Annotated in this window: 50 protein-coding genes and 1 tRNA gene (1 of these 51 running past the window's edge); 19 read left to right on the top strand and 32 right to left on the bottom strand. The window is 69.5% G+C overall.

Annotated elements, in window-relative coordinates; genetic code table 11:
• The 9 genes from BB334_RS06530 to BB334_RS06495 all read right to left on the bottom strand — a co-directional run.
• Positions 1-345, bottom strand: the beginning of a protein-coding gene (locus tag BB334_RS06530; RefSeq protein WP_068805928.1) for a SulP family inorganic anion transporter. The gene continues 1,131 nt to the left of window position 1, outside the view; the window shows 345 of its 1,476 coding nt (coding positions 1-345); it begins with the start codon at positions 343-345; the stop codon falls past the left edge of the window.
• A 444-nt stretch (positions 346-789) separates the two neighbouring features.
• Positions 790-1,500 carry a molecular chaperone TorD gene (torD, locus tag BB334_RS06525; protein ID WP_068805926.1) on the bottom strand — a complete coding sequence of 237 codons (711 nt, stop codon included), beginning with the start codon at positions 1,498-1,500 and terminating at the stop codon, positions 790-792.
• Complete coding sequence (locus tag BB334_RS18600) at positions 1,497-2,141, bottom strand: molybdopterin dinucleotide binding domain-containing protein (RefSeq protein WP_232756666.1); 645 nt, start codon at positions 2,139-2,141, stop codon at positions 1,497-1,499. The genes torD and BB334_RS18600 overlap by 4 nt, the downstream gene beginning before the upstream one ends.
• Positions 2,142-4,013: a trimethylamine-N-oxide reductase TorA gene (torA, locus tag BB334_RS06520; protein ID WP_232756665.1), complete on the bottom strand. Its 1,872-nt coding sequence runs from the start codon at positions 4,011-4,013 to the stop codon at positions 2,142-2,144. It abuts the gene before it with no gap.
• A gap of 16 nt (positions 4,014-4,029) precedes the next feature.
• The gene (gene torC, locus BB334_RS06515; RefSeq protein WP_068805923.1) at positions 4,030-5,256 is read right to left on the bottom strand and encodes a pentaheme c-type cytochrome TorC; all 1,227 of its coding nucleotides are present in this window, start codon (positions 5,254-5,256) and stop codon (positions 4,030-4,032) included.
• Between the two features lie 73 nt (positions 5,257-5,329).
• Complete coding sequence (locus BB334_RS06510) at positions 5,330-5,515, bottom strand: periplasmic nitrate reductase, NapE protein (protein WP_068805920.1); 186 nt, start codon at positions 5,513-5,515, stop codon at positions 5,330-5,332.
• A 162-nt stretch (positions 5,516-5,677) separates the two neighbouring features.
• Positions 5,678-8,392, bottom strand: a complete 2,715-nt coding sequence (locus BB334_RS06505) for an HAD-IC family P-type ATPase (protein WP_068805917.1) — start codon at positions 8,390-8,392, stop codon at positions 5,678-5,680.
• Between the two features lie 154 nt (positions 8,393-8,546).
• On the bottom strand, positions 8,547-9,491 hold the full coding sequence (locus BB334_RS06500; RefSeq protein WP_068805915.1) for an MBL fold metallo-hydrolase: 945 nt from the start codon (positions 9,489-9,491) through the stop codon (positions 8,547-8,549).
• 88 nt (positions 9,492-9,579) lie between these two features.
• Positions 9,580-9,972 carry a hypothetical protein gene (locus BB334_RS06495; RefSeq protein WP_068805911.1) on the bottom strand — a complete coding sequence of 131 codons (393 nt, stop codon included), beginning with the start codon at positions 9,970-9,972 and terminating at the stop codon, positions 9,580-9,582.
• A gap of 270 nt (positions 9,973-10,242) precedes the next feature.
• Between BB334_RS06495 and BB334_RS06490 the strand changes: the two genes are divergently transcribed.
• From BB334_RS06490 to BB334_RS06455, 8 genes are all read left to right on the top strand, one after another.
• The gene (locus tag BB334_RS06490) at positions 10,243-10,581 is read left to right on the top strand and encodes an ArsR/SmtB family transcription factor (RefSeq protein WP_068805908.1); all 339 of its coding nucleotides are present in this window, start codon (positions 10,243-10,245) and stop codon (positions 10,579-10,581) included.
• 22 nt (positions 10,582-10,603) lie between these two features.
• Complete coding sequence (arsB, locus tag BB334_RS06485; RefSeq protein ID WP_068805905.1) at positions 10,604-11,665, top strand: ACR3 family arsenite efflux transporter; 1,062 nt, start codon at positions 10,604-10,606, stop codon at positions 11,663-11,665.
• Positions 11,665-12,087: an arsenate reductase (glutaredoxin) gene (gene arsC / locus BB334_RS06480; RefSeq protein ID WP_068805902.1), complete on the top strand. Its 423-nt coding sequence runs from the start codon at positions 11,665-11,667 to the stop codon at positions 12,085-12,087. The genes arsB and arsC overlap by 1 nt, the downstream gene beginning before the upstream one ends.
• Positions 12,065-12,802 (top strand): arsenical resistance protein ArsH, encoded by a 738-nt coding sequence (gene arsH / locus BB334_RS06475; protein ID WP_158014369.1) that lies wholly within the window; start codon positions 12,065-12,067, stop codon positions 12,800-12,802. Before arsC ends, arsH begins: the two co-directional genes overlap by 23 nt.
• A 55-nt stretch (positions 12,803-12,857) precedes the next feature.
• Positions 12,858-13,382: a sigma-70 family RNA polymerase sigma factor gene (locus BB334_RS06470; protein ID WP_068806238.1), complete on the top strand. Its 525-nt coding sequence runs from the start codon at positions 12,858-12,860 to the stop codon at positions 13,380-13,382.
• Between the two features lie 129 nt (positions 13,383-13,511).
• The gene (locus BB334_RS06465; RefSeq protein WP_083200310.1) at positions 13,512-16,361 is read left to right on the top strand and encodes a cation-translocating P-type ATPase; all 2,850 of its coding nucleotides are present in this window, start codon (positions 13,512-13,514) and stop codon (positions 16,359-16,361) included.
• A 97-nt stretch (positions 16,362-16,458) separates the two neighbouring features.
• A complete protein-coding gene (locus BB334_RS06460) occupies positions 16,459-17,928 on the top strand; it encodes a permease (protein ID WP_068805899.1) in 1,470 nt (489 codons plus the stop codon).
• A gap of 2 nt (positions 17,929-17,930) precedes the next feature.
• On the top strand, positions 17,931-18,173 hold the full coding sequence (locus BB334_RS06455; RefSeq protein WP_068805896.1) for a thioredoxin family protein: 243 nt from the start codon (positions 17,931-17,933) through the stop codon (positions 18,171-18,173).
• A 219-nt stretch (positions 18,174-18,392) separates the two neighbouring features.
• On the opposite strand, the gene BB334_RS06450 is transcribed toward BB334_RS06455, so the two are convergent.
• Positions 18,393-18,483, bottom strand: a tRNA-Ser gene (locus BB334_RS06450).
• A gap of 84 nt (positions 18,484-18,567) precedes the next feature.
• Here BB334_RS06450 and BB334_RS06445 point away from each other — a divergent pair.
• Together BB334_RS06445 and BB334_RS18130 are read left to right on the top strand one after the other, a co-directional pair.
• Positions 18,568-18,930, top strand: coding sequence for a DUF2237 family protein (locus tag BB334_RS06445; protein WP_068805893.1), 363 nt, complete (start codon positions 18,568-18,570; stop codon positions 18,928-18,930).
• Positions 18,931-19,089: 159 nt separating this feature from the next.
• Positions 19,090-19,533, top strand: a complete 444-nt coding sequence (locus tag BB334_RS18130) for a hypothetical protein (RefSeq protein ID WP_232756664.1) — start codon at positions 19,090-19,092, stop codon at positions 19,531-19,533.
• Here the strand turns inward: BB334_RS18130 and BB334_RS06440 are convergent.
• On the bottom strand, positions 19,479-21,179 hold the full coding sequence (locus BB334_RS06440) for an IS1634 family transposase (protein WP_068805890.1): 1,701 nt from the start codon (positions 21,177-21,179) through the stop codon (positions 19,479-19,481). The genes BB334_RS18130 and BB334_RS06440 overlap by 55 nt on opposite strands.
• 246 nt (positions 21,180-21,425) lie before the next feature.
• Between BB334_RS06440 and BB334_RS18595 the strand changes: the two genes are divergently transcribed.
• Positions 21,426-21,659 carry a PEP-CTERM sorting domain-containing protein gene (locus BB334_RS18595; protein ID WP_068805887.1) on the top strand — a complete coding sequence of 78 codons (234 nt, stop codon included), beginning with the start codon at positions 21,426-21,428 and terminating at the stop codon, positions 21,657-21,659.
• Between the two features lie 38 nt (positions 21,660-21,697).
• Here BB334_RS18595 and BB334_RS06430 read toward each other — a convergent pair whose 3' ends face one another.
• The 16 genes from BB334_RS06430 to BB334_RS06355 all read right to left on the bottom strand — a co-directional run bounded on the left by BB334_RS06430 (position 21,698) and on the right by BB334_RS06355 (position 39,543).
• A complete protein-coding gene (locus BB334_RS06430) occupies positions 21,698-22,456 on the bottom strand; it encodes a hypothetical protein (protein ID WP_158014367.1) in 759 nt (252 codons plus the stop codon).
• A gap of 85 nt (positions 22,457-22,541) precedes the next feature.
• Positions 22,542-23,075, bottom strand: coding sequence for a hypothetical protein (locus tag BB334_RS06425; protein ID WP_068805881.1), 534 nt, complete (start codon positions 23,073-23,075; stop codon positions 22,542-22,544).
• 11 nt (positions 23,076-23,086) lie between these two features.
• A complete protein-coding gene (locus BB334_RS06420) occupies positions 23,087-28,009 on the bottom strand; it encodes a phospholipase effector Tle1 domain-containing protein (protein WP_068805878.1) in 4,923 nt (1,640 codons plus the stop codon).
• Positions 28,000-28,923 carry a TadE family protein gene (locus BB334_RS06415; protein WP_068805875.1) on the bottom strand — a complete coding sequence of 308 codons (924 nt, stop codon included), beginning with the start codon at positions 28,921-28,923 and terminating at the stop codon, positions 28,000-28,002. The genes BB334_RS06420 and BB334_RS06415 overlap by 10 nt, the downstream gene beginning before the upstream one ends.
• A complete protein-coding gene (locus tag BB334_RS06410) occupies positions 28,920-29,276 on the bottom strand; it encodes a DUF192 domain-containing protein (protein ID WP_068805871.1) in 357 nt (118 codons plus the stop codon). Before BB334_RS06410 ends, BB334_RS06415 begins: the two co-directional genes overlap by 4 nt.
• A gap of 1 nt (position 29,277) precedes the next feature.
• Positions 29,278-30,156, bottom strand: a complete 879-nt coding sequence (locus BB334_RS06405; RefSeq protein WP_068805868.1) for a type II secretion system F family protein — start codon at positions 30,154-30,156, stop codon at positions 29,278-29,280.
• Positions 30,153-31,007, bottom strand: coding sequence for a type II secretion system F family protein (locus BB334_RS06400; RefSeq protein ID WP_068805865.1), 855 nt, complete (start codon positions 31,005-31,007; stop codon positions 30,153-30,155). The genes BB334_RS06405 and BB334_RS06400 overlap by 4 nt, the downstream gene beginning before the upstream one ends.
• A complete protein-coding gene (locus tag BB334_RS06395) occupies positions 31,004-32,284 on the bottom strand; it encodes a CpaF family protein (RefSeq protein WP_068805862.1) in 1,281 nt (426 codons plus the stop codon). The genes BB334_RS06400 and BB334_RS06395 overlap by 4 nt, the downstream gene beginning before the upstream one ends.
• A gap of 19 nt (positions 32,285-32,303) precedes the next feature.
• Positions 32,304-33,719 (bottom strand): type II and III secretion system protein family protein, encoded by a 1,416-nt coding sequence (locus BB334_RS06390; protein ID WP_083200308.1) that lies wholly within the window; start codon positions 33,717-33,719, stop codon positions 32,304-32,306.
• A complete protein-coding gene (cpaB, locus tag BB334_RS06385) occupies positions 33,716-34,612 on the bottom strand; it encodes a Flp pilus assembly protein CpaB (protein WP_068805859.1) in 897 nt (298 codons plus the stop codon). Before cpaB ends, BB334_RS06390 begins: the two co-directional genes overlap by 4 nt.
• A 7-nt stretch (positions 34,613-34,619) precedes the next feature.
• The gene (locus BB334_RS06380) at positions 34,620-34,832 is read right to left on the bottom strand and encodes a hypothetical protein (RefSeq protein ID WP_068805856.1); all 213 of its coding nucleotides are present in this window, start codon (positions 34,830-34,832) and stop codon (positions 34,620-34,622) included.
• The gene (locus BB334_RS06375) at positions 34,829-35,536 is read right to left on the bottom strand and encodes a hypothetical protein (RefSeq protein ID WP_068805853.1); all 708 of its coding nucleotides are present in this window, start codon (positions 35,534-35,536) and stop codon (positions 34,829-34,831) included. The genes BB334_RS06380 and BB334_RS06375 overlap by 4 nt, the downstream gene beginning before the upstream one ends.
• Entirely contained in the window at positions 35,533-36,303 is a 771-nt protein-coding gene (locus BB334_RS06370; RefSeq protein ID WP_068805850.1) for a hypothetical protein, read from the bottom strand. Before BB334_RS06370 ends, BB334_RS06375 begins: the two co-directional genes overlap by 4 nt.
• A complete protein-coding gene (locus BB334_RS06365; RefSeq protein WP_068805847.1) occupies positions 36,300-37,703 on the bottom strand; it encodes a hypothetical protein in 1,404 nt (467 codons plus the stop codon). The genes BB334_RS06370 and BB334_RS06365 overlap by 4 nt, the downstream gene beginning before the upstream one ends.
• Positions 37,700-39,253 (bottom strand): apolipoprotein N-acyltransferase, encoded by a 1,554-nt coding sequence (gene lnt / locus BB334_RS06360; protein ID WP_068805844.1) that lies wholly within the window; start codon positions 39,251-39,253, stop codon positions 37,700-37,702. Before lnt ends, BB334_RS06365 begins: the two co-directional genes overlap by 4 nt.
• Positions 39,254-39,273: 20 nt before the next feature.
• The gene (locus BB334_RS06355; RefSeq protein WP_068805839.1) at positions 39,274-39,543 is read right to left on the bottom strand and encodes a hypothetical protein; all 270 of its coding nucleotides are present in this window, start codon (positions 39,541-39,543) and stop codon (positions 39,274-39,276) included.
• Between the two features lie 292 nt (positions 39,544-39,835).
• On the opposite strand from BB334_RS06355, the gene BB334_RS06350 reads away from it, so the two are divergent.
• Complete coding sequence (locus tag BB334_RS06350) at positions 39,836-40,705, top strand: Rossmann-like domain-containing protein (RefSeq protein WP_232756663.1); 870 nt, start codon at positions 39,836-39,838, stop codon at positions 40,703-40,705.
• Here BB334_RS06350 and BB334_RS06345 read toward each other — a convergent pair.
• Positions 40,689-41,285, bottom strand: coding sequence for a Yip1 family protein (locus tag BB334_RS06345; protein WP_068805836.1), 597 nt, complete (start codon positions 41,283-41,285; stop codon positions 40,689-40,691). The genes BB334_RS06350 and BB334_RS06345 overlap by 17 nt on opposite strands.
• Positions 41,286-41,438: 153 nt before the next feature.
• Positions 41,439-42,779 carry a glutathione-disulfide reductase gene (gene gorA / locus BB334_RS06340; protein ID WP_068805833.1) on the bottom strand — a complete coding sequence of 447 codons (1,341 nt, stop codon included), beginning with the start codon at positions 42,777-42,779 and terminating at the stop codon, positions 41,439-41,441.
• A 205-nt stretch (positions 42,780-42,984) separates the two neighbouring features.
• Between gorA and BB334_RS06335 the strand changes: the two genes are divergently transcribed.
• From BB334_RS06335 to BB334_RS06325, 3 genes are all read left to right on the top strand, one after another.
• Positions 42,985-43,281 (top strand): hypothetical protein, encoded by a 297-nt coding sequence (locus BB334_RS06335; protein WP_068805830.1) that lies wholly within the window; start codon positions 42,985-42,987, stop codon positions 43,279-43,281.
• Between the two features lie 156 nt (positions 43,282-43,437).
• Entirely contained in the window at positions 43,438-45,561 is a 2,124-nt protein-coding gene (locus BB334_RS06330) for a YgiQ family radical SAM protein (protein WP_068806227.1), read from the top strand.
• A gap of 210 nt (positions 45,562-45,771) precedes the next feature.
• Positions 45,772-48,420 carry a molybdopterin-dependent oxidoreductase gene (locus tag BB334_RS06325; protein WP_068805827.1) on the top strand — a complete coding sequence of 883 codons (2,649 nt, stop codon included), beginning with the start codon at positions 45,772-45,774 and terminating at the stop codon, positions 48,418-48,420.
• 43 nt (positions 48,421-48,463) lie between these two features.
• Here BB334_RS06325 and torT read toward each other — a convergent pair whose 3' ends face one another.
• Positions 48,464-49,570, bottom strand: a complete 1,107-nt coding sequence (gene torT / locus BB334_RS06320) for a TMAO reductase system periplasmic protein TorT (protein WP_068806225.1) — start codon at positions 49,568-49,570, stop codon at positions 48,464-48,466.
• 68 nt (positions 49,571-49,638) lie between these two features.
• Between torT and BB334_RS06315 the strand changes: the two genes are divergently transcribed.
• A complete protein-coding gene (locus BB334_RS06315) occupies positions 49,639-52,593 on the top strand; it encodes an ATP-binding protein (RefSeq protein ID WP_232756662.1) in 2,955 nt (984 codons plus the stop codon).
• Positions 52,594-52,597: 4 nt separating this feature from the next.
• Here the strand turns inward: BB334_RS06315 and BB334_RS06310 are convergent, their stop codons facing one another.
• Positions 52,598-53,329 (bottom strand): response regulator, encoded by a 732-nt coding sequence (locus tag BB334_RS06310; protein ID WP_068805821.1) that lies wholly within the window; start codon positions 53,327-53,329, stop codon positions 52,598-52,600.
• 248 nt (positions 53,330-53,577) lie between these two features.
• Here BB334_RS06310 and BB334_RS06305 point away from each other — a divergent pair, with 248 nt between their 5' ends.
• The 3 genes from BB334_RS06305 to BB334_RS18420 are packed head-to-tail and all read left to right on the top strand — an operon-like array spanning position 53,578 to position 55,921.
• Positions 53,578-54,576: a sulfurtransferase gene (locus tag BB334_RS06305; RefSeq protein ID WP_068805818.1), complete on the top strand. Its 999-nt coding sequence runs from the start codon at positions 53,578-53,580 to the stop codon at positions 54,574-54,576.
• Positions 54,577-54,604: 28 nt separating this feature from the next.
• Complete coding sequence (locus BB334_RS06300) at positions 54,605-55,741, top strand: YeeE/YedE family protein (protein ID WP_068806222.1); 1,137 nt, start codon at positions 54,605-54,607, stop codon at positions 55,739-55,741.
• A 12-nt stretch (positions 55,742-55,753) separates the two neighbouring features.
• The gene (locus BB334_RS18420; protein ID WP_198531189.1) at positions 55,754-55,921 is read left to right on the top strand and encodes a hypothetical protein; all 168 of its coding nucleotides are present in this window, start codon (positions 55,754-55,756) and stop codon (positions 55,919-55,921) included.
• 89 nt (positions 55,922-56,010) lie between these two features.
• On the opposite strand, the gene BB334_RS06295 is transcribed toward BB334_RS18420, so the two are convergent.
• The coding region (locus BB334_RS06295; protein ID WP_083200324.1) for a nicotinate phosphoribosyltransferase at positions 56,011-57,256 on the bottom strand (1,246 nt) is incomplete at its 5' end.

Below are 57,256 nucleotides of genomic sequence, written 5' to 3'. Positions count from 1 at the left end.
CGACACGAAGCGCATCAGCGCGCCGAGCCGGATCCAGCCCGCGACGATCTGCAGCACGCCGGTGAGGACGGTGGCGGCGAGCAGGTATTCGAGGCCGTGCTCTTTGACCAGCGTGACCATCAGCAGCGCCATGGCCCCGGTAGCGGCCGAGATCATGCCCGGGCGGCCGCCGGTGAAGGCGATGACCACCGCGATACAGAACGAGGCGTAGAGGCCGACCTTGGGATCGACGCCGGCGATGATCGAGAAGGCGATCGCCTCGGGAATCAGCGCCAGCGCGACGACGAGGCCGGCGAGCAGATCATTGCGAATATTGGACAGCCAGTCCTGCTGGAAGGATTTCATTTGTCGTTATCGGTCCATCGAAGTGGGCGCGCGTCCGCAACGGAACGCAGGAACTCGCGTGAGGCCGGTTCGCAAATGAAGCCTCGCCCCAAAGCGTGGGCGGGGGTGTCCGGAAGCGCGCATCGGGGCGGATGCGCGGGGGCGCCGGATTCAGGCGCGGGATCGGCCGGACAGGGGCGGATCGAGCGAACGCGTTGCAGCAAGCCTCGCGCGAGCGGGAAGAAAGAAAAACAGCTCGCAGGCTGGGGCAAGGCTTACATGGGTCGCTCGTCGGTGTCGCAGGAAGAGGGGCTTTCCGCTCGTGTAGTCCGCGCGGGAACCGGGGCGGAGGCGGTCGGCAGCCCCGGCAGGGTAGCGGACTCGCTGCGATGCAGCAAGCACATGCGCGCCGGCGAGGATTGGGCGTGCTTTCGCGCCACCCGCCAGACCCAGCCTGGCTTTCGCTCACCCGGCCCGGGCGGCCGCCTCTCGTCCGCCGACCCCGACGTCGTCGAGGAACAGCTGGTCGGCCCGCAGGAAACCGACCAGCAGGGTGGCGAGCGCAGGATAGAAATCGAAGCGCGGCGCGGCCTGCTGGCAGCGTCCGACGAAGCGCGGCAGCCAGTCGAGCAGCGCGCTGCGCAGGAAGGTGGCCTGGTCAGTGGCGGCCGCGGCAATGTCGTTGCGAGCGGCGTCTTTCTCCGCCAGGTCGGCCATCAGCGCCAGCGGCACGGCGAGGTGGTCGGCGGGTTCGCGGAAGTCGGACTGGATCGAGAGTGCGCGGGCGGCGAGGAAGTCCCGCATCCGTGCCTCGGCCGCGCCGTAGAGCGGCGAGGCGGCCTCCTTGCCCTCGTAGGCGGAGGCGTAGGGCAGGGCGCTGGTCTTGCCGTCGAGCAGGAAGAGCTGGGCGAAATCCGCCGCCAGCTCGAGGCGGGGCAGGTCGGTGCCGCGCAGCGACGCGATCGCGGCCTCCAGCCGTCTAAGCTCCGCCTCGAGGCCGAGTCCGCCCAAGCCTGCGAAGGGCGCGAAAGCACCCTCCGCGAAGTGGGTCCGGTACATGTCCTCGGACACCTCCTTGGCGTAAAGCGCCGAGAACCAGCCGTAGAGCCTGCTGCGCTCGGCGCTCGCGAGCGCCCACTCCGCGGCGTCGATCGCGCCTTGCTCGCCTGCGCTCATGTGGCCTGCACCTCGCGCCCGTCCGGATCGACCTCGGTCGGGCCACCGAAGGCGGTCACCGGCGGCGCCTTGCCGACGAACTTCTCGATGTCGACCACGCAGGTGTTGGCGCTGGTGGCCTGGGCGAGGCTGGAGGTGCCGATGTCGAGCGTCAGCGTGTTGGGGTCGCCGTAGGTGTCGAGCGCGCCGATCTCCGGGCCGGTCGGCCCGTACCAGGCGCCTTCCTGGATCCGCGCCACGCCCGGCGGGAAGTCGTCCGAGACATGGGCGCCGGCCAGCAGCTGGCCGCGGTCGTTGAACACCCGCACCAGATCGCCGTGCGAGATGCCGCGCGCGGCGGCGTCCTGCGGGCTCATGAACACCGGCTCGCGCCCCTGGATCGCGTAGGTTGCGCGCAGCTCCTCCGATTCGCACAGCTGCGAGTGCAGGCGCTTGTCCGGGTGCACCGACTGCAGCCACAGCGGGAAGCGGTCGGAGCCGGGACCGCCGTGGGAGCGCTCGGCCTTTTCCATCCACACCGGATGGCCCTTGCAGTCGGCGTAGCCGTAGCGCTCGATCTTGCGGCTGAAGATCTCGATGAAGCCCGACGGCGTGCCGAGCGCATGGACCTCGGCGTCGTCGCGGAAGTCGGCGTGGCGCACCTAGGGCTTGCCCTCGGCGAACATCACGTAGCCCTGCTTCCAGAACTCGGTGAAGGGCGGCATCGCGATGTCCTTGAGGCCGTTCTCGGCGCGGCAGTCCTCGTAGATCTTCTCCACCCACTGCATCTCGTCCATGCCACGGGTGTATTCCTGCTCGCGGTTGAAGCGGCGGGTGAGGGCGCGGAAGATGTCGAAGTCGCTGCGCGAGTGGAACAGCGGGTCGACCAGCTTCTGCATCGCGATCACGCCGCGGTTGCTGTACGAGCCGTAGGCGTCGAGGTCGTTGCGCTCGTACGGCGTGCACGCGGGCAGCACGATGTCGGCGAAGCGGCAGGTGGCGGTCCAGTTGTAGTCGATCGCGACCACGGTCTCGAGCTTGCGCCAGGCTTCCTTCATGCGGTTGCGCTGGGGCTGGCGGTGCCACTGGTTGCAGCCGCTGAAGATCGCCATCTTGTAGGGGGCGAGCTTCACCTTGCCGCCGTTGAAGTCGATCTCCTTGCCGGGTTCGAGCAGGGCGTCGATCACCCGCGCGATCGGGATCACCGTGCTGTAGTCCTTGTAATCGGTATTGTCGTGCTTGGGCTTGCGGCCCGGATCGAGGTTGAGCGGGAAGGCGCCCGGCATCGCCGCGCCCGAGGAGGACACGCCCACCGAGCTGTAGTGGTGCGCGTAGCTGACCCCGCCGCCCGGCAGGCCGATCTGGCCGAGCATCGCCGCCAGCACCGCGCCCATCCAGTAGGGCTGCTCGCCGTGCTGCTGGCGCTGGATCGCCCAGCCGAAGATGAGCTGGGTGCGGTGCTGCGCCATCAGCCGCGCCAGCTCGCGGATGCGGTCGGCCGGCACGCCGCAGATCGCGGCCGCCCACTCCGGGGTCTTCTCGATGCCGTCCTCGCCCCTGCCTTCGAGGTAGGGGACGAAGCGGTCGAAGCCGAGGGCGTAGGTGTCGAGGAAGGCCTTGTCGTAGAGGTCTTCCTTCACCAGGGTGTGCGCGATCGCCAGCATCAGCGGCACGTCGGTCATCGGATTGACGTACTGGTGCTCGGCGCCGAGGTAGTTGAGCGTCTTGCTCCTGACCGGGTCGAGGCAGATCACCTGCACGGACTTGTCGGCGATCTTCTGTCGCAGCTGCTCGTAGTAGGCGTAGGCCTCGTGGGTTTCGGTGTTCCAGCCCACCTGCAGGTTCTTGATCGGGTCGTTGGCCCAGAAGATCACCAGCTTGCTGTGCTCGAGGATGAGTTCCCAGGAGGTGCCCTGCGAATAGACCTCGGTCGAGCCGAGCACGTAGGGCAGGATGATCTGACCCGCGCCGGTCGAGTAATCGCCCACGGTGCCTACGCTGCGTCCGTGCATGCCGACGCCGCGCACCATGTGGTTGCCGCAGCTATGCACCTGGCCCACCGAGCGCCAGCCCACGCCGCCGGTGTGCAGCGCCCACGGGCCGTGCTCCTTCTGGATGCGCTCGAGCTCCTCGTAGAAGAGGTCGATCGCTTCGTCCCAGCTCACCCGCACGAAGCGGTTGTCGCCGCGCTGGCTCGTGTCGCTGAGGTGGCGCCTGCGGTACCAGTCCAGCCGCACCATCGGGTAACGCACCCGCGAAGGGCCGTAGATCAGGCCCTTGATGCCGTCGATCATCTCGGTCGGATGCTTGTCGAGCTCGAAGGGGCGGATCTCCACCACCCGGTCGCCGACCACCTTGGCGCGCATCGCGCCGAAGTGCGAGCCGGAGATCTTCCAGGTGGTGATGTCCTCGGTGGCGGCAGCCGCCTCGCTGGCGGCAAGGGCGGAGCGAGCGGTCAGCAGGCCGGGCGCGACCATCGCGCTGCCCGACATCGCTGCCATCGCCTTGAGGAAACCTCGCCGAGAGTAGTTCATTTTGTTCACCCCCTGATCAAGGACGGGCCGTCTGCAGCGTGCTGTCGGGCGCGCCGGGGCCGTGCTGCGTCGTGCTGAAATCGGAAGAATGGGTCTGCAGGTACTTGAGCACCACGCGTGCCGTGTCTTCGTCCATGCTGGTGAAGCCGACCATGCCGCCGAACAGGCCAGGCCAGGTGTTGGCGTCGAAGTGCGCTTCGTCAGGCTGGCGGTGGCACACGCTGCAGCTGCTGTTGTAGCTGGCGCGGGCGATCGTCCACACCGGCTCGACGCTGTCGATCAGGCTGCCCTTCGGCATCCAGGCGCTCGCCGTGACCTGCTGCCACTCGAGACCGGTCATCGGGTCTTCGCGGCTGTCGAGCACCTTGACGAGGTTCTCGTCGCGGGCGACTTCCTTGTCGAGGATGGCGCTGGTGATGTTGAGCCCGAAGTCGCTGTACCACACGCGACCGTAGCCCTTGTTCTTGCGCCACAGTGCGAGCTCGACGCGCTGGGCGTCGCCCTTGATCTCGAGCACCTTCACCGGCGCGGCGACCTCGATCGAGCCGATGCGCTGGCTCAGTCCCTCGTCGGCGAACAGCACCTGCGGAACGGCGAGGTAATAGGTTTCGCCCGCAGCCACGCGCTGAGAGGATGCCGAGGACACCAGGGTGTCGAATGCCGGGTTGCGCGCGCCCTTCATCTCGGGCAACTGGTGCGCGATGCCCTTGTGGCAGTCGACGCAGCTCTGGTCACGCGCCGCCGCGTTGCGCATCGCCACCTGCGAGGCGGGCCGCATCTTGTCGAAGTCCATGTCCTTGTAGTCGTGGCAGGCGCGGCACTCCCTGGAGCCGTTGGCGGCGAAGCGCGTCCATTCACGTTGCGCGAGCACGATACGGTGCTCCTTGAACTTTTCCCGCGTGCCGATGGTGCCCACCAGATGGCCCCACACCTCGCGGCTAGCCTGCATCTTGCGCGCGACCTTGTCGGTGAATTCGTGCGGCACGTGGCAGTCGGGGCAGCGCGCCCGGACCCCGGTGCGGTTGTTCCAGTGCACCGTCTTCTGCAGTTCGGGCAGGAGGTTGTCGTGCATCGTGTGGCAGCTGATGCAGAACTCCTCCTTGTTGGTCGCTTCCATGGCGGTGTTGAAGCCCTGCCATGCGAGCACGCCGGCGATGAAGCCGCCGGTGACGAGCACCCCGAGTCCGATCCTGACCGATGGCTTCAGGAAAAGGTCTCCGATGAAGCGGATGAGCTTTTTCATGATGTTGCTCCTGCGTGTTGTCCGAGTGCCGCACCGGCGGGGGCGCTGGGCGCCTCCCGCGCAAGGTCAGGAGTCAGGACGGCGGGCCGAAGAAAAGGATCTGCAGAAACCACACCACGAAGCCGTAGGCCGCGATCGCGAGCACCATCGCGATGGGCAGGCCGACGAAGGCGAGGAGCAGGAATCTGGGCCACTCGCGCTTGTGACCGGTTTCGTCGGCAACGGATGGGGCGGCGAGTTCGATTGCTTGCTTATTCACGTCTCTGTCTCCGTGCTCACTGATTCACCGAAGAGGAACTGCGCCGAAGTCCGAGCCCCGGTGCGCCCGGTGGAGAAATCACCCATCCACTATAGGGATCTGCCGTTAACGCCGGGGCAAGTTTTGTGAATGGGAGCGGCTTCGACGTTAACGAGGTTAACGTTACGCCATGCGGGCGGCGCGACGTCGCAGCATTCCTGTCAGGCCCTTCTGGAACTCGACGATGAGGAAGCTGGAGGCGGCGATTGCGGCGATCATCGCCCAGTCGGCCGCGCCGAGCGGGGTCGTCTGGAAGATGCGATTGGCCCAGGGCAGGTAGGTGAAGCCGATCTGGAGCGCGAGCATCGCGAGGCTGCCCGCCCAGACCCAGGGGTTGCCGAAGCCGTCGAGCGCCCAGGGGGCGCGATCGAGCGAGCGGCAGCTGAAGAGGTAGGCCGTCTCGATGGCGACGAACACGTTCGTGGCCAGGGTGCGCGCCTCCTCGAGCGTGCGATCCTGGTGCACCGCGAGTTCGAACAGGCCGAAGGCGCCGCCCAGCATCAGCAGACTCACCAGCAGGATCCGCAGCATCAGGCCGCGATCCAGGATCGGCGCGGCGGGCGGTCGTGGCGGACGGCGCATGATGCCGGGCTCGGCCGGCTCGAACGCGAGGCTCATGCCGAGCAGGATGGCGGTGCTCATGTTGATCCACAGGATCTGCAGCGGCGTGATCGGCAGTGCGGTGCCGGCGAACACCGCGACCAGGATCACCAGGCCTTCGCCCGCGTTGGTGGGGATCGTCCACGCGATGAACTTGACGAGGTTGTCGAAGATCCCGCGGCCTTCCTCCACCGCCGCCTCGATGGAAGCGAAGTTGTCGTCGGTGAGCACCATCTCGGCGGCTTCCTTGGCGACTTCGGTACCGCCCAGGCCCATCGCCACGCCGATGTCCGCCTGGCGCAGGGCAGGGGCGTCGTTGACACCGTCGCCGGTCATCGCCACCACCTCGCCGTTGGCCTGCAGGGCTTGCACGAGGCGCAGCTTCTGCTCCGGCTCGACGCGGGCGAAGACATCGACGCGCGCGGCTGCCGAGCGCAAGGCGTCGTCGTCGAGTGCTGCCAGCGCGCGGCCGGTCAGGGCCGCTTCACCGTCGCGCATGATGCCGAGCTGGCGCGCGACCGCCATCGCCGTGCCCGGATGGTCGCCGGTGATCATCTTCACGCGGATGCCGGCGGCGTGGCAGGTGCGCACCGCGCTGATCGCGCGCGGACGCGGTGGGTCGATCATGGCGACGAGCCCGAGGAAGACGAGCCCTTCGCGCAGGTGCTCGTGCGTCAGCACATGGTCGGGCGACAGCTCGGAGCGCGCCAGCGCCAGCACGCGCAGGCCTTCTTCGGCCATCCGCACCGCGACCTTGCTGATGGTGGCGACATCGACCCCGACCAGGCCGTCGTCATCATCGAGCATGGTGGTGCAGGCGGGCAACAGCTTCTCGATTGCGCCCTTGGCATAGACGATGTGCTGGCCGTCAACCTCGTGCAGCGTGGCCATGAACTGACGCGCGGCGTCGAAGCTCAGCTCGTCGCGGCGCGGGAACACCGCGTTGAGCGTGTCCTCATCCAGGTCGGCCTTGCGTGCGGCGGTGATGAGCGCGCCCTCGGTCGGGTCGCCGTCGATCACCCACTGGTTGTTGTCGCGGCGCAGGCGGGCGTCGTTACACAGCGCAGCGGCCACCAGCGCGGCGCGCAGGGCGCCGCGGGGCGCGACCGGCAGGCCGGCGTGCTCGATGCGGCCTTCCGGGGCGTAGCTGTTGCCGGTGAAGGTAAAACGCGCGCCGCCTGCCCAGGCCTCGCGCACCACCATCTCGTTCTGGGTCAGCGTGCCGGTCTTGTCGGAGCAGATCACCGTCGTGCTGCCGAGCGTCTCCACCGCCGGCAGCTTGCGGATGATGGCGCGGCGCTTGGCCATGCGCGCGACGCCGATCGCGAGCGTGATCGTCATCGCCGCGGGCAGACCCTCGGGAATCGCGCCCACCGCCAGCGCCACGGCGGCGATGAACATGTCGAACAGCGGCTGCCCGCGCCACACGCCGACCGCAAAGGTCAGCGCCGCGAGCAGCAGGATGGCGACGAGCAGGCGTTGGGCGAACACGCCCATTTTGCGCGTGAGCGGTGTCGCCAGGTCGGGTGCGGCGCCGATCAGGCGGGCGATGCGGCCGGTCTCGGTGTCGTCCCCGGTCGCGACCACCACCCCGGTGGCGCGACCGGCGACCACCAGCGTGCCGGTATAGGCCATGTTGCGGCGGTCGGCGAGCGGAGTGGGCGCGGGCAGTGGCGCGTGGTTCTTGTCGATCGGGGTGGATTCGCCGGTGAGCGCGGCCTCGGCGGTGCGCAGTTCGCGGCTGTGCAGCAGGCGCAGATCCGCCGGCACCTTGTCGCCGGCGGCAAGATGAACGACGTCGCCCGGCACCAGTTGCACGGCGTCGATGCGCGTTCGGCGCGCATCGCGGGTGACGCTGGCCTCGGTGGCGATCACGCGCGCGAGCGCGGCGAGCGCCGCCTCGGCCTTGCCCTCCTGGAGGAAGCCGACCACGGCGTTGATGAGCACCACGGCGAAGATCACGCTCGAATCGATCCACTCTCCGAGCGCGGCGGTGACGGCACCGGCCACCACGAGTACGAGCACCAGGGGCTGGACGAACTGCAGCAGCAGGCGCAGCAGCGGCCCTCGGCCATGCCGCTGCGACGGGGTGTTGGGGCCGTAGAGCGCTTGTCGCTTGCTCACCTCGGCGGCGTCCAGGCCACGCGCCGGGTCGACCTGCAGGCGCTGCGCGGCGTTGCCCGCTTCGATGGCGTGCCAGTGTCTGTTTTGCTGCGCCGCTTTGACCTTGTTCGTCATGCCGTGTCCCGATCTCCCGGTTCCGTGCAGCTTGCGCGCGGTGCCGGATGATCCGCCCCTCGATCCCGTATTCACGATCCTTGCCGATTAGGATCACACTCCGCTGCGCCCCCGAGGTGGGCGAAGGCGTAGTCGCCCTCTTCGACCACGATGCTCACTCGGCCGACTCGAAACGCAGATACGCCCGGTTGACGTTGCCGCGGTGCAGCTCGTCATAGTTCGCCAGGCGGGAGAACCGTGGTGCGTCGCCGAGCTGCGCGACCGCCTCGTCCACCCCGGCCATGTCCTCGGCCAGCGCCTTCACCCCGCTCACGATGAAGGCGAGATAGTCGCCGGTGTCGGCCTGCGCACGGGCGAGGTCGGTGACGGCGCCATGGCCCGGGACGATCACCTTCGGCTCGAGCGCCACGAGCGCCTGGAAGGCCTCGAGCCAGCTCTCGGCATTGCTCTGCGGCAGGATGCCGAGCAGGCGGTCGACATAGACATGGTCGCCGGCGAAGGCGACGCCCTCCTGCGGCAGCCACACCACCACGTCGCCCGGGAAATGGGCATCGGCGAAGTAGTGGATCTCGACGAGGCGTCCGCCCAGGTCGAGCGTCTCGTGGGCGCCCTCGAGGCGGCGGTCGGCGGTCACCGGCGCGGTGCCGTCGAGCCGCTCCTTCAGCACCGGGCGCAGGCCGTCGAGCTGGGCGAGGGCGTTCTTCTCCTGCGCCTCGGCGGTGCGGGCGAGCGCGATCACCTCCACGCCCTTGCCGCGGAAGTAGCCATTCCCCAGCCAGCGGTGATCCTGCACGCCGGTGTTGATCACCCAGCGCACCGGCTTGCCGGTAAGCCGGGTGGCCTCGGCTTCGAGCAGCTGCGCGCCCTGCCGCGAGGCGCCGCTGTCGATCAGCACGGCGCCCTCGGCAGTGTCGATGACGCCGAAATTGGCGTTGAGGCCGTGGTTGTCGTAGGTGCGCCCGCCGGTCGGTCCGACGAGGGCGTGCACGCCGGCCGCGACCTCCCGGTGGTCGAGGCTGAAGGTGTCACTGGCGGCCGCGGGGGCAATCAGCGCGGTGCCGATCGCGAGGCAGGAGAGGAATCTGGAGAGTGTCGTCATGAGTGCGGAAGAAGGTGCGGATGTGCGCATCCGCGTGGCGGGAAAGAAGCACGGGCGCGGAGCCCGTGCTTCCACGATCGGCAGGCGGTCAGCCCCTGGCCTGCTCCTGCTCGGCCTCCATCAGCATCGCCGCGAGCGAGCTCAGTCCTTCCTGTTGCGCGGCTTCGGAGATTTCCTCGAGGGGGGCGCCGCGATCGATCGCCTGCGCGGTTGCGCTGGTGTCGGGCAACTGGGTGCGGAAGTCGCGAAGTCGCGTGCTCAGCGCGCCGAGCACGCTGTTGTCGGATTCGCCTGGCGATCCGGTGGCGTTCTGCTGTTCGAGCGCTTCGAACAGCGCACCCGAAAGCGCATGCAGGCCTTCGGCGCTCGCGCTATTGGCGATTTCCTCGGCACTCGCGCCGCGCTCGATCGCCTCCGCGGTCTTGCTGTTGTTCGGCAGCGTGTCGCGGAAGTTGCTGAGAATCTGCTGGATGATCTCCATCTGTGTCTCCTCGGTGAAGTGAAAGGGCTTGCTCGAGCGGACGCTTGCGGTGCCGTGCGCCTCTGGTTTTTCCCAGTGTAGGCGATCGGCGGCGGCCGGGGGCGCGGGTGGCGGGATGCCGTGGGCGACGCTGGGCCCTGAGTGCCTGTTGATCTGCGCCCCGGAATCCCCTATCGTTGCGGTCTATTCAAGTCTGCTAAAAATATTGACCTGTTGGAGCGCGACGGATCGCCCGGCGGACGATCCAGTCGACGAAGCACGAAGGTGATCATGGAAAAAGCCGCTGCACTCGCCGTCTTCGAATCGCTGTCCTCCGGCATCCGGCTCGACATCTTCCGGCTGCTGGTGCGCAGGGGTCCGGACGGCCTGGTGGCCGGGGAAATCTCGACCACGCTCGACCTGCCGCCGACCAACGCGTCCTTCCACCTGAAGGCGCTCACCCACGCCGGGCTGGTGTCGGTGGAGCAGGAGGGGCGCTACCAGCGCTACCGCGCCAACCTGTCGCTGATGCGCGAGCTGATCGTGTTCCTCACCGCGGAGTGCTGCGACGGCATGCCGGAGCGCTGTGCGGAGACGCGCGCCGCCTGCGCCGACGGTCTCGAATGCTGATGCGGGCACCAGGAGAATCGATATGGGTTTGTTCGAACGCTTCCTGACCGTCTGGGTGGGCCTGGGCATCCTCGCCGGGGTCGGCCTCGGGCTGGTCATGCCGGGCGCCTTCCAGGGCATCGCCGCGATCGAGTTCGCACATGTGAACCTGGTGGTGGCGGTCTTCATCTGGGTGATGATCTACCCGATGATGATCCAGATCGACTGGCACGCGGTGAAGGACGTCGGCCGCAAGCCACGCGGACTGGTCCTGACCCTGGTGGTGAACTGGCTGATCAAGCCCTTCACCATGGCGGCGCTCGGCGTGCTGTTCTTCCACTACATCTTCGCGCCCTGGGTCGATCCGCAGTCCGCCAGCGAATACATCGCCGGCATGATCCTGCTCGGCGTGGCGCCGTGCACCGCGATGGTCTTCGTGTGGAGCCAGCTGGTGCGGGGCGACGCCAACTACACCCTGGTGCAGGTGTCGGTGAACGACATCATCATGGTGTTCGCCTTCGCGCCGATCGCCGCCTTCCTGCTCGGCGTCACCGACATCACCGTGCCGTGGGAAACCCTGGTGCTGTCGACCGTGCTCTACGTGGTGCTGCCGCTGCTCGCCGGCATGGCGACGCGGCATGTGCTCGAGCGTCGTTCGCCGATGGCGGTGGCGGCGTTCGTCGGTCGGCTCAAGCCCTGGTCCATCGTCGGCCTGATCGCCACCGTGGTGCTGCTGTTCGGCTTCCAGGCGCGCACCATCGTCGACCAGCCGATGGTGATCGGGATGATCGCGGTGCCGCTGATGGTGCAGAGCTACGGCATCTTCCTGATCGCCTACATCGCCGCCAAGTCCCTGAAGCTGCCGCACAACGTCGCCGGCCCCGCCTGCCTGATCGGCACCTCCAATTTCTTCGAGCTCGCGGTGGCGGTGGCGATCTCGCTGTTCGGCCTGAACTCGGGCGCGGCGCTGGCGACCGTGGTCGGCGTGCTGGTCGAGGTGCCGGTGATGCTGTCCCTGGTGGCGATCGTCAACCGCACGCAACACTGGTTCGCGCCCGCCGCCGTCGCGGCGGCGCAGCCCGTCATGAAAGAGGAAATACGCTGATGAGCGACATCGCGATCTACCACAACCCGCGCTGCGGCACCTCGCGCAACACGCTGGCGATGATCCGCAACAGCGGCGAGGAGCCGACCGTCATCCAGTACCTGAAGACCCCGCCGGCGCGCGAGAAGCTGGTCGAGCTGATCGGCGCCGCCGGCCTCGGCGTGCGCGGCATCATGCGCGCCAAGGAGGCGATCTTCAGCGAGCTCGGCCTCGGCGATCCGGCGAAGACCGACGACGAGCTGATCGACGCGATGATGGCGCACCCGATCCTGATCAACCGCCCGATCGTGGTCACTCCACTCGGCACCCGGCTGTGCCGTCCCTCGGAGGTGGTGCTCGAGATCCTGCCGCATGTCCAGCGCGGCGCCTTCACCAAGGAGGACGGCGAGCAGGTGGTCGATGCGGAGGGGCGCCGTGTCTGAGCCCCTGCCCGAGCTGCCCAACATCGACCCGGCCCTGTTCCGCGTGCCCGACCCCGCACAGCTGCACAGCGCGCGGCTCTCGACCCATCCGCCGCGTATCCTGCTGCTCTACGGCTCGCTGCGCGCACGCTCGTTCAGCCGCCTGGCGACGGAGGAGGCCGCCCGCCTGCTGCGCGCGATGGGCGCGGAGACGCGCATCTTCTACCCGAGCGGCCTGCCGCTGCCCGACGACGCGCCCGACACCCACCCCAAGGTGGTCGAACTGCGCGAGCTCGCCCAATGGGCCGAGGCCATGGTGTGGTGCTCGCCCGAGCGTCACGGCGCGATGACCGGCATCATGAAGACGCAGATCGACTGGATTCCGCTCGCGGTCGGCGCGGTTCGTCCGACCCAGGGCAAGACCCTGGCGCTGATGCAGGTGTGCGGCGGCTCGCAGTCCTTCAACGCGGTCAACCAGATGCGGGTGCTCGGGCGCTGGATGCGCATGCTCACCATCCCCAACCAGTCCTCGGTGGCGAAGGCCTTCCTCGAGTTCGACGAGAACGACCGCATGAAGCCCTCCGCCTACTACGATCGCATCGTCGACGTGATGGAGGAGCTGGTGAAGTTCACCCTGCTCACACGCGACGTCGCGCCCTATCTGGTGGACCGCTACAGCGAGCGCAAGGAAAGTGCCGAAGCATTGTCGAAGCAGGTCAATCAGCGCGCCATCTGATCCCGCCCGGCCGGACGGGAACCACGCCCATCGCCGCGGCGCGGCGAGGCCTTGCCTGCTCGATGCCTGGACGACACACGAAGCCGAGCTGTGGGCTTACCTTCGCCATCACGTGCGCCCGCCCGCGGACGCGGAGGATCTGCTTCACGATCTCTTCGTCAAGGCCTTGCGTCAGGGCGAGCGTTTCTGCGCCGTGCGCGATCCCCGTGCCTGGCTGTTCGAGGTGGCGCGCAACGTGGTCGTCGATCGTGCCCGCCGCGTCCGCAACGGCGAGCCCCTGCCGGAAGACCTGGCCGCGCCGGAATTCGAAGTTGCGGTGGTCGACCAGCTGTCGGCCTGCCTGCCTCGCGTGCTGGCGGAGTTGTCCGAGGAGGATCGCGAGGCCATCAGCCTGTGCGACATCGGCGGCATCACCCAGGCGCGCTTCGCCCAACTGAAGGGGCTGTCGCTGGCGGGCGCGAAATCGCGCGTGCAGCGTGCGCGAAAGCGGCTGCGCGAGCGGTTGCTGCGTGCCTGCCAGGTCCGCCTGGATGAGCGCGGGCAGGTGTGCTGTTTCGTGCCGAGGCCGCCGCTGGAATGAAACCCCGTGCGTCGCTGCACCCGCCCTGAAGTGGGGCGGCGGCCTCTTCATCGTCAGGCCGGCGCAGAATCGCCGGGGAGTCTCTTCCCGCCTCACATGCAGTATGGTGGCGGTTGATGCCGATACCGGATGGCCAGGGCGATCATGGCGAGGGAATGCACATGCAGTGATGCCAGTCGGCGCGAGGTCGCCGAGATCGCCGCGGCGCTGGGCACGGACATCGAGCGCGGCCTGGGGGCGGTAGAGGCGCGCGCCCGTCTCGCCCGCGGCGGGCGCAACGAACTGCGCGCGGCACCTGCGGTTCCGGCCTGGAAGCGTCTGCTGGCGCAGTTCAACGATCCGCTGATCTATCTCCTGCTCGCCGCAATCGTCGTCACGCTCGTCGTGTGGGAGATCGAGGGACGCACGGGCTTGCCCTTCGATGCGATCGTGATCGCGGTGATCGTCGTGCTCAACGCGATCCTGGGTTTCGTGCAGGAGGCGAGGGCGGAGAATGCCGCCGCCGCCCTGGCGAAGATGACCGAGGTGAGCTCGGGCGTCATCCGCGATGGGACACCGCTGCGCATCCCGAGCGCGGAGCTGGTGTGCGGCGACCTGCTGGTGCTGGCCGAAGGCGATGCCGTCGGCGCCGACGCCCGTCTGGTGCGCGCGGCCACGCTGTTCGTGCAGGAGGCGTCGCTGACCGGCGAGAGCGAGGCGGTCCTCAAGGACGTCGCCACCCGCGCCGATGCGGCGTCGATCGCCGACCAGCAGAACATGGTCTTCAAGGGGACGGCGGTGGTGCAGGGCACCGGCCTCGCGCTGGTGACGTCGACCGGCATGGACACGCAGATGGGGGCGATCGCCGCGCTGCTCGAGGGCACGCAGGAGGACCCGACGCCGCTGCAGCGTGAGGTGACACGCATCGGCCGCATGCTCGGCATCGCGGTGCTGGTGATCGCGGTCATCGTCGTCGGGTCGATCCTGCTGACCTCCGAGATCCGCAGCGCAAGCGATCTGCTCGGCGTGCTGCTGCTCGGCGTATCGCTCGCCGTTGCCGCCGTCCCCGAAGGCCTGCCCGCGATCCTGTCCGTCGTGCTGGCGCTCGGCGTGCAGCGCATGGCGGCGCGCAACGCGATCGTCAAGCGCCTGTCCTCGGTCGAGACCCTCGGGTCCGCGTCGGTGATCTGCTCGGACAAGACCGGCACTCTGACCCGTTCGGAGATGACCATCGTGCGCGTCGCGACCCTGTCGGGCAGCACCGAGGTCAGCGGCGTCGGCTACGCGCCCGAGGGCGAGGTGCAGCAGGCGGGCCAGCCGCTGGCCGATGGGGCGCTGCATGCCGAGCAGGTCGTGGTGCTCTCCGGCGGCAGCCTGGCCGGCAACGCCGACCTCCGCCAGGCCGCCGGCGGCGGCTGGGAGATCCAGGGCGACCCCACCGAAGCGGCCTTCCTCGTGGCAGAGCGCAAGCTCGGCGTGCACGAGCGGCGGCAAGGCCGCTTCGAGCGCGTCGGCGAGCTGCCGTTCACCTCCGAACGCAAGATGATGTCGGTGATCGCGATCGATCATGAGCACGACGATGCGCGGGTGCTCATCGCGAAGGGCGCGCCGGACGTGCTGCTCGCGCGCTGCACCCACGCCCGTCTCGGCCCCGACGTGGTCGTGCTCGACGACGGTCTGCGCTCGCGCCTGCTGGGCGAGGTCGACGAGATGTCCGATGCGGCGCTGCGCCCCCTCGCGGTGGCCTACCGGCCGCTCGCCGCGGGCGAGGATGCCGGCAGGAACGCGGCGCTGGAAACCGACCTCATCTTCGTCGGCACCGTCGGCATCATCGATCCGCCGCGCGAAGAGGCGGCGCAGGCGATCGCCGACGCGCATCGGGCGGGCATCCGCGTGATCATGATCACCGGCGATCACCCGCGCACCGCGGCGCGCATCGCCGCCGACCTGGGCGTGGTACAAGCCGGGGCGGAGGCGATCACCGGCATCGAGATCGACGCCATGGACGACGCGCGGTTTGCGGAGGCGGTGCGCACGACCTCGGTCTTCGCCCGCGTCGCGCCGGCGCACAAGCTGCGCATCGTCGATGCGCTGCAGGCCGAAGGGCAGGTCGTCGCCATGACCGGGGACGGCGTCAATGACGCGCCTGCGCTGAAGTCGGCGGACATCGGCGTGGCGATGGGGCGGACGGGTACCGAGGTGACGAAGGAGGCGGCCAAGATGATCCTGGCCGACGACAACTTCGCCACCATCGTCGAAGCGGTGCGTGAAGGACGGGGCATCCTCGACAACATCACCAAGTTCCTGCGCTACCTGCTGTCGTCGAACATGGGCGAGGTGCTGACGATCTTCCTCGGCGTGGTCGGCGCCGGCGTGATCGGCCTCACAGCGCCCGACGAGGCGGTGGTGGTGCCGCTGCTGGCGACGCAGATCCTGTGGATCAACCTGCTCACCGATTCCTGGCCGGCGATGGCGATGGGGGTGGATCCGCACACCGACGACGTGATGGCGCGCCGCCCGCGCCGCCCGGACGAGCGCGTCATCGATGCCCGCATGTGGATGGGGGTCGTGCAGATCGGGCTGGTGATGGCGCTGGTCGCGCTGCTGACCATCGATCTGTTCCTGCCGGGCGGCCTCATCGAGGGCGCGCACGACATCGACACCGCACGTACCGCCGGCTTCACGGTGCTGGTCTTCGCCCAGTTGTTCAACTGCTTCAATGCCCGTTCCGCCGTCACCAGCGCGTTCCATCGACCCTTCGTGAATCCGTGGCTGTGGGCGGCGGTGGCGCTGTCGGCGCTGCTGCAGGTGGCGGTCGTCCATCTCGCCTTCCTCAACCAGGCGTTCGGAACGGTCCCGCTCACGGGCGAGCAGTGGCTGATCTGTCTCGCGATGGGCAGTGCGGTGCTCTGGTTCGGGGAGTCGCGCAAGCTCGTGCTGCGGCTCGCAAGCGCGCCGGCGGCTGCATCCTTTTCGTCGGACGTGCGTCTTCATGAATGAAGCGGCCCATCGTCGAGCAACGGGTCGTCCGGCGCTCGGTCGAACCTGAGCCGGAGCGCCCGTCGGGCAGCAAGGCCTTCTCGCCGGAGTGTGTGTCATGGACACCGTACTTTCCTGGATCCTCCCCGTCTTCCACGGCGGGCTGGGCAATCTGGCCGCCTATCTCGCGGCTCACGTGCTGCTGTGCCTGCTTCCGGCCTTCTTCATCGCCGGCGCGATGGCGGCGCTGATCCCGAAGGAGACCGTCACCCGCTTTCTCGGGCGCAACTCCAGCAAGGCGGTGTCGTATCCGGCGGCCGCGGCGGCCGGCTCGCTGCTGGCGGTGTGTTCGTGCACCATCGTTCCGCTGTTTGCCGGCATCTACAAGAAGGGCGCGGGCCTCGGGCCGGCGATCACCTTCCTGTTCTTCGCGCCGGCGGCCAACATCCTCGCCCTGGTCTATACCGGCGGCGTCATCGGGCCCGACCTCGCGATCGCGCGCTTCGTGCTGTCGCTGATCTTCGGCATCGGCATCGGGCTGCTCATGGCGCTGATCTTTCGCGCCGACGACGCCGCGCACGATCTGGCGACGGACAGTCCCTTCGCCGCCCGCGGCGAGGGGATCGGGCGCACGGCGCTGGTGTTCCTCTTCGTCTGGGTCGCGCTGCTGCTGGCGGGCACCTTGAAGCTCGACGTACTGACCGGCACCTACCTCGCGATCGACCTGCCGCTGGCCGAGGCGCAGGCCTGGCAGGGCGTGCTCGACAGGCTCGTCCCCTATGACGCCACCCGGGGCGAGGAAGGCGTCTCGCTGCAGGGCGTGGTGCTGATCGCGCTGCTGGCCGGGATCGGGCTGAGCGCCTGGCGCGGCTTCGAGAACATCCAGGATGGGGCCAGCGCATGGACGTGGACCAGCCTCGGCCTGATCGCCGTGACCCTGCTGGTGGCCGCGCTGTCGGTGCAGGCCGTGCCCGAGGGTTTGCGCGTGGGCCTGACCGGCAAGTTTCTCGCGGTCGCCGTCAGCCTTGCCGGGCTGTACGCGATCGCACGGCACCGGCTGTCCGAGCAGGAACTGGGCGACTGGCTGTGGGAGTCGTGGCGCTTCGTGAAGCAGATCTTCCCGCTGCTGGTGATCGGCGTGTTCATCGTCGGCATGATCCGCGTGCTGATTCGCCCGGAGTGGATCGAGATGCTGGCTGGTACCAACTCGCTGACCGGCAACCTGGCCGGCGTCGCCTTCGGGGTGTTCATGTACTTTCCCACCCTGGTCGAAGTGCCGATCGCGAAGATGTTCCTCGACCTCGGCATGCACCGCGGGCCGCTGCTCGCCTACCTGATGTCCGACCCCGAGCTGTCGCTGCAGAGCATGCTGATCATCTCGGCGATCATCGGGCGCAAGAAGACGGCCACCTATGTCGGACTGGTCGCGCTCTTCAGTGCGACCGCCGGCTTCACCTATGGCGCCTGGATCGACGGCACCCCGCTGCTGGCGCTCGCCCTGTATCTTGCGGGCTTCATCGCGGCACTGGCCGTGCTGCTGTCGATCGCCAGCCGCCACGTAAGCTCGTCCCCACTGAAAGGAGTCTGATCATGCTCAGCATCAAGGTTCTCGGCCCCGGTTGCGCCAACTGCCGCAAGCTCGAGGAGATCGCGCGCGAGGCGGTCGCCGCCACCGGCGTGGAGGCGGAGATCATCAAGGTCACCGACATGCAGCAGATCGTCGCCTACGACGTGCTGAAGACGCCGGGCCTGGTGATCAACGAGAAGCTGGTGTCCTCGGGCCGCATCCCGACCGCGGCGAGCATCGCCGAGTGGATCCGGGCGGCCGGGTGAACGCAAGGGAGAAGGGCGTCCTGGGTTCAGGGCGCCTGCACGTGAATGCGGTAGTGGAGATATGCGCGAAACCGGCCTTCGTCGACCATCGCCTTCACGCCCAGTCGATGCAGCCCGTGTTCCTGTAGCACGCGCAGCAGCGTGGCCTGCCGGCGATGACGGCGGCGCAAAGCAAAAAGCCCGGGAACGCATTGAGGTCCCGGGCTTTTCTACATATTCTGGCGGAGAGGGCGGGATTCGAACCCGCGTCAGGGTATTACCCTGAACACGCTTTCCAGGCGTGCGACTTAAACCACTCATCCACCTCTCCGTGGAAGCGCGAGATTATAGCCGCGCTCCGCGAGGAGTCAAAGCCTTTGGGCCGTCTTCGGGACGTTTGACGAGAAAGGAAGGCATGAATCAGGCGCGAAACGTGCTCGGGGGCCCGCTGCTGGCCTGTAGTTACTCCCCGCTCACCGGCTTCTACCGCACCGGGTGCTGCGACACCGGTCCGGACGACGTCGGGCTGCATCTGGTGTGCGTGCGGGTGACGGATCAGTTCCTGACCTTCTCGCGCCGCATGGGCAACGACCTGTCCACGCCGCGGCCGGAGTACCGCTTCCGCGGGCTCAAGCCGGGCGACCGCTGGTGCCTGTGTGCGCTGCGTTGGAAGGAGGCGCTCGAAGCCGGTGCGGCGCCGCCGGTCGTCCTCGAGGCGACCAATGAACTCACGCTCCGGGTGATCGACCTCGATACCCTCAAGGAATATGCATGGTGAGCATGCCGTGGCGCTGTTTGTGCGCCGCGGCGTGACGGATGCACGGGGACGAACGGGCGGCTCTCGCTAATCTGGCCCCGGGGCAGGGATTTGCCCCGATCAACCCAGAATGCGAGGCAAAAAAGAATGTTTTCCCAATTCCCACGAGTCCTTCGAGCGGTGCCGGCCATCCTGGCCAGCGCGCTCCTTGCCGCCCCGGTTCATGCCGCGGTGATCTACAACGAAGGCCCCGCCGCCGAGCCGACTGACAGCGTGGTGCTGGAGCTGCCGGATGGTCGCAAGCTCGAGTTTTACGTCGAGCGCAATGGCAATTCGCCCTTCCTCAGTGCTTTCGTGACCGCTGATGGCGTGCGGGTGCTGAAGGAGTCCGCGCTCGACCTCGATGCGCTGATCGACGCTCAGTCGGGCCCCTTCGTCGAACGCCTCAATCTCTATAAAGTGCGCGATAGCGGCAAGGCCGATGGCGACCAGATCGCTTGGGAGTCCCGAGTTCGACAGTTACGCGCGCAAGTATTTGTTTTTGTTAGAGCGCACTTTCAAAAATGCCACTACAACAGCGCCAACTGCTCCGGCGCCGCCGGTCTTTCTATTCCTAACGCATGAAGCACCTCGTTCTGTTCCGTGCTGATCGTCGACACCCCCGCCATGGGCTCGCCGCCGTTCAGGCGCACGCGGTGATGCTGGATACGCTGCAACTGCTCGAGCGCCCGCTCGGGCGTGTAGCCCGCGTCGGCGGCCTTGAGGCGGCTGCGCATCACCCGGTGCAGGATCAGCGCCATGAAGCAGATCGACGCATGCGCGCGAATCCGCTCGGGCAGGCGGTGATACACCGGGCCGATCTCGATCTCGGACTTGAGCACCTTGAAACCGCGCTCGATGTCGGCGAGCGATTTGTAGCGCTGAATCACGTTCTGCGCGGCGAGGCCCTCGGCGTTGGTGACCAGCAGCAGCTTGCCGTCCATCATTTCGGCAAGACGCTTCGCCTTGTCGTCGATGTGGTAGCTGAAGAGTTCCTCACCCAGATCCACCTTGAGGATGCGCGACAGGTGCGCTTCGCTGACCGCGTGGTAGAAGCGCGCCTTGGCGCCGCTATCCGAGAGCTTGCGCCCCCGGTGCTTCACGCCTTCGTCCTGCTCGGTGAGCTTGCCCGACCATTGGTCCGCCTGGCGGATCAGCGCGTCGATGCGCTCGTTGCGCTGCCCGGTCTTGGCAGCCGCTGTTACCGGGTCGTGCGCGACCACCAGCCGCAGATCGTTCCAGGCGTGCTCCGAGATGACCTCCTGCGTGGCGCCAGCGCACTGCGCTTCGTGGAAGGGTTCGAGCAGCTCGATGAACTCGTTGTAGCGCCGACCGGGCACGGCGACGATGAATTCGAGCGGCTTGCCGCTGGCCAAGCGCACGGCCTTCAGCGCCTCGAGGTTATCCAGGCTGAGCAGTCCCCGGTCGGCCACCAGCACCAGGCGCTGCACCGACGGGAAGCGCTCGAGCACCTTGGTGAGCGTGGGCAGCAGAGTGCGCGTCTCAGCCGTGTTGCCGTCGAACACCTCGTGGTAGATCGGCAGCCCCTCGGCGGTCTGCACCACGCCGAGCATGAACTGGCGGGCGATCAGCCCCTCCTTGGCCATGCCGTACTGGCGCACGTCACCGGCCTGCTGGCTGAGCCCTTCGCTGCGGATCGTGGTGAGGTCGTAGAAGACCACCGACAGATCCTGGTCGATCAGCGGTCGCAGCAGCCCGGCGACCACGGCATCGACCTCGTCCTGATGATCCATCAGCGCATCGAGGCTGCGCAGCAACTGCTGGTGGGTGACCGCCTTCGGTCCGAAGTCGGGCAGCGCCACCGTCTGCACCCAGCGCAACACGCCGAGTTTGGATTCGGGGTCGCACAGGCGGTTGAGCACCATCAGCCGAATCAGCGCTTCCACGTCCGTGGTGCGGCGCGTGCGGCGAAATACCCGCCGCAGCTCCGAGAAACCCAGCGACTTCCACAGCTCGGTCAGCGCCCACACGTTACCGAGCGCCCGCGCGGACTCGAACGACACCGTCGGCGCCGGCGGTTTGGCGGCCATCGGCTCGCGGCCGGTGATCTTGAGCAGGCCGTTGATCACCGCGTCGAGCGCACCATCGACCTGCTCGGCGCGGCCGAGCGTGGCGACGGTGCGCTTCTTCACCCGTCCCGCCTCGTCGCGATAGGACTCGACGAGTTGGACGTAGCGGCGGCCTCCGGAGGTGGTGAGCTTGACGTGCATGTTGCCGCCACTTTAACCACCTAAGAAGCGCCGTCAAGCTTGAGGGTGGCTGTTACAAACGTGCCACCACAGCACTTTTGCGGTCGCGGCCTTCAAACCCGCGCCGGCGTTGGAGGCACTTTCCGAAAAGGGGCGAAAATCGGGGGGAAGTGTCGAACCCCGGGGGAGTGGGCGTCCAAGCCCACCGGCTACCTGGGCTTCTCCTTCACCGATGCCAAACAGGAAGTCCGCTATGGCTGGGTCGACGTGGCGATCTCGTCGGACGGGCTGAGCGTGCGCGAATGGGCCTACGAGGATGCGGCCGGCCTGCCGATCCTTGCCGGCGCGCGCGAGAGCGTGGGCGACACCGCAGGCGACGGCCCCATCGAGAATGTGGGCGACGCCGCCTCGGTGAATCCCGTGCCCGAGCCCGGCGTGCTGGCGCTGCTCGGCATCGGTGCGCTCGGCCTCGTCGCGGCGCGCAAGCGCGCCAAGCGCTGATCCTTGGGCTGACGTCGTCATCCCGGGCACGGCTGCGCTCAGTTCGGCGACAGCACGGCCCGGAGTGCTGAAAAGCCCGCCATCCGGCCGGTGCCGCCATCGATGGCGGTGAGCAGGATCAGGTACGGTCCGGGGCGCGCGAGCGGGCGCGACAGCGGAAAGTCCGCGTGCTCGCGCTCGGTGAGCGCCTCGCCCTTGAAGCAGGACGCATCCGCGGTGTCGGCGAGAACGCAATCCTCGTCGAAGACCTGCACCCGGTAATACACTTCGCGACCCAGTGCCGGCCAGGAGATCCGCGGTCGTGTGCCCTTGCTCACGGCGGCGGTGAAGGCGGGTGGGACGTTTCCGGTGGAACCGAATAGCGTGTAGCTGCCGTGGGCGGCGACGAAGTAGTGGCAATCACCGGCGCTGACTTCGGTCTTGCCCGCAGTGTTGTCGAAGTCGCCGGAGATGCGATCGGTCCCGGCATCGTACCGACCACCGAAACGACCGCCGACGGCAGCCCCGTCGACCTTGCCCTTCCATTCGCCACGAAGGTCCGTGCCGACGCGTGTTCCGCCGACCGTGCCGATGTCCATCCCCGCCTCGCAGCCGATAAAGCTGAACGGCATCAGGCCGGAAAAGCGCCCGCCGTGCGGAGGAACTTTGAGAAGCACGCCGCCGACGGTGGGATCCTCAGGATTGTTCGCAGCGTCCTCGACGTAGTAGCCGATGTAGAGTCTTGCGGGCGCCGTCGGGCTTGCCGTCGCCATTGAGGATGAGCAGACGGCCATTGCCGCAAGGCTGAACGCGGACATCAGCCTGCGTGAGGGCAACAGTGCGAAAAGCCACAGCGCGGCGGCGGGGAAGGATGGTGCAGCATTCGGAGGTCCCATCCGTGCCTCACCAGTCGCCACCGGCCATCACGTTGCGTAGCGGGCCCTTGAAGTCCTTGCCGTGATCCTCCACGTCCCAGCCGAACAGTACGCCGTCGTCATGGATGCGAAACTTGAGACGGATCGCGCGGCCACGCTGGGCACGCACGTAGGTGAAGAGCTCTTCGGGGATGCGTTCGAGGACGGGGACGGTGTAGTCGCCGACGATGGTGCCGCCTTTCCAGCCGCCCCGCATGTCGAGCACGAAATCCCCTTCGCGCCAGGTGACCCGGACCCATTTGGGGAAGGACTGATAGCGGCTGCCGCCGTAGGCGCTGACTGCGGAGTTGCGTTCGTTCAATCGCGCGTTGCCGAAGATCGATTTGCCCGTGTCGGTTGTTCCCTTGACGCCGTATTTGTCCTGTGCACCCGGCGCGAGCTCGTGGTAAACGATGAAGCCCCAGCCGCGAAGATCGCGGTCGGTCCTTGGTTTGGCGTAACTCGCGCAGGCGGTGAGTGCGGGCAGGCCGAGCGCCAGCGTCAAGAAGTCGCGTTTGTTCATTCGTCCTCTCCTCATTGCAGGATCATCTCGATGTCGTAGTCGTTCGCCGCCAGCCAGGCGAGATAGGCTTCCATGTCCACGCTGCCGGAGACATTTTGCACCGGCCAGTCGTCATAGCGGATAAAGGCGGTGGTGTCCGCGTGGCGCATGCCGTCGATGTGGGCCTCGCGCTGCAGGGCGAGGCTGCCATTCTGATAACGGACTTCGCGGTCTTCGGAATGCTCGTTGGGCGCCGGGCCCTCTTCGGCGAAGAGGTTGCTGCTTTTGTCATGCATTACGGGCTGGGGACTGACACTGCGATCAAGAGCATCCACATCCATCTTGACATTGACGCTCTCCGCCTCCTTTACCATCCAGGCCAGTGCGACCTTGGCGAGATCGCCCTCTTCGAAACTGCCGCCGATATCCGAATGCGAGCCCAGAAAGCCGCGCTCGATCCTCGTCTTGCCGTCCGGCGTGTCCATGCCTGAGATGGATTCCAGCGGGAACAGGCGCCGGTATTCATTGAGCGCGACCGCATGGGCCACATGGGCGAATTCGTCTGGGATGCGGAGGTCGTATGAGCCGACGTGCACGCTCAGGACCGTGTCCCACAGCCCGATGAAGCGCAGATTGACGCGCTGGCACCGGAACTGATGGTCGCTTGCGTACCGGTAGTAGCCGTCCCGGTAGCTGGCGGCGACCTGGTTGGCGAAATCGCGCGCCTGTGCCGCTCCGCGGCTGAAGCCGATGATGTCGATGTCGAACGCAAGCTCGTCCTCCACCCCGTCGGCGTGGCGGTCGAGATAGTCGACCATCGCTGCGACGCGTTCCTTTCCCGTGAACGAGAACGCCATGTCAAGAGGGTTGCCGCCCTTGTAGACGGCATTGTGGATTCCCGTGCCGGGGTCGACAGTGCCCGGACCGGTGATGTAGTAGGTCCGACCGTCATCATAAAGCTCGCGAAAATTCACCACATTCGACACCGGCTTCCCCGGTATCTCCTCATTCCCCGTCCCGTCGAACGCAAACAGGATCAGGCCGAGTGGGTCGGCGTGCGTCAGCGGGTTGTGCGCAGCGTAGGCGAAGGGGGTGGTGAGCCGATGCGGTCCCAGCGGGTCGGGCTCGAGGTACTGGCCGCGGCGGGGGTCGTAGGTGCGCAGGACGTTGTCGTGCCAGCCGGTTTCCGCGTCGAAATATTGGCCGGGCAGACGCAGGTTGAGCACGAACGGTCGCCTCGTCGTCGGTTCGGTGCGGCCGACAACCGGGCGAGCCTCGCCGTAGACCGAATGATCGGCGCGCCAAATCACGCGCGCCCGATCGTCGGTCACCGCGGTCGGCGTGCCGATCTCGTTGGCGTGGATGTAGCGGATGCGGGTGCCGCGACCGAGGAGCTCGTTCCAGCCGATCGAGAGGATGCGCGCAAGCCGGCCGCGTTCCTGCAGACGGCGTCCGCTCGGGTAGTCGAGCAGCGCCACGGGCGTACCGTGCGCATAGACATAGCGACGCATCAGGCGCGCCGCGCCGCGCCCGCCGCGCGCTTCGCCGACAAGCTGGTGGCCCTGCCAGAGGAAGTGGGTGTCTTCGGCTGCGAGACCGTCGGCAGTCTTGCGCGGGAAGACCTCCTTCTGGATCCGCAGCCCGTGGGCGTTGTGGCGGTAGCGGGCGAGCAACGCGGGTGCAGGGCTGCTCGCGCCGGCGATGCCGCTGCGATCGCGAATCTCGACCGGGCGGCGGTCGGCGCCATAGGCGAGTTCGTAGTCGCCGATCCGGCTGGGCAGCCCGCCTGCGTCGCGCTCGAGAAGTGTTCGGTGGAAGTCGTCCGTGCGACCGTCGATCCGCCGACCGAGCGTGTCCCCGAGCCGATCGTAGGCGTAGTACTCCGCTTGGGGTGTGGCGCCTTGTTCCGCATGTTCGGCGGCGATGAACCGCCCGCCCAGGTCGAAGCCGAAACGGCTGTGCCTGTGCCGCAGTGCATCCTCGCGCGCGACCATTTGTCCGGTGGGATCATAGCGGTAGGCCCAGCGCTCGATCAGACCTGCCAGGCCGGCTTCCGCGGCGTGGGCCACACGTAGCCAAGACAAAAGTGGCTGTTGGGCGGGGGGGGCGATGACATGATGCTGAAGCGCAGACAGTCGACCGTCTGCCCCGATCGTCCATCTGGCCTCGACGCCATTGCCGAAGCGGTAGCCGCCCGATACCGGCAGTCCTGGGGCTTCGGCGCGCAGCGCGTCCGCCGGGCTGGCGGACCGTATCAGAGGTGTCCTGCGACGGAGCGGATCGACCCAGTCGATCCCCCGTAACTGGCGCCCGGAGCCCCAGCGATAGTGGAGCGTGCCGCCCTCGGGCAGTTCGTGCGCGAGGACCCGGTCGGCTTCGTCGTAGCGAAAGCGCTCGACGTACTCGAAAGCACCGAGATCGGGGCGACCGTATTGCCCGGCGCGTGCGATGCGGCGGGTGGCGATCCGCCCGAGGGGGTCATGAATTCGTGTTTCGGTCTCATGCGGATGAGCGATGCGCACGAGATGCGGCCCTTCGTAGTGAAGCCGGGTGACCGCGCCCGGGCTCCCCGGTCGGCTGACCGAATGGGCGACGATGCGCCCGGCCGCGTCGCGCTGCCAGCGCCAGACGCCGCCGTCAGCGAAGCGTCGCTCGATCAGGCGTCCGGCGGCGTCGTAGTCGAAGGTTTCCAGTCCGGTCGCATCGGTCCGCCTGGCGCGCAGGAGGCCGAAATCGTCGCGCCAATGCGCCAGACCCGCCCAGTCGCTGATAGCGGCCGATGTCGCGGGTGGAGGCGTACGAGCGCTGGCAGCCTGCCCGACCGCCGGCTGCGGCAGGGGGGCCATCGGCCGCGAGTGGCCGTCCTGGAGCCACAGGCCGTGGCCGCGGCTGGACACCATGGCGGCGAGGCCTTGTCGACCGTCGTGCCCGAACCAGCGCACTTCGCCGTCGGGCAGCGTGATCCGCAGCGGGCGACCGAAGCCGTCGCGTGCGATCTCGAGGATCGCATCGCCGCGCTGCCATCGCAGCGGGCGACCGTCCTCGTCCAGGCTCAGCCGGATGGGCACGCCGTCGGCGGGGGTGGCGGCGACGATGCGCCCGAGCGCGTCGCGCTGCAGTCGTTCGAGCAGCGCCATCGGACGGTTCAGTGCGAGGAGATGGTTGCCGGCCTCGTCGTGGGTGAGGAAGGTGATGTCGCTGTCCGCGGGGGTCGAGGCAGGGCCGTTCGGCAGCGGGCCGTCGAAGGCCTGCAGCAGGCTGCGGCCGCGGGCCTGCCGGTAGGTGTAGCGAGTCGTCCGTTCCAGCGGCACGCCCCCCGGGACGGGTCGGCCCTCGGCATCGACCGGGCTGTAGCCGGTCTCGAGAAGCTCGACCGGCTGGCCGTGCATGTTGTAACGCAGCGCGAGTCGATGCTCCCGGCCGGGGACGACGCTGGGTCGGGCGAGCAATGTCGGTCGGGTGAGCTCGCCCTCGTACTCGTAGCGGAGAAAATGCGATTTCCGCTCGCCCGCGGCCCCCGCGGTGGAGAGGTCGATGCGCTCCAGGCGACCGCGCGTGTCGAAGCTGAAGCGCCTCGTCTCCACGACCCGTTCGTGCGCGGGATCGACGCGGTGGGATTCGATCAGGCGACCATGCTCATCGTAGCGGTGGCGGATGGCGAGCTCCGCACAGTCGTGGCAGGGTCGGGCAAGGGTCTCGAGCAACCTCCGCTGGCGACCGACCAACCCATGGATGTGGCGGAGCGTTCCTCCTGTGCCATCGGTGACGATGGTGATGCCCCTGGCGCCGTCCTTCGCCGCGCGCTCGAACACGAGCCGGACCGTCTCCGGGTCCTCGGACTCGCTCGGTTCGCCACGCATCGAGAACACGCCGCGACCCTCCTCGTCGTACCGCCAGGTGTTCTCTCGCCGCGCGACGCGGCTGCCGTCTCGCGCGGTCGTGGTGGCGGTGATGCCGGTGAGGTGGCGTGGGTGACGCGCGTCTTCGTAGTGGTACTCGCGCCCGACCCTGCCGGCAGCGACCTCCCGCTCCACCTGCGTCAGTAGCGGCTCCGGTCTGCCGCCCGGCGTGGCAGGCGTGGCGTCCGCATAGCGATAGTGGAAGCTGCCGGCCGGCGAATCGATCTGCGATACCTGGCGGCCCGCACCCTGGCCCGGGGTGCGGGCGTAGCGGAAGCGCAGCTCGCGCTCCTGCGGGTCGACGATCCGCAGCAGGCTGCCGTCGGGCGCGTAGTGAAGGCTGACGAATTCCCCGCTAGGCGCGAGGATCTGGATCAGGCGGCCGTCGGCGTCGAAACCGAGCGCGCGCCCGGCGCCCGCGCCGTGGGTCCAGTGCCAGACGTAATGCGTACCATCGTCCGCGGTGCGGGTCTCGATGTAGCCATCGGCGGGATCGGTGCTCGCGCAGCGCGTGCCGCTGTCCGGTTCGCGCCTGAAGATCAGGCCGCGTCCATCGGCCTGCACGATCTGAAGCGTGTCGCGGATCACATGCAGCGTGGTCTCGTAGCTGAGCCGCCAGCCGCGGCCGAAGAGCCCACTGGCGCGGCCGCTGTCGGCGTAGGCGCTGTTGTAGTGGCGCACGATTTCCAGGCCGAGCACGCCCGGCAAGGGCGCGAGGTCGGTTTCACGCTGGTACTTGTTGCCGTTGAGGACATCGATCGGATTGCCCGCGCCGACGTCTAGCGCGCCGCCGGCGCCGCCCTCCTGACTGGCCGGACCGGCTCCGTCGCACGTGGCGCCGCCGGCGCTCGGCCGGCATACGGCAGGGGCGGAAGGCGCGGAACCGATCGCCGGGTCGAGAATCGAGCCGCCGTCGTTGGCGGGCGAGGTGGACTCGCCGTCAAAGAACCCGGCGTGCGTCGGCAGCAGGGACTGCGCGAACAGTGTCGCCACCGCGACGATCCGCCGCAGTGCGCGTCCCGGGCGGCGGCAGGGGCCGAGGCAGATCATGGGCATGGAAGGTCTCCGCTGTCGTCGGAAGGGGGCGTGGGTGCGTCACCGCCTTGAACGGGCTCCACGATCGGAGGCGAGGGCGGCTTGGGCTCGGTGCAAAGGGGATCGAGGCTGCCGCAGGGGGGAAGCGGCTCGGGTGGCGCCGGTGTGCCCGGCGCGATCGGCGTGTCGCCGCCGCCCGAGACCGGGCGGGGAACGATCGCGCCGCTCTCGATCGCGTCGGATTGCATGCGCACGGTCACGTGGGAAACCAGCGGAATACGCCCGGCAGCGAGCAGGCGGCTGCGAAACGCGTCGCGATCGTCCGCATCGAGGGTGCGCAGCGCCCAGGTGAAGAAGCGCCCTGCGAGGGGCATCTGTTTCGCGCGCGGGATGCCCCAGGTGAGGCGAAGCTTGAGCAGGTTGGCGTCGGCCAGGGTCTGGGCCGAGCGGTTGTGTGCGGGGTCCGCGGCACAGCCGGGGCGGTCGGGCGGACAGCGCCGATGGGCGAGGGCTGCACTGGGAATGACGCGTTCGGCGGTCCCCAGACGGTGCGCCGCCGCGGGACTGTGGAAGTCGTCGAAGCTCTCCTTGCTCGGTGACAGGATCTCGATGCGCACGGCGCCCGCGAGGTCGTCGTGGGCCCGGCGGGCCGCCGCGGCGAGTTCCCCGGCGTTGCGGCCGCCGCCGTAGTAGGCGGTCATCGCGCGCGTGAAGGCGAGCCGGATGCGCGTGGGGTCGGCATGGGCCAGGCTGCCGGCGCGGGCGGCCTCGAAGCCCGCGTAGTTCAGGCTGCTCTTGGCGTGGAAGGCGAGCCCGGTCTGCAGGATCGCCATCGTCAGCGCGAGCAGGGTGGGGGCGACGACGACGAAGCCGACGAGGCCAGCGCCATGCTGGTGGTCGCGCCGGACGATGGCATCGAGCGTGCGGGGCGTCATCGGGCACTCATCGCTGCGACGAGCTCGTCGAGGCGCTCGCCGCGGAAGATGCGCGCGCTGGCCAGGCTGCCGGCCGGCAACTCGAGCACCGCGCGCGCGCCGGCGCAGCGCATCGCGCGCCACGGGCGGAATGCGCTGCGGGTGGATAGGACGACGCCATCCGGGCTGATGAAGGCGAGGTCGATCGGATAGACCATGCCGAGGCTGTGCACCGCATTGCACGGCAACAGCAGCAGGCCGTGCCCCGGCGCCAGCGTGCGGGTGGCGAGCAGGCCGCGGGTGCGTGCGAAAAATCCGGTAGCGATGCGGACCCTGTAGTCGCGGTCGGGGCGACACATCCTCAGACTCTGCATCTCACAGCCCCATCTCCATGAACTTGAGCGCGATCGGGAAGCCGAGCACGAGGAAGGTGCAAGGGAAGATGAAGGCGATCAGCGGCAGCAGAAGCTTCACCGGCGCTTCCATCGCTTTCTTCTCGGCGAGCGCGAAGCGCTCCATCCGGCGCTGTTCGGCCTGCGCCCGCAGCACTGGACCGAGGCTCATGCCCATGCTCTCGGCCTGGATGATCGCCGACACCAGATACCCGATCGCCGGCTCGTCGAGCCGCTCGGCGAGTTCGCGCAAGGCGTCGGCGCGCGACTTGCCGGCACGGATGTCGCGCAATACGCGCTGCAGGCCGTCGCGCAGCGGACCGGCCGGACCCTTGGCGACCGCCTGCTGAAAGGCGCCGGTGAGGTTCAGTCCGGCCTCCACGCAGAGCGTGACCAGGTCGAGGAAGAAGGGCAGCGTCTTGAGAAGCAGGCTGCGCTGGCGCTGCACGCGATCGTTGAACCACGAGAGCGCCAGGAGGAGGCCAGCTGCGCCACCGATGACAAAACCGATCGATACGCCGTGCCCGGGCAGGTTCGCCGCCGCGGTCGCGCCGACCAGGCCGAGCGTGAGCGCTGCCGCGACACGATGGGCGAGCAGCTGGGACGGCGTCATCACGTAGTCGAGCCCGGCGATGCGCAAGCGGGCGAGCGTGCGCTGCTGCAGGCGCGCGGGCAGCCGCGCCCCGCCAAGGTGGGCGATCCAGCGTGTCGGCCACCACAGCCAGTGCACGAACGCGGGCGGGCGGTCGAGCCAGCTGCGGTCCTCGGGCGGGATCGCGGCGATTGCGCGCGCGACCACGAGCGCGACGAGGGCGACGCACAGGCCGATGGCTAGGGCGCTGAGGGCGAGGACGGCGCTCATACGTCGATCGCCACGATGCGAAGGATCAGCATGACGCCGCAGGCTTCGAGCACTGCGATCACGCCGAGCGTGGCCCAGCCCATCGGCGTCGACCACATCACGGCCATCGCCTCGGGCTCCATGCGGCCGAGTACGAGCAACAGGAGGGCCGGGAGCAGGCCGACCACGATCGCCTGCAGCTTGCCCTGCGCGGTCAGGGCTCGGATCTTCTCCTCCATCGCGAGCTGGCTGCGCACCGTGTGGGCGCTGCGCTCGAGCGCCTCGGCGAGGCTGCCGCCGGTTTCGCCGGCGATGCGCATGGCGGCGATTACCATCGTCAGCGACGATAGTGGGACGCGCCCGGCGAGGTGCTCGAGCGCCTCGTCGAGGCTGACGCCGAGCCGCTGCTCGCGCAGTACCAGGTCGAATTCCTGCGCCAGCGGGGGGCTGCCCTCCCGCACCAGCTGCTGCAGGGCGTGGGTCAGCGATACGCCGGCGCGCAAGCCACCGGCGATCACCAGCAGGGCATCGGCCAGCTGGCCTTCGATCAGGCGCATTCGCCGCACGCGCAGCCGACGGTAGGTGAGTCCCGGCACGAGCGCAGTGCCGGCGCCCAGCGCGAGCCCGATCAGGGGCTGCCCGCTCACGAGCCAGCCGACCAACCCGCTGAGGGCGACGAGCGCGAGGTTGGCCGCGAACAGGCGGGCAGGGTCGAAGAAGAGGAAGAGCTCGCCGAGACGGAAGCGCGCCTCGGCGGTGAAGCGGGCGCGATAGATGGTGAGCCCGTCTTCGCCGATGGCGGCCATCGCCCATGCCAACAGGGCGACCGCCAGGCCTGCCCCGACGGCGGCGAGAAGCGGTTGGGTGCTCATGCCGGCAGACGGTCGAAGATGGTGAAGTCGAGCGCGACCTGGCGCTGGCGCAGCTCGTCGTAGAAGTTCGGCACCGCATCGCAGCCGACGAAGCGCTCTCCGCGCTGGCCTGCGCGCTCGAAGCGGAACAGCTCCTGCAACTGGACGCGGCCGCCCTCGAGGCCGGTGACCTCGCAGATGCTGGTGACCCGGCGCGTGCCGCAGGCGAAGCGGGTCTGCTGCACGATGATGTCGATCGCGCTCGCGATCTGTTCCCGGATCGCGTTCAGCGGCAGGTCCATGCCGGCCATCAGCACCAGGGTTTCGAGGCGGGCGAGGGCGTCGCGTGGGCTGTTGGCGTGAAGGGTAGTGAGCGAGCCCTCGTGGCCGGTGTTCATCGCCTGCAGCATGTCGAGCGCCTCGGGGCCGCGGCATTCGCCGATCACGATGCGGTCGGGGCGCATCCGGAGCGCATTGCGCACGAGCTCGCGGATGCTCACCGCGCCACGGCCCTCCAGGTTGCTCGGGCGCGCTTCGAGCGACACCAGATTGTGGTGGTCGAGGCGAAGCTCGGCGGCGTCCTCGATCGTGATGACGCGTTCGCCTTCGGGGATCAGGCCCGAGAGCAGGTTGAGGAAGGTGGTCTTGCCGGTGCCTGTGCCGCCGGAGACGACGATGTTGCGCCGCTCCTCGACGCAGATGCGCAGGAACGCCGCCATCGCGGCCGACAGCGTGCCGCGCTCTAGCATGTCGGCCATCGTCAGGTGGCGGCGTGCGAAGCGGCGGATCGTCAGCGTCGGTCCCTTGAGCGCGAGAGGTGGGATCACCGCGTTGACCCGCGAACCGTCCTTCAGTCGGGCGTCGACCATCGGCGAGCTCTCGTCGATGCGGCGACCGATCGGTGCGACGATGCGCTCGATCACGCCCAGCACCGCGCGGTCGCTGGTGAAGCTGCAGGGATGGCGCTCGATGCGGCCGTCGCGCTCAACGAAGATCTCGTCGAAGCGGTTGACCATGATCTCGCTGATGCGCTCGTCCTCGAGCAGGGCCTCGAGCGGACCGAGTCCGATCGCCTCGTCGAGGACCTCGCGGCACAGTCGGTCACGGTCGACCGCGGCGGGAATCGCAGGGTCGGCGGCGACAATCTCCGCGATCAGGGCAGCGGTCTCGTGGCGCAGCTCGGCGTCCGACATGCGGCCGAGATCGCGGCGGCGCAGGTCGATGGTGTCGAGCAGGCGTTCGTGCACCCGCTGGCGCCAGTGCAGTTTTGCGGGGTCGGGGAGGGTGGTGTCGCTCATGGCTGGCCTCGCTCGCCACTCAGGGCGCGTAGATGTTCCCGAAAGGGTCGTGAATGGGCCGGGCGCCGCGATCGGGCGGCGTCGGTGCGGCAAGGCGGCGCTCGGCGCGCTCGCGCAGCGCGGTCGCGCGCGGGTCGGAGCCGATCTCGCCCGGCTTGACCGACCAAGGGGTGAGGAAGACGACGAGCTCACTCTCGCGGTTCTGGAAGCGCTTCGAGCGGAACAGGCTGCCGAGCACCGGCATCCGGCCGAGGTAGGGGACGGCGCTGACATCGTTCGCCTGCTCCTGGTTGATCACGCCCGAGAGCACCAGGGTCTCGCCCTCGCGCAGGTTGAACTCGGTCTCGGTGCGGCGCGAGAGCAGGCCGGGAACGCCCATCACGCTGACGCTGCGGTCGAGCGAGCTGACCTCCGTCTTGATGCGCGCGCGGATCGTGCCGGAATCGTCGGCGACCGGCTCGATGATCTCGAGGCGAATGCCATATTCCTTGAACTCGATGTTCGGCGTGCCGGTGGCCGAGGCGGTCGCGATCGGGATCTCGCCGCCGGCGAGGAAGTTGGCCGTGCCGCGGTTGCGTGCGGCGAGGCGGGGCTGGGCGAGGATCACCGCATCCCCCTTCTGGGCGAGCAGGTTGAGCCGCCCGACGAGCGAGCCGACGAGGCTGAAGCGGCTCGAGAACGGCCTCAGACGCTGGCCGTCGATGCTGATTTCGGTGCGCGCGTCGCCGTCCTCGAGCACTCGGGACAGGTCCGCCCCGGTCCGGTTGTCGTGGTACAGGTCGCCGACGATGTCGAGCCCGAGCAGCGGTTTGCCCTGGCTGGTCCAGTCGATGCCGAGGTCTTCCAGTCCGTTGCGCGAGATCTCGACGAAGTGGACATCGAAGGCGAACATGCGATCGAAGCCGACGCGGCTGGTGAAGTCGATGACCTGGGGAAAGCGCTTGACGATCTCGGCGATCCTGTCGCGGTCCGCGTCCGAGATGTTCTCGCCTTCGATGACGAGATGGTCGCCGAGGGGGCGGCTGCGCACGTTGGGGATGCTGTCGAGAAAGGCATGCAGATCGCGCGCGAGCCGGCCCATGTCGTGCTGGCGCACGGTGATCTTCATGCGCTGGCTGCGTCCGTCGCGCGTCCACACGTGGAGCATGGTGTCGCCGGCGGCGTTGGCGATCAGCAGGATCTCACGCTCGTCGAGCACCGCCGCGGAAAGCACCTTGCCGTCGCCGACAGCCAGTCGTTCCGCATTGCGTTGCGGCAATACGCGGGTTTCGCCGGCGAACATCTGCACTTCTGCGAGGGCGGACTCGCCGCGGGCGGGGCGGAGGTCGAAGGGCACGACGCCGGAAGACGTCGTGCTCGCGGTGGCGGGCAGGGCGGGAGCGACGAGCAGGAGGGGAAGGGTGAGCGCGATCAGCGCCCGGCTGCGGCGGGTCATCGTTCGTCGGTCTCCAGAGCGACAGGGGTTGGAGAGGCGCGGTCGGAGAGAAGCTCTGAGAGCGCTTGTGCGAAGCGACCCGGCGAAAGGGGGGTATTGCCCTCGGCAATGGGTCCGCCTCGGCCGCCGTAGATGACGGGCACGGAGGGAGGGGGTGCTGATGGCGGATCGTCCAGCCCGAGCAGCGCGAAAGCATCGCCGCGCGGACGCGCCGCATGGTGTCGGTCGCCAGGCGGCCGCAGCACGGCGCTCAGGCTGCCCACGCTGCGGGCGGCGAGAAGCCTGCCCGCCTGGTCGGGGTCGAGCTCGAGGGTGATGGTGGTGAAATCGGCTTCGCCGGACTCGGCACCGCCGACGCGGGAGCCGGTGGCGAGCACGCTGACCTCCTGCAGCAGGGGAAAGCTGAAGCGCCGGCCATCCTTGGCCACGTCGAGCACGAGGTCGATGACGTCCCCCGGTTCGAGCAGGCCGGAGATCGAGCTGAGCTGATCGACCGGCACCGTGACCGCGCGCCGTCCGGGCGCAAGGCGCGCCGAAAAACGCGCGGCCCGTTCGCCCTTGAGCTGCGACCACAGCAAGGGTTCGCCGCCGCGCGCGGGGAAAGCGAGCGCGGCACCGGCCGCGCGGTCGAACTGCTCCGGCGTGATGGCCGCCGAGTGGAGCCATTCGCGCGGCACCTCGCGCACCGCGACGTTGTCGTGGGTGACCCGGGCGCCAGCGGCGAGGGTCTCGCGGGCGACCACGGCCTGCGCCATCGGCTGGCGCGCCTGCTGTTCGATGTCGGCGACGCGCTGTTCGACATGGCGCATCGCCAGCCAGGCGGCGGCGAGTCCGAGCAGCGCGGCGACGGCGAGGGTGATCCAGTTGCGGTTCAGGGCGAGCTTTAGTTTCATGACGGATTCATAGCGGCAGGGCAAGAGCGTGGAGGAAGCGCGCGAAGCCAGTGCCGACGGCATCGGCGAACTGCGCGATCAGGGGCGGTTCGCCGCCAAACGGCAGCCCAAAGAGGCCGACGACCACGGCGAGCGCGAGCAGGTACTCGGGGATTGCCTGCGCGCGCTCGCGGGCGGAGGACGAGGGTGTGTGCGTACGGGCGCGGACTGCGTGGCTCACCCCGCTTCTCCCCGGTAACGAACCAGCTGGAGCACAACCACGGTCTCGCCGGCGCGTCCGGTGACCAGCGCCAGCGCGTCGCGCCCATCGCCGCCGAACCAGACGCTGCGCCCGCCAGCGATGGCGATCTCCCGCTCCGGCCGGTAGCCGCGGCGCTTGAGCTGGCGCAGCAGGTGGCCGACGTTGAGTGCGATCGAGTGGCGGTTGTGCCACACCAGCGTGCGCGCGCTGCGACCTCGGTCCGTGGTCTCGACGTCGCCACTCAGCCGGCTCGCTGCCGGCAGGACGATCTCAAGCGGCCGCGACGGTGCGCCGCCGAACTCGGTGACCGCCACGCTGCCTTCGGTGTGGTGACGGTCGGTGGCGCGCAGCCTTACGCCGATCAGATGGGCGCCGTCCTGACTTGCGAGCAGGCGCCAGCCCTCGTGCTCCGTTTCGATCCGTGCGGTGCCGAGCGCCTCGCGGAAGTGGGCTTGCACCGTGCCAAGGGGTTGCGCCACCCGGAACAGCCGGATGCGCGTCGGGCGAGCGCCAATGCGGACCTCGTCGGCGAGTTCGAAGGAGGCGGCGCCCGCCGGGAGGGCGATCTGCCCGCCTTGTCGCTCGGCGTTGGCGGCGATCGCGCGCTGTGCGACAGGGAGGTCGAGGAGCGCCATCAGCGCGAGGGACAGGGCCAGCCTGGGCAGCTTGCGACAGGCGATCATCGGCAGGCTCCCGGCAGGCGGTCGCAGGGGACGAGCTCGGGGTCGACGCGGTCCACGGCGAGGGCCGGGTCGAGTACCAGCGGGGGCAACAGCGTGCCCACCGTTTCGCCGAGCATCTTCAGCGACCTGATCGGGTACACGAGCGGGCCGGCACTGCTGATGCCCGCGGCCACCGCGGCGGGGGACGCGGTCGCCCAACCGTCGGCGAGGATCAGCTGATGGCGGCTGATCTCGAGCCCGAGGCGGTCGAACGGCGGCAGCGCTTCGAGATCGTGCAGTCGCACGTTGATCTGCAGTGCGTGCTCATTGCGCATCGGCAGGTCGAGACCGTGCGCACCGGCGAGCAGCGCTCCCTCCGGAATCAGGGGCCCGGCCCGTCGCACTGCGATCGATACCGTGGTGTCCGGGTCGTCCAGCAAGGGCGTGCCGTCCGGGTCGGTCCACAGGGGGTTGAGGGCGGCCGTGGGGGCCCGCCTGCCCTCGCCACTTTCGATCGGCGCGTCGCTCGCGCCGAAGAAGCGGGTGCGTACCTCGGCGGCGAGCCTGGCCTCGCTCTTGAAACCCGCGGCGCCATGGGCGATCGTGCTTTCGAAGGCGAGGTAGCGGGCGGCGAGCTCGGTGGCGTGGGCGATGTCGAGGTATTTGCCAAGCATGGGCACGAGCGCGAACAAGGGCACCAGCACGAGGGCGAGGACGAGGAACTCCACGGTCGACTGGCCGTCCTGCGTGGTGGTGCCGGGGCGAGGCGGGAGGGCGATCGGCCTCATGGCAGCACCGCCCCTTCCTGGCGCGCCGCGGCCCAGGCACGGTCCGCTGCGCTCGGACTCGCGAGCCGGACCTGCCAGTAGGGCGCGTACAGGCTGGGAAGCTCGGTGCGGCCGTCAGTCCGCGCGTTGCTGCGGTCGAAGAAGGCCTCTGCGCGGGCGAGCGCAGCGAATTCGTCCCCGGGAACGGTGGCGTCGAACTGGTGCAGCCGTCCACTCGGCTCGACCCGGCTGCTGCCACCGGACAGGCGCAGGGCGCGGCGTGGCTTGCTTACCCGCAGGCTGAGGCCGGTGCTCGTCTCGGAGCCTGCAGCGAGATCTGCGAGGCCGCGGGTGGCGGGCAGCCCCGTGAAGCTGGCGCCGACACGATCGAGCTCGCGCATCGAGGGCTCCGCATAGCCCTTCGAGGTCTTCGGATTGTCTCGATAGCTGCCGCCATGGTCGCCGCGGCCGCCCTCGCTCGAACCGGTTTCCGCCGCGCTCCAGGCAAGCGACTGGCGCTGCCAGCGCCAACGTCCCTTGCGCAGGCGCTGGCCCTCATGCTCCAGGGTGTCGAGTGCGCGCCACTGGTCGAAGCCGATCAGTTCGGTCCCGCCGCGGCGCTTGAGCTCGACGTTGCGCTGCAGCGGGAAGATGTCGGGACCGCCGATCGACCAGCGGCGGTCGCGGCTGAACTCGTCGAGGGAGCGCGTGGTGAGCTCGGCGAGCCGGCCGCGCAGATCGCCTCCGGCCTCGTTGCGACCGTAGCGGCGGGTGAAACTGGCGAAACCGTGGCTGGACGGGATCAATTCGGCGGACATCGCCGGGTCGATGCGGCGTACAAGTTCGCTGGCGAGCGCCTGCTGGGCGGCCCCGGTCGCGAGGCTGGCGTGGAGCAAGGTCTGCGAGCCTGCCAGCGCATGAGCGGCGCCGTCATGGGCGGCGACGATCGTGGCGAGGCTGCGCTCGAGTGCGGGCAGGGCGCGGGCGATCGGCTGGCCACCGAGGGCATTGGCATACGCGGTGCCGCCGAAGGCGGCGACGAGTCGCAGCAGGTCAGGATAGTCGGAGGGCTCGTAGATCCAGCTCGTGGAGAGACTTGCGAGGAGGGGCGCATTGGCGACGCCGCGCTCGAAGTAGCGCAACCAGGCCGCGAGCCCGACCGCCTGCGCGATCGCCACCTGGTTGGCCACGATTGCCCGGTTGGTCCAGGCGTCGTAGTTCAGGGCACGCGTTTCCATCAGGGCGACGCTGTAGGCGACGGCGTCGGCCGCGTTGGTGAGACGGATCTTCTCGTCGACCGCGCGACCGCTGTTGAACATCAGGTACATGACCGCGGCACAGGCGAAGAGGAAGAACAGGCCGAGGGCGAGCACCTGACCGCGCTCCGCGCGTAGGCGGCACGTATGGCGCAGAAAGGTCATGCGGCACTCCGCGCGTCACGGGCGCGCCCGTGCCGGGCCCCGGGCAGGGCCGACAGGGACGCGGAGAAGGCGAGCGCGGCGAGACCGAGCGGGATCGCGTCGCCGTGGCGCACGTAGGGCGTGATGCCGATACGTGGCTGCAGCGTTGTCTCGAGCACTGCCGGCTGGTGCGGGGGGACGACCGCGTCAATCCGGCCGTCGGCGCGGATCGAGGCGGTCCAGCCGGTGTTCGCCACCCGCAGCAGCGGTTTTGCCGCCTCGAGCGCGCGCATCTGGGCGGCCGGCAGGTGCTGATGCATCGGCAGATCGCTGCCGTCCCAGCTGTCGTTGGAGAGGACGACGAGGTAACCCGCGGCTGCGCTCGCTTCGCGCGCTGCGTCGCCGAACAGGTCCTCGAAGCACAAGCGCAGGCCGATGCGTATGCCGCCGAGGACTGGCGCGGGCTGCAGCCGGGAACCCGGCACCGCGTCGAGCATGGGCACGCGCGCAATGCGCTCGAACAGCGGCCGCAGGATGGCGGCGGCGGGGATCGTCTCGCCGAAGGGCAGCAGGATCGTCTTGTCGTAAGTCTGTGCGCCGGAGGCGCCGACGATGCGTGCAGAGTTGTGATGACGCCGAGGATCGTCTTCAGTGCGGCGGAAGAGGCCGAGCAGCACGTCGCGGTTCTGTTCGCGCGCGCGTCGCTCGACGACGTCGAGGTAGCCCGGCGGTAACTCGTGCTCGAGCAGGGGCAAGGCGGTCTCGGGCAGGATGGCTACCCTTGCGCGGCTGTGCAGCGTGAACTCGGCGTAGCGTTGCAGTGCCGAGACGACACCATCGCTATCGAATTTCTCGCTGCCCGCGTAGCCGCCCTGCATCAGCGCGGCGCGCAGTGGCGCGCCGGCCGGACGCGTCCATTCGATGCGGGCGGCGAGTTCGGCGGCGGCGAGGATCGCGAGGAGGGAAAGGGCCGCGGCCTTCCGCGTGCGGCACCCCCCGAGGCAGATCAGCGCGATCGCCCCGCCGAGCGCCACGGTCAGTAAGCCCACGCCGAGGCCGCCGATGAGCGGTGCGAGGCCGGCGAGCGGCGCCTCGACCTGGGTGTGGCCGAGCGGCGCCCAGGGAAAGCGGAAGCTGCCAAGCTGTCGCAACCATTCGGTTCCGGCCCACAGCGCGGGCAACAGCAGGCAGGCGGTCAGTGCCGGCCGGGCATGCAGGGTGTGGGCGACGAGGGAGCAGGCTGCGGGACCGGCGGCGAAGGCGGCGATCACGAGGGTCGGTGCGCCGTAGGCGAACCAGGCCGCATGGTCCGGTTCGATCCCGGAATACAGCCAGCCGAGCACCGGCAGCCAGGCGCCGACGCCGAAGGCGATGCCGCCCGCCAGTGCCTGGCTTCGGCCCGGCGCACGCAGCACGATCCCGGCGAGAACGGCGAGTCCGAGGGGGGCGGCCGGCCACCAGGCTACCGGGGCTTGCGCGAGCGCGAGACCGAGGCCGCCTGCCGCGCCCGTCGCCACCCAGCGCCAGCGGCCGTCGGGGTGCAGGTGTGGCAGGAGGGGCAGCATGGTCATGGTCGAACCGGCCCGCCGCCTCAGCGGCCGACGTTACCGGTGTAGTTGTCGAGGGTGCGCTTCTGATTGGCCTGCGTGGCTGAATTCCCTGCGGCGGTCTGTGCGGCGCTCTTGGCGGCGGTGCCGTCGCTACCGGCGATTTCGCTCGCGATCGCCGCGGTCTGGTTGCGCACGGTCTGACCGAAGTATTGGTAGACCGCGATCGCCGCCACCGCGATCAGCGCGACGATGATGATGTATTCGGTCATGCCCTGCCCGAGCTGGGCGGCGACGCGCTTGCTGTATGCCATGGTTCGGTTCCCCCGCGATGTGTTTCAGTGACCGAATAATGGCAAAGGCATATCCGCTGCGTCAATATGACAAAAGAGTTAAAGGCGAATGTGTCGCGAGCGGCAGAGAAGAAGCATCATCCGCACGCCAGGTGCGGACGCCCGGGTCCGTGGGTGGCGAACCTGAACCTCATCTCGACCTGGCACCGCGGGATCGCGGCGGTTGCCGCTCCTACCGCACGTCGCGCGATTGCGCCTTGGCGGAAGGCGGGCGGCCGTCCGACGCCCCTCCACAGGTATGATCGATCCCGCCGTGCCCCCTTCGCCATCGCCCGCCATGCGCTTCGCCACCGACCTCATCTCCCTGCTCGAACGCTCGCTGCCCGCCCCGAACCCGCGGGTCCGCGCCCTCCACCTGCCGCCGCCATCGGCGATCGGCTCGAAGGCGGGCGAGTTCTGCGCGCTCGAGCTCGACGACGGTTCGATCGGCCTGTCCTACGTGCTGCTCGACGACAGCCTGGCGCGCCTGCTCGACGGCGATGCGGCGGGCGCGGTGGCGAGGATGGATGCGCTCGAGCTGGCGCGGCAGTTCGTGAAGGGTGGGGCGGCGGAGCGCACGCTCGGCTTCGCCGCCGCCAATGCGCTGTCGCGCACGGTGCTGGACCGGGCGGGCTACCGGCCGCCGCGCGGCGGGGATTCGATCGGCGGCATCGACCCGCGCCCGGGCGAGCACATCGGCATGATCGGGCTGTTCACCCCGCTGCTGCGGCGGGTGGTCGACGCCGGGGCGAGGCTCACCGTGGTGGAGCTCGAGCCGGCGTGGGCGGGGGACTTCGACGGCTACCGGGTGACGCTCGACGCGCGCGAGCTCGAGCAGTGCGACAAGGTGCTGTCGACCAGCACGGTGCTGCTCAACGACAGCCTCGACCGCATGCTCGCGCATTGCCGGCGGGCGCGCTACGTGGCCCTGATCGGGCCGAGCGCGGGCTGCCTGCCCGATCCGCTGTTCGCGCGCGGGGTGAGTGCGGTGGGCGGGAGCTGGATCGACGACGGCCCCGGCATGATCGACGCGCTGCGGCGCGGCGAGCCATGGGGGGCCTTTGCCTGGAAGTTCCTGATCCGGCGCGAGGACTATCCGGGGCGCGCGGCCGCGGACGGGTCCGCGCTCAGCGCAGGCCGATGATCATGCTCATCATGAGCGCGAGCACCACCATCAGCGCGCACCAGGCGACGACACCGGCGGCGAGCACGAAGCTGCCCATCAGGCGGGCGCGGTCGTGCCCCTGGAGGTTGAACAGCGGCTCGACGCCGTGATAGATCAGCGCGGCCGAGCCCACCCACGCCACCGCCATGGCGGTGATCGCGGCCCACATCGAAGGGATGAACAGCACCAGCGCGCCCAGCCAGAGCGGCGTGGGGGCGACCGCGGCGAGCATGAAGGCATCGTGGTAGCTGGGCTGGGCACCGGCGACGTTGCCCATCTGCTGGATGATCGAGGCCATCAGCGCGACCATCAGCAGCTGCACCGCGACGAAGGCGACGAAGAGCGTGGCGGCCTCGCCGCCGCTGAAGGCGGGGACCACCTCGGGGAAGACCGCCCCCGGCGTGACGAAGATCGAATACACGAACATCGCCGCCGGAATCAGCGACATCGGCAGGACGTAGAAGGTGAGCATCCTCATCACCGACGGATGCATGCGCATCAGGTCCGGCCAGCCCTCCGAGTAGGAATAGAACATCTTGGGCAGGTTCTGTAGCGTCATGGTCGTCTCCTCCTCTCGATCTCGATCGGGATTCGGCCTTCGGCCACGACCCTCGCGCCGCATGCGTCGAGGAAAGGCGGCCCAAGGCCCGCGAACCGTTGACCCTCGAGGTCGGATTTGGTGCCCCGGGACCGTTCCTGCGCGGCGCGCGCCTCAGCGCATCGTCACCATCTCCTCCGCGCTGGTCGGGTGGATCGCGATGGTGTCGTCGAAGTCGGCCTTGGTCGCCCCCATGCGGATCGCCACCGCGAAGCCCTGCAGCATCTCGTCGGCACCGTCGCCGATGACGTGGCAGCCGACGATGCGTTCCTCGGGGCCGGCGCACACCAGCTTCATCGCGGTCTTCGGGCGGTGCTCGGTCATCGCGTTGTACATCGCGGTGAAGCGGGTGGTGTAGACCTTGACCTCGGCGTGCTCCTTGCGCGCCTGGTCCTCGCTCAGGCCGACGGTGCCGATCGGCGGGTGGCTGAAGATCACCGAGGGGATGGTGTGGTACTCGAGCTTGCTGTCGGGCTGGTCGCGGAAGAGGCGGGCGGCGAGCCGGCGGCCCGCGGCGATCGCCACTGGGGTGAGCTCGGCCTGGCCGGTGATGTCGCCGATCGCGTGGATGTGCGGCACGTTGGTGGTCTGGAAGGCGTCGGTCGGGATCACGCCGCCCTCGCCCAGCTCGACACCGGCGGCATCGAGCTCGAGGCGGTCGGTGTTGGGGTGGCGGCCGATCGCCCACAGCAGGCAGTCGACCTCGATGCTGCTGCCGTCGTCGAGCGCCACCTTCAGGCTGCCGTCGGCGTTGCGGGTGATCTCCTTCGCCTGCGTGTGCAGGCGCAGCTCGACGCCGTTGTCCTGCATCTGGCTCATCAGCTCCTCGCGCACGAGGGCGTCGAAGGGGCGCAGCAGCACGTCGCCGCGCACCAGCATCGTGACCTCGGAGCCGAGCGCGTTGAACACCCCGGCGAGCTCCACCGCGATGTAGCCGCTGCCGACCACCGCGACCCGGCGCGGCTGCTGCTCGAGGCCGAAGAAGCCGTCCGAGCTGATGCCGAGCTCGGCGCCCGGGATCGGCGGCACGTTCGGCCGGCCGCCGGTGGCGATGACGATGTGGCGGGCGCGGAAGTGGTGGCCGGTGACATCGACCGTGTGCGGATCGACGAAGTGGGCGAAGCCGTGCACCAGGTCGACGCCGGCCTTCTGCACCATGCCGGCGTAGATCCCGTTGAGGCGTTCGATGTAGGCGTCGCGGCGCTGCTTGAGGGTGGCCCAGTCGAACTCGTGGCCGGCCACGGTGAAGCCGTAGCCGGGCGCGTCGCGCAGCGCGTCGGCGATGCTGGCCGCGTACCACATGACCTTCTTCGGCACGCAGCCGACGTTCACGCAAGTGCCGCCGAGGCGGTCCGATTCGATCAGCAGCACCTTCGCGCCGTACTCCGCGGCGCGCCGCGCGGTCGCCACGCCGCCACTGCCGCCGCCGATCACCAGATAGTCGTATTCGGTCATTCGTGCTCACCCGTTCGGTTCGTCGATCCGTGTCCGCAGCCTGTGCCTGCCGGACGCCGCGGACAATCCTAACCCGGCGCGCCGCCCACGACACCCGCATCGCGCAAACATTCGCGCCGGATCGCGGCCAGGACAGGGGGCGTCCCGGGCACTTCGCGCGGGAAGTCGCGGTCGAAGCGGCATGCGAGCCCGGGAGGAGAGCGCGATGACACCCGAACACCTTGCGAGCCTGATCGGCGAGATCGAGCAGACCGATCCGCCGGATTTCGACCGCCTCGCGATCGATGCCGAGGGCGCGCGGCGGCTGATGGCCGCCCACCTGTGCGAGCTCGACCACCGCCTCGCCGAAGCCGGCCTCGGCAGCGAGGAGCGGCTCGAGATGATGGCCGCGATCGCCGCGCACACGATGGTGGAGAACATGCTGCTGCAGCTCGCGCGCCTGCGCCGCGGCGGTTCGGAGGTCGAGTTCCGCACCTGGATGAAGCGCCACGGCATGGGCTGAGCGGGGCGGGCGGCGGCGCGGCCCCCGGCGCCGTACAATGGCGGCGATATGAACGCATTCACGACCACCCCCTCCGGCGCCGCGGGCGCCGGGATCCTCGAGCGTGCCGTGCCCGGCTATCGCGCCGCGCCCTTTCTGCCGACCTCGCGCAAGGAAATGGACGCGCTCGGCTGGGACGCGTGCGACATCGTGCTCGTCACCGGGGACGCCTACATCGACCATCCGAGCTTCGGCATGGCGCTCATCGGCCGCCTGCTCGAGGCCCACGGCTTTCGCGTCGGCATCATCTCCCAGCCCGACTGGCACTCGGCCGAGCCTTTTCGCGCGCTCGGCAAGCCGCGCCTGTATTTTGGCATCACCGCCGGCAACATGGATTCGCTGGTCAACCGCTATACCGCCGACCGCAAGATCCGCTCGGACGACGCCTATACGCCCAACGCCGAGGCCGGCAAGCGCCCCGACCGCGCGGTCACCGTCTATGCGCAGCGCGCGCGCGAGGCCTTTCCCGGCACGCCGATCGTGATCGGCAGCATCGAGGCCAGCCTGCGCCGCATCGCCCATTACGACTACTGGTCGGACAAGGTGCGCCGCTCGGTGCTGCCGGATTCCAAGGCCGACATCCTGCTGTTCGGCAACGCCGAGCGCGCGCTGATCGCGCTCACCCACCGCCTCGCGGCCGGCGAACCGATCGAGTCGATCCGCGACCTGCGCGGCACCGCCTTCATGGTGAAGCCGGGCTGGCTGCCCGCGGACGAATGGCAGGAGATCGATTCGCTCGCGCTCGACCGGCCGGGCCGCATCGACGCCCACCCCGACCCCTACGCGATGGCGCCGGCCGCCGCCGCGCCGAAGGCCGCCGCCGACGGCGCGCAGCCGGTGCGCATCGTGCCGGCGGCCGAACGGCTGGCCGCGCGCCGCGCCGAGCGCGCCCACACCCTGGTCCGCCTGCCGTCCTACGAGCAGGTCAAGGACGATGCGGTGCTGTACGCCCACGCCTCGCGCGTCTTCCACCTCGAGTCCAACCCCGGCAACGCGCGCGCGCTGGTGCAGCGCCACGGCGAGGGGCCGGGCGCGCGCGACGTGTGGATCAACCCGCCGCCGGTGCCGCTCACCACGCCGGAAATGGACTTCGTGTTCGACCGCCCGTTTGCCCGCGCACCGCATCCGAGCTACGGCGATGCCCGCATTCCGGCGTGGGACATGATCAAGTTCTCGATCAACATCATGCGCGGCTGCTTCGGCGGCTGCACCTTCTGCTCGATCACCGAGCACGAGGGCCGCATCATCCAGAGCCGCTCGCACGCGTCGATCCTCCACGAGATTGCGGAGATCCGCGACAAGTCGCCCGACTTCAAGGGCCACATCACCGACCTCGGCGGACCCACCGCGAACATGTACCGCATGGCCTGCAAGAGCAAGGCGATCGAGGAGAACTGCCGGCGCCTGTCCTGCGTGTACCCGGGCATCTGCGAGAACCTGAACACCGACCATTCCTCGCTCGTCGAGCTCTACCGCAAGGCGAGGGCGGTGCCGGGCGTCAAGCGCATCACGATCGGCTCCGGCCTGCGTTACGACCTCGCGGTGCGCTCGCCCGAGTACGTCAGGGAGCTCGTCACCCACCACGTCAGCGGCCTGCTCAAGATCGCCCCCGAGCACACCGAGGAGAACACCCTCTCGAAGATGATGAAGCCGGGCATCGGCACCTACGAGACCTTCGCCCGCATGTTCGAGAAGTACTCGCAGGAGGCGGGCAAGAAGCAGCACCTGGTGCCGTACTTCATCGCGGCGCACCCGGGCACCACCGACGAGGACATGCTCAACCTCGCGCTGTGGCTCAAGGCCCACGACTTCCGCCTGGATCAGGTGCAGACCTTCCTGCCCACGCCGATGGCGCTGGCGACCACGATGTACCACACGCGCAAGAACCCGCTCAAGAAGGTGTCGGCGGATTCGGAGGCGGTCGAGACCGCGCGCGCCGGGAAGATCCGCAAGCTGCACAAGGCCTTCCTGCGCTGGCACGACCCGGAGAACTGGCCGCTGCTGCGCGAGGCGCTGATGCGCATGGGGCGCCCGGAGCTGATCGGCAACGGGCCGAACTGCCTCGTGCCGCGCCACCAGCCGGCGGCGATGGCGCCCGGTGCGGCGGGCGGGCAGGGCAGGGCCAGTGCTCAGCGTCGCCCGCCGCGCGGCCAGCCGGCGCCCGCTGCACCCGCGCCGCGGGGCGGGCGCAGCGCCACCAGGCCCGCCGGCGGCCGGGGGCCGCGCGGCGGCTCACGCTGAGCGGCCCGCCTGCCTGGTGCAGACTGCCGAGAGATCGCGACTGGAGCCGCCCCGCACCGTGTGCCGGGCGGCTCCGGCTTTGTGAACGCGATTAACGGATCCACAGCCGCCGTTTGCAATTCTCCTGCCTCGGTTAACCGTGGCCGAGGAAGATCACGCTCGACAAGCGCCTCCGGCCCTTCGGGCCCGAACGTGATCCAGGAGAACCGCATGACCCTCAGCCGCCGCGCCTTCCTCAAGTCCACCGCCGCCATCGCCGTCGCCAGCGGCGGGCTCAAGCTCTTCGGCGTCAACGAAGTCTTCGCTTCCGACACCGTGCTGATTCCGCACGCCACCCACTACGGCCCTTTCACGGCGGTGGTGAAGAATGGCGTGCTGATCGGTGTGCAGCCGCTGAAGGACTTCGACCCGATGCCCACGCAGATGCTGCTCGAGGGTGTGCTGAGCCGCACCTACCACCCGACCCGCGTGCAGTACCCGATGGTGCGCCGCTCCTATCTCGCCAATCCCCGTGGCGACACCAAGCCGCACCTGCGCGGCAAGGAGCCCTTCGTGCGCGTGTCCTGGGAAGACGCGCTCGCCCTGGTCGCCGACGCCAGCCTGCGCACGATCGAGGAGCACGGCAACGACGCGCTGTTCAGCTCGTCCTACGGCGGCTGGTCGCATGCCGGCGTGCTGCGCCCGCAGGTGCTGCAAGGCCGCCTGTTCGGTCTCATCGGCGGCCACAGCGTGACCACCGGCGACTACTCCGGCGGCGCTTCGCAGATCAGCCTGCCGCACATCATCGGCGACATGGAGGTCTATTCGACGCAGACCGCGTGGGAGGTGATCCGCGACAACACCGAGGTCTTCGTGCTCGTCGGCTGCGACCCGTGGAAGAACAACCGCATCGAATACACCGTGGCCGACCACCAGATGTATCCGCGCTGGGAGGCGATCCGCGACGCCGGCGTGAAGTTCATCGCGATCGACCCGCAGCGCACCACCACCGCCCACGCCATGAAAGCGGAGTGGGTGAAGATCATCCCCAACACCGACACCGCGCTGTTCCTCGCGATGTGCTCGCACGTCTACACCAGCGGCAAGTACGACCAGGCCTATCTGGACAAGTACACCGTCGGTTTCGACAGGTTCCTGCCCTATCTGCTCGGCAAGGATGCTGACGGTACGCCGCCCAAGACCCCGGAATGGGCCGAGCGGATCACCGGCATTCCGGCGGCGAAGATCGTCGAGATGGCCGACCTGTTCGCCAGCAAGCGCACCCAGTTCGCCGGTGCCTGGTCGCTGCAGCGCGCCCACCACGGCGAGATGAGCCACTGGGCGATCATCGCCTTCGCCGCGATGACCGGCAAGATCGGCAAGCCGGGCGAGGGTGTGGGTTTTTCCTGGCACTACGGCGGTGGCGGCATGCCGGTGTCGGGCAAGCGCAGCGCGGTCGGCATCGCCCAGGGCCGCAACCCGGCGAAGGGCCGCTGCCCGGCCTCGCGGATCTCGGAGATGCTGCTCAACCCCGGCAAGCCCTATACCCGGGACGGCGCCACCTTCAACTACCCCGACGTGCACATGATCTACAACGCGGGCAACAACTTCGTTCATCACCAGCAGAACACCAACGAGCTGATCGAGGCGATGGCGAAGAAGGTGCACACCGTGGTGAACCAGGACCCGTGGTGGTGCGCGTCCTCGCGCTACGCCGACATCGTGCTGCCGGCCACCACCACGCTCGAGCGCAACGACATCAGCAGCGGCGGCACCTACGCCAACGACAAGATCTGGGCGATGCGCCAGGTGATCCAGCCCTATGGCGAGAGCCTCGACGACTTCGAGATCTTCCGCCGCCTGGGCGAGCTGTTCGGGGTCGAGTACGGCTTCACCGAAGGTCTGACGGTGTTCGACATCGTCAAGAACAGCTACGCCAACACCGACGCCACGATCCCGTTCGAGGAGTTCTGGGAAACCGGCGTCGCCGAGATGGCGGTGCCCGACGCGGCCCGGCGCTGGGTGCGCCACGGCGACTTCTACACCGACCCCGAGAAGAATCCGCTGCACACCGCCACCGGCAAGATCGGCCTCTACATCGAAGCCTTCGAGCGCTTCGGCACGAAGGAATGCCCGCCGATCCCGAAGTACCTCGAGCCGGCCGAGTTCCTCGGCAACGCCAGGCCCGGCCAGGTGCATGTGGTCAGCCCGCACCCCTTCATGCGGGTGCATTCGCAGATGGCCAACGCCGAGTGCGCGAAGCACCTGAACATCCAGGGCCGCGAGTTCGCGCTCATCAGCGAGGAAGACGCGCGCGAGCGCGGGGTGAAGGACGGCGAACTGATCGAGGTCTACAATGACCGGGGCGCGGTGATCGTCGGTGCGCGGGTGTCGCCCGACATCATGAAGGGCGTGATCAGCATCTACGAGGGCGCCTGGCTGTCGAAGGACAGCAAGGGCCGCTGCAACAGCGGCGCGATCAACGTGCTGACCACCAGCGTGGCGGCGAGCGACCTCAGTCAGGCCACCAGCGCCAACACCTGCCTCGCGTACTTCCGCAAGTGCACCGACGCCGAGGGGCCGAACCGCGCCTACGAGCCGCCGGTGGTCGAGACCACCGCCGCGCGCATCGACGCGGCGGCGCTCAAGCTCACCGACCGCGCACACGAAGCGAAGGCGGCCTCGACCGCAGGCATGACGCCGGGCGAACAGCTCTTCTACCAGCGCTGCACGCTCTGCCACGTGCCGCGCGAACCGGCCGACTTCACCGTGAAGCAGTGGCACGGCATCACCGAGAGCATGTTCCCGCGCGCCGGCCTGACCGACGAGGAACGCGCCCTGGTGCTCGATTTCCTCGAGAAGAACGCCAAGCCGATGTGAGCGGCGGCCGCTGAAGCGGCCAGCGCGCGGCGCCGACCGGGCCTCAGGGCCGGGTCGGCGCCACTTCGTACACCGGCACGAAGCCGGCCGGCGGCAGCATCCAATCCACCGGGAAGCGCTCGAGGCGCGCGGCGTCGACGAGTTCGACCGCGGGGCCGACATGGGGCTCGATCGCGAGTCCCTCGAGCGCCCGCAAGACCTGCCGCATCGCCATCCGGCCCTGCAGCACCGGGAAGTCGGTCACCGACACCAGGATGCGACCGCGCAGCAGGCCGCTGTGGACGCCGGGCGTCAGGTAGGACGAGACGATGCCGACCTCGTCCTCGCGCCCGCGCCGGCGCAGTTCGGCGATCGCCGCCTCCGCCATCGGCGCGTTGCCGACCAGGTAGTCCAGCCGGGGGTGGGCGTCGAGCACCTCTTCCACCAGCCGGCGCTGGATCGAGCGCCCGGTGTCGCCCCAGCGCACGCTGGCGATGCGCACCGCGCTGTCCGCGATGGCGTCGCGGAAGCCGCGATCGATGAAGTCCACCCAGCCCGCGTCCTCGAGGCCGGGGAACCAGGCGATATCGACCGGCGCCGAGCCGGCCGGGTGGCGCGCCGCCAGCCAGCCGCCGATCTTCGCGCCGAGCTGGTACCAGGGCACGCCGACCTTGCCGCGCACCACGTCGGCGTCGATGTCGTTGACCAGCGCCAGCACCGGCTTGCGCGTTCGCGCCGGCGCGAGCAGGTCGTCGAGGCCGGCAAGGCTCACCGTGCCGACCAGCAACGCGTCGACACGCTCGTCCGCGAGGCAGCCGGCGACGTGTTCGCGCTGGCGCGCCAGCCCGGCGTAGCCACCCGACTCGAGCACGCGCAGGCCCACCCCGAGCGCGCGCGCCTCCTCGACCATGCCGTAGTTCACCGCGAGCCAGTAGCTGTCCTTCAGATGCGGATAGACGGCGCACACCTGCCACGGACGCGAGGCGGCGATCCGCGCCATCGCGGGCGCGGGCGCATCTGCCGCGGTCGCGGCGCGCTGGTCGCCCGCCCAGCGCTCGATCGGCCACGCCGCCGTGGGATCCGCCGCCGATGCGGAGGCGGCGGCCAGCAGCGCGGCGAGCGCGAGCGTGCCCAATGCCCTGGCGGCGCGGCACCGGTAAGATGAAGCCATTTTGTTGCTGATCATTGGGTCAGGCGAAACTGCGCGGAACACGCCCCGATATGGACGCTCCATCTTACGTGAAAGCCGTTCCCGCCCGCCGCTTCGGCCTGCGCGAGCGGCTGCTGCTCGGCCTGCTGCTGGGCGCGCTCGCCACGGTGATGGTGGCGGTGGTGGGATGGATCAGCTTCCAGCGCGTGGTCGCCAGCCAGCAGGCGATCGTCCGCGACACCCTGCCGGCCGCCGACGCCCTGCACGAGGCGGTGCGCGGCAACGCTCGCCTCGCGGCGCTCGCGCCGCGGCTGGCGCGCGCCGACTCCAGCGCCGAGCTCGCGCAGCTGCGCGCGATGCTGGAGGCCGACGTGCCCATGATCCGCGACCGCCTGGGCGCGCTCGATTCGCCGCACGTCGAGCCGGAACTGCGCACACGCCTGCAGGCGACCGGCGAAGTGCTCGCTGTCCGCCTTGGCGCGATGGCCGACACCATCGCCGAGCGGCTGCGGCTGCGCGACGACCTCGCCGCCATGGGGCGCACGCTGCGCGCGCAGGTCGACGCCCTCGAGACGCTTGCGGGGACCCAGGCCGACAACGCCACCGCGCTGCTGGTGTCGACCCTCACCGCGCTGATGCAGCCGTCGCAGCCAGGCGGGGCGCTCGAAGGCGCGGCACGCGCCGCGGCGAGCGACCGCCTGCTCGACCTCGACCTCGATACGCTGGAGCGCATGCACGAACTGAGCCTGACCGTGCATGCGCTCGGCGCCCTGGTCGACCGCCTCGACGAGCTCGACACCGACGAGCGGCTGGATGCCGCGCGCAGCGAGTTCGGGGCGCGCCTCGCGTTGCTCGCGCGCCGCCTGCGCGACATTGGCGACCCGGTCGCCCGTGCGCAGGGCGTTGCGCTGCACGATGGCCTGGGGGCGGCGCTGGCGCCGGCAGGCGCCTTCGCGCTGCGCGCCCACGCGCTCGCGCTGCGCACCCACGGCGACGCGCTGCAGGGCGAGGTCGGCACCCTCACCACCGAGCTCGACGCGCTCGCCGGCGAACTGATCCACCGCGGCGGGCGCATTCTCGCCTCGGCCGGACTGGCCGCCGAGCGCAGCGCCACCTCGGGGCTGGTGGCCTTCGGCGTGATCGGCGCGGCGCTGCTGCTGGTGACCGCACTGGTCATCGGCCGCGTGCTGCGCCGGCACACGCTCGGGCGCCTGCTCGCGCTCGAGGAGGCGACCCTGGCGCTCGCCGCGGGCAGGCGCGAGGTGAAGATCGACACTGCAGGCGACGACGAGCTCGCCTCACTGTCGCGCGCGCTCGAGCGCTTTCGCAACGACGCGATCGAACGCGACCGGCTCGCCGAGGCGCTGCGCCAGCAGCAGGCGGCGCTGGAGCAAGAGGTCGCGGCGCGCACCGCCGAGTTGCGCCAGAGCAATGGCGCGCTTGCGCGCGAGATGGCTGAGCATGCCGACGCGCGCATCGCCGCCGAGAAGGCCGACCGCGCGAAGACGGCCTTCCTCGGCACCGTCAGTCACGAGCTGCGCACGCCGATGGCGGGGATCCTCGGGCTGCTCGAGCTGCTAGAGGACGCCGAGCCCGCGCCTGGCCAGCAGCAGTACCTCGCCCAGATCCGCGCGGCGGCGCTGCTGCTGCTCGAGCTGCTTGAGGACATGCTCGATTTCGCGCGCATCGAGGCGGGCGGGGTTCATGTCGAGAACACACCGTTCAGCCTGCGCGATGCGGTCAACGACGTCTTCGCGGTGCAGGGTTCGCGGGCGGCGGCGCGCGGCCTGGCGCTGGTTGCCGACATCGAGCCGGCGATAGCGGATCTCGTGCTCGGCGATCGCCGCAAGCTGAGCCAGATCCTGCTCAATCTCGTCGGCAACGCGATCAAGTTCAGCGACGAAGGCGCGGTCACGGTGCGCATCGCGGCGGGGAGCGCGCCCGGCGCGCTCGCCTTCGCGGTCGAGGATCACGGCATCGGGATCGATCCCGAGCGCCAGCGCGAAGTCTTCGAGCCCTTCGTCCAGGTGCGCGACACCGGCCGCCACCATGCGGGCACCGGCCTCGGGCTCGCGGTGTGCAAGCGTCTGGTGCAGGCGCTCGGCGGCGAGATCGCGCTGCGCAGCGCGCCCGGGCGGGGCACGACGGTGAGCTTCGAGCTGAGCCTTGCGCCGGTGGCCAGTGCGCCGTCCGCCGCCACCGGCGCGCAGGCCGATGCGCTCGAGCGCGGCCACGCCGTGCTGGTGGTCGAGGACGACGCGGTCAATCGCATGGTCGTCGAGCGCTTCCTGCAGCGGCTCGGTCAGCATCCGATGTGCGCCACCGACATCCAGTCGGCGCTGCAGGCGCTCGCGGCGCAGCGGCCGGCGCTCGCCCTGATCGACATGTACCTCCCCGATGGCGACGGCCGCGAGCTGCTCGCCCGCCTGCGCACGCTGCCGGGCGGGCGCGAACTGCCGGTGGTGCTGATGTCCGCCCACATTCCTGCGAACGAGGTGCAGGCCTTGCTCGATGCGGGGTTCAGCGCGTTCCTGTCGAAGCCCTTCACCCGTGTCCAGCTGCAGGCCTTGCTTGCGCGCCTGCTGTCGACGCCCGGGGCGGCAGGCACCGGCGAATTCCCGACCTCGGCGGACGCGGGGGAAACCGCCGACGCGCCCGGCACGCAGCCCGCTGACGCGCCCGTCGAATGGGTGAGCCTGGCCTTCCTGCGCGCCGAGCGCGAGGCGCTCGGAGAGACGGTGCTGGCCGGGATCGCCCGCGTGTTCCGGGCCCAGGGCGATGAACTGGCGGCGGCGCTGCTGGCCGCCGCGCGGGCGGGGCAGGCCGAGGACTGCGCGCGGCTCGCGCACAAGCTGCGGGGCGCGGCCTTCAATCTCGGACTCGAGCGGCTGGGGCGCGCTGCGGGCCGGCTGGAAGAGGACCTCCGCGCACACGCGGCGGGTACCAGCTTGGCGGCGCGGGCCGAGGCGTTGCGACACGACTACCTGCACAGTCTCGAGCATCTGGAAGTCGCGCTGCACCGCCTCGAGGAGCCCGAGGCGTGAACCCTCAGGCCCGCCGCCGCTCGCTGTCGACCGCGAGCCGGTAGCCTTCGCCGCGCACGGTCACGATCAGCGAGTCGGCGCGGCCTTCGTCGATCTTGCCGCGCAGCCGGCGCACGAGGACGTCGATCGTGCGGTCCTGCGGCGCCCAGTCCCTGCCGCTCACGGCCCGCGACAGCCGGTCGCGGTCGATTACCTCGCCGGGATGACGCACCAGCAGGGCCAGCACCTCGAACTCGCCGCGCGTCAGCGTCAGCTCGCGGCCGCCGGCGTCGCACAGGCGGCGCCTGGGCAGGTCGAGCGTCCACCCGGCGAAGCCGAACACGCCCTCGCTCTCGGCGGGGCGATGTTCGCCGGTGCGCCGGAGCAGGCTCTTGACCCGGGCGAGCAGTTCGCGCGGGTTGAAGGGCTTGGTGACATAGTCGTCGGCGCCCACCTCGAGGCCGACCACCTTGTCGACGTCATCGCTGCGGCTGGTGACGAGGATGATGCCGATCGACGGATTGCGGGCGCGCAGGTCGCGCGCGAGCGAGAGGCCGTCCTGCCCCGGCAGGTTGACGTCGAGCAGCACCAGGTCGACCGGATTGCGGCCGAGCGCCTGCCAGAAGGCCACGCCGTCGCCCGCCAGCAGCACACGGTAGCCCTCCTGGGTGAAATAGGCGTTCAGCCTGGCCTGGGCCACGAGGTCGTCATCGACGACCAGAAGGGTCGGGCCGCTCGTTTCCCGCACTCCCTGCATCCCGGATCTCGTCAACATAAAGTCGGGATTCTAGCGGTGAAGCGGCCCACCGCCACCGCTGGCGGGGCGCTGATCCGCGTGAAGCGCGATCGAGCGCGACGAATGGCCTGCCATGTAACTCACGGCTATATACAAGTGCCTGGAAATGCATTCCAGGAGATAAAAGCCTGACCTAGAATCGTTCTCACTTGGACCTGCGGGCCGCGCGCCCCAGGTTCCCATCAAGCACTTTCGCGGACGCCCATCTCATGTTGAAGAAGCTCATCGTCTCCGTCGCCCTCGCCACCGGCAGCCTCGTGCTCGCCGCCCCGGCGCTGGCCAGCACCCATGCCGCCCCGGCGGCTTCCCGGACCGCCCCGGCGCCGAGCGCGGCGGCGGTCTCGCCGCTGCTCTCCGCCCAGGATCTCGCCACGCTGCTCGGCCAGCCGGGCGTGCGTGTGCTCGACATCCGCGCCGACAAGGACTACGCCGGCGGGCACATCCCGGGCGCGGTCAACACCCCCTATGGCAAGTACCGCGGCCCGCAGGACAATCCCGGCGCGCTGCCGGCCGAGGCCGCGCTGAGCGCGCTGCTGCAGGCCGCCGGCGTCGACCGCGACACCCATGTGGTGGTGGTGCATGGCGGCACCGATCACACCGACTTCGGTGCCGCGGCGCGGGTCTACTGGACGCTCAAGGTCGGCGGCCTCAGCCGGCTGTCCATCCTCGATGGCGGCACCAAGGCGTGGAAGGCGGCCGGCGGCGCACTCGAGACCACGGCGCCGACGGTAACCCCGACACAGTTCAGCTACCACTACGACCACGAGCAGATCGTCAGCACCCAGGAGCTCGCCGCGGCGGTGCAGGCAGGCGCGACCCCGCTCCTCCTCGATGCGCGGCCGAAGTCCTTCTTCGGCGGCGAGGCGCGCACCGACGCGGCCGCCCGCTACGGTACGCTGCCCGGCGCCACCTCCTTCGACAACGCGCAGTTCTTCCCCAAGGGCGGCACCACGCTGAAGCCGGCGAGCGAGCTGAAGGCGCTGGTGGCGCAGGCGGGCATCGGTGACGCGCCGGCGGTGTCCTTCTGCAACACCGGCCACTGGGCGGCGACCAACTGGTTCGTGATGTCGGAGATCGCCGGCAACGAGCAGGTCAAGCTCTATCCCGAGTCGGTGGTGGCGTGGAGCCAACGCGAGCTGCCGATGCAGAACCAGCCCTCACGCGTGAGTGCGCTGGTGCAGGACGTCAAGCGCGCGTTCGCCAGGTGAGCGGGAAGGAAACCGAACGATGCGTTTCATGAACCGACTCCTGCTGGTGGCGGGCGGCCTGGCGGGCGTGTTCGCGGTGATGCTCACCGCCGGCGTGCGCCAGGGCCTGCTCGCGCTGCTCGGCATCGGCTTCGGCGCCGCCCTGCAGGGCGCGCGCTTCGGCTTCACCACCGGCTGGCGCGACTACATCGAGCGCCGCGACCCGCAGGGCCTGTGGGCGCAGATGCTGCTGCTCGCGCTCGCGGCGGCGCTCACCCTGCCGCTGCTGGCGGCCAACCCGGGCGAGCTCGTCGGCGCGGTGGCGCCGCTCACCTTCAGCCTGGTGCTCGGCGCCTTCCTGTTCGGCGCCGCGATGCAGCTCGCCGACGGCTGCGGCTCGGGCACGCTGTATAAGGCCGGTGCGGGTGCGCCGCTGTCGGTGGCGGTGCTGCCGACCTTCGCCATCGGCAGCTTCGTCGGCGCCTCGCATCAGCCGGGCTGGGTCGCGCTCGGCGGCCTGCCGGCGGTCGACCTGCTGCGCTTCGGCTGGCCGGTGGCGCTGCTGCTCACCGTGCTCGGCTGCGGCCTGGTGTCCTGGCTGGCGGCGCGCGGCGCGCGACAGAACGCGCGTGCCCGCATCACGGGTCGTCCCGAGGCGCTGCCGAAGGCGCTCGACGCGGCCTCAGGCTACGGTGGCTGGGCCCGGCGCTGGTGGATCGGCGCGCTGGTGCTCGCGGTGCTGTACACCGCGCATCTGGTGGTCGCCGGCCAGCCCTGGGGCATCGTCTACGGCATCGGCGTGTGGGGCGCGAAGGTCGCCGCCGCGCTCGGCTGGAGCCCGGTGGGCGATGCCTTCTGGGGCGCGGCGCCGCACGCCACGCGGCTGGCCGAGCCGGTGCTCGCCGACGTCACCTCGGTGACCAACCTCGGCCTGATCTATGGCGCGCTCGCCGCCTCGCGCTGGAACGGCGTGGCGATGTTCACCACGCCCTCCGCGAAGCGGCTGATCGCGGCGAGCGTTGCAGGGCTGGTGATGGGCTACAGCTCGCGCATGGCCTTCGGCTGCAACGTCGGCGCCTTCTTCGGCGGCGTGGCCTCGGCCAGCCTGCATGGCTGGGTGTGGTTCGCGCTCGCCTTCGCGGGTTCGATCCTGGGCGTGCGCCTGCGTCGGCGCATCGCGGCCTGAGGAGGAGGGGACATGGACAGCAAGCGAATCTTCCGCCTCGTCAATCTGCTCTTCTGGGTGCTGGTGCTTGCGCTGGTCGCGCTCGACACCGCGAGCACGAGCGGCGTGCGCGTGGAGCCGCCGCCGATCGCGCTCGGCAGCGGTCAGGCGGCCTCGGGCGGGCACTGCTCGGGACGCTGAGACCCGCGGTCGGGCCGACCCGGCTGCCCCGGCGCAGCGCGCCGGCGACGGGCGCCGCAATCTCCTCGCGGCGTGGCGGCGCCCGTTCTTCAATGCGGCATGCGGTCGACCTCGGCCGCGAGCGCCCTCAGGCCGGGCGAGATCTCCACCGGATAGGGCGTAGCGGGCGCGGCCGCGCGCAGCGCCTCGGGCAGGCGGGCGAGTTCGGCCGCGGCGTGCTCGCGCAGGGCGGCCAGCGGTTCGGCGGGCGCGAGGCGTCTGCCGTCGCGCATCACCGGCTGGAGCAAGGGCTCGCCGCGCCCGCTCACCGCTTCCTTGCGCTGCGCCACGAGGTCGCCGCCCAGGCGGCCGTCGGCGTCGAGTGCGCGATACACCTGCTTCGCCCCCGGCCATGTGGCCTTGCCCTCCGAGCGTTTGCGCCGCCCGCGGCCGGCGTATTCCTGCAGCTTGTAGGCGGAGTCGAGGGCGGGCGCGTCGATCGAGGTGGTGAGGTGGGTGCCGATGCCGAAGCCGTCGATCGGCGCGCCCTCGCCGAGCAGGCGGGCGAGGCGGAACTCGTCGAGGTTGCCGCTGGCGAAGATGCGCACCTCGCCGAGGCCGCCCGCATCGAGGATCGCGCGCACCTGGCGCGCGTGCTCGGCGAGATCGCCGCTGTCGAGCCGCACCGCGGCGAGGCGCACGCCGCGGGCGCGCAGCGCGGGGGCGAGTTCGACCACCTTCGCCGCCGCGGCCTCGGTGTCGTAGGTGTCGATGAGCAAGGTCACGCTGGCCGGCTGGGAGGCGGAGAAGGCTTCGAAGGCCTCGTGCTCGAGCGCGTGCGCCTCGATGTAGGAGTGCGCCATGGTGCCGAACACCGGGATGCCGAAGCGCTGGCCGGCGAGCACGGTGGCGGTGCCGCCGAAGCCGGCGAGGTAGCTCGCGCGCGCCGCGAGCAGCCCGGCCTCGGCGCCGTGGGCGCGGCGCAGGCCGAAATCCACCAGCAGCCTGCCCGGGGCGGCGAGCACGCAGCGCGCCGCCTTGGTGGCGATCAGGCTGGAGAAGTTGATCAGGTTGATCAGCCGGCTCTCGACGAACTGCGCCTCGCCGATCGGTGCCTCGACGCGCAGCACCGGTTCGTCGGGGAAGAAGGCCGTGCCCTCGCGCATCGCATGGACCTCGCCGCTGAAGCGGAAAGCCGCCAGCCAATCGACGAAGTCGTCGCGGAAGCGGCCGCTGTCTCGCAGCCAGGCGAGCTCATCCTCGCGAAAGCGAAGGTTCTCGAGGTAGTCGAGGGCCTGTTCGAGCCCGGCGGCGAGCAGGAAGTTGCGCTGCGCGGGCAGGGCGCGCACGAAGAGT

The sequence above is a fragment of the Thauera phenolivorans genome (genome assembly GCF_001696715.1).
Taxonomy (GTDB): domain Bacteria; phylum Pseudomonadota; class Gammaproteobacteria; order Burkholderiales; family Rhodocyclaceae; genus Thauera; species Thauera phenolivorans.
The sequence above is the reverse complement of the archived record's forward strand: the minus strand, read 5'-3'. Positions and strand labels throughout refer to the sequence as shown.

Coding starts and splice junctions, on each gene's coding strand:
- torA (WP_232756665.1), bottom strand. CDS start 4,013: ATGAACTACTCTCGGCGAGGTTTCCTCAAGGCGATGGCAGCGATGTCG.
- BB334_RS06495 (WP_068805911.1), bottom strand. CDS start 9,972: ATGGAGATCATCCAGCAGATTCTCAGCAACTTCCGCGACACGCTGCCG.
- gorA (WP_068805833.1), bottom strand. CDS start 42,779: ATGACCGAATACGACTATCTGGTGATCGGCGGCGGCAGTGGCGGCGTG.
- cpaB (WP_068805859.1), bottom strand. CDS start 34,612: ATGAAACTAAAGCTCGCCCTGAACCGCAACTGGATCACCCTCGCCGTC.
- BB334_RS06500 (WP_068805915.1), bottom strand. CDS start 9,491: ATGACGACACTCTCCAGATTCCTCTCCTGCCTCGCGATCGGCACCGCG.
- arsB (WP_068805905.1), top strand. CDS start 10,604: ATGGGTTTGTTCGAACGCTTCCTGACCGTCTGGGTGGGCCTGGGCATC.
- BB334_RS06445 (WP_068805893.1), top strand. CDS start 18,568: ATGAATCAGGCGCGAAACGTGCTCGGGGGCCCGCTGCTGGCCTGTAGT.
- BB334_RS06430 (WP_158014367.1), bottom strand. CDS start 22,456: ATGTCCGCGTTCAGCCTTGCGGCAATGGCCGTCTGCTCATCCTCAATG.
- BB334_RS06310 (WP_068805821.1), bottom strand. CDS start 53,329: ATGCAGGGAGTGCGGGAAACGAGCGGCCCGACCCTTCTGGTCGTCGAT.
- BB334_RS06390 (WP_083200308.1), bottom strand. CDS start 33,719: ATGACCCGCCGCAGCCGGGCGCTGATCGCGCTCACCCTTCCCCTCCTG.
- BB334_RS06335 (WP_068805830.1), top strand. CDS start 42,985: ATGACACCCGAACACCTTGCGAGCCTGATCGGCGAGATCGAGCAGACC.
- BB334_RS06370 (WP_068805850.1), bottom strand. CDS start 36,303: ATGAGGCCGATCGCCCTCCCGCCTCGCCCCGGCACCACCACGCAGGAC.
- BB334_RS06330 (WP_068806227.1), top strand. CDS start 43,438: ATGGACGCGCTCGGCTGGGACGCGTGCGACATCGTGCTCGTCACCGGG.
- BB334_RS06355 (WP_068805839.1), bottom strand. CDS start 39,543: ATGGCATACAGCAAGCGCGTCGCCGCCCAGCTCGGGCAGGGCATGACC.
- arsH (WP_158014369.1), top strand. CDS start 12,065: ATGCGGAGGGGCGCCGTGTCTGAGCCCCTGCCCGAGCTGCCCAACATC.
- BB334_RS06505 (WP_068805917.1), bottom strand. CDS start 8,392: ATGACGAACAAGGTCAAAGCGGCGCAGCAAAACAGACACTGGCACGCC.
- BB334_RS06300 (WP_068806222.1), top strand. CDS start 54,605: ATGAACCGACTCCTGCTGGTGGCGGGCGGCCTGGCGGGCGTGTTCGCG.
- torD (WP_068805926.1), bottom strand. CDS start 1,500: ATGAGCGCAGGCGAGCAAGGCGCGATCGACGCCGCGGAGTGGGCGCTC.
- BB334_RS06415 (WP_068805875.1), bottom strand. CDS start 28,923: ATGACGCCCCGCACGCTCGATGCCATCGTCCGGCGCGACCACCAGCAT.
- torT (WP_068806225.1), bottom strand. CDS start 49,570: ATGGCTTCATCTTACCGGTGCCGCGCCGCCAGGGCATTGGGCACGCTC.
- BB334_RS06425 (WP_068805881.1), bottom strand. CDS start 23,075: ATGAACAAACGCGACTTCTTGACGCTGGCGCTCGGCCTGCCCGCACTC.
- BB334_RS06405 (WP_068805868.1), bottom strand. CDS start 30,156: ATGAGCGCCGTCCTCGCCCTCAGCGCCCTAGCCATCGGCCTGTGCGTC.
- BB334_RS18420 (WP_198531189.1), top strand. CDS start 55,754: ATGGACAGCAAGCGAATCTTCCGCCTCGTCAATCTGCTCTTCTGGGTG.
- lnt (WP_068805844.1), bottom strand. CDS start 39,253: ATGACCATGCTGCCCCTCCTGCCACACCTGCACCCCGACGGCCGCTGG.
- arsC (WP_068805902.1), top strand. CDS start 11,665: ATGAGCGACATCGCGATCTACCACAACCCGCGCTGCGGCACCTCGCGC.
- BB334_RS06375 (WP_068805853.1), bottom strand. CDS start 35,536: ATGATCGCCTGTCGCAAGCTGCCCAGGCTGGCCCTGTCCCTCGCGCTG.
- BB334_RS06395 (WP_068805862.1), bottom strand. CDS start 32,284: ATGAGCGACACCACCCTCCCCGACCCCGCAAAACTGCACTGGCGCCAG.
- BB334_RS06455 (WP_068805896.1), top strand. CDS start 17,931: ATGCTCAGCATCAAGGTTCTCGGCCCCGGTTGCGCCAACTGCCGCAAG.
- BB334_RS06410 (WP_068805871.1), bottom strand. CDS start 29,276: ATGCAGAGTCTGAGGATGTGTCGCCCCGACCGCGACTACAGGGTCCGC.
- BB334_RS06460 (WP_068805899.1), top strand. CDS start 16,459: ATGGACACCGTACTTTCCTGGATCCTCCCCGTCTTCCACGGCGGGCTG.
- BB334_RS06365 (WP_068805847.1), bottom strand. CDS start 37,703: ATGACCTTTCTGCGCCATACGTGCCGCCTACGCGCGGAGCGCGGTCAG.
- torC (WP_068805923.1), bottom strand. CDS start 5,256: ATGAAAAAGCTCATCCGCTTCATCGGAGACCTTTTCCTGAAGCCATCG.
- BB334_RS06400 (WP_068805865.1), bottom strand. CDS start 31,007: ATGAGCACCCAACCGCTTCTCGCCGCCGTCGGGGCAGGCCTGGCGGTC.
- BB334_RS06345 (WP_068805836.1), bottom strand. CDS start 41,285: ATGACGCTACAGAACCTGCCCAAGATGTTCTATTCCTACTCGGAGGGC.
- BB334_RS06325 (WP_068805827.1), top strand. CDS start 45,772: ATGACCCTCAGCCGCCGCGCCTTCCTCAAGTCCACCGCCGCCATCGCC.
- BB334_RS06440 (WP_068805890.1), bottom strand. CDS start 21,179: ATGCACGTCAAGCTCACCACCTCCGGAGGCCGCCGCTACGTCCAACTC.
- BB334_RS06465 (WP_083200310.1), top strand. CDS start 13,512: ATGGCCAGGGCGATCATGGCGAGGGAATGCACATGCAGTGATGCCAGT.
- BB334_RS06305 (WP_068805818.1), top strand. CDS start 53,578: ATGTTGAAGAAGCTCATCGTCTCCGTCGCCCTCGCCACCGGCAGCCTC.
- BB334_RS06420 (WP_068805878.1), bottom strand. CDS start 28,009: ATGCCCATGATCTGCCTCGGCCCCTGCCGCCGCCCGGGACGCGCACTG.
- BB334_RS06490 (WP_068805908.1), top strand. CDS start 10,243: ATGGAAAAAGCCGCTGCACTCGCCGTCTTCGAATCGCTGTCCTCCGGC.